This is a genomic window from Achromobacter sp. SD115 (genome assembly GCF_017355315.1).
Lineage (GTDB): Bacteria > Pseudomonadota > Gammaproteobacteria > Burkholderiales > Burkholderiaceae_B > Achromobacter > Achromobacter xylosoxidans_B.
Window position 1 is genome coordinate 1 of record NZ_JADIJM010000002.1, and the last position, 57182, is coordinate 57182.

46 protein-coding genes (1 of these 46 running past the window's edge) are annotated in these 57182 nt (G+C 67.4%); 12 read left to right on the forward strand and 34 right to left on the reverse strand.

Annotation, left to right across the window (positions count from 1 at the left end; all coding sequences use genetic code 11):
- Positions 1-89: 89 nt before the first annotated feature.
- From IPU70_RS02390 to IPU70_RS02415, 6 genes are all read right to left on the reverse strand, one after another.
- Entirely contained in the window at positions 90-1061 is a 972-nt protein-coding gene (locus tag IPU70_RS02390) for a helix-turn-helix domain-containing protein (RefSeq protein WP_207464634.1), read from the reverse strand.
- Between the two features lie 102 nt (positions 1062-1163).
- The gene (locus IPU70_RS02395; protein WP_207464636.1) at positions 1164-2330 is read right to left on the reverse strand and encodes an aromatic ring-hydroxylating dioxygenase subunit alpha; all 1167 of its coding nucleotides are present in this window, start codon (positions 2328-2330) and stop codon (positions 1164-1166) included.
- Positions 2331-2367: 37 nt separating this feature from the next.
- Entirely contained in the window at positions 2368-3114 is a 747-nt protein-coding gene (locus IPU70_RS02400) for a siderophore ferric iron reductase (protein ID WP_207464638.1), read from the reverse strand.
- Positions 3111-4967, reverse strand: coding sequence for an IucA/IucC family siderophore biosynthesis protein (locus IPU70_RS02405; RefSeq protein WP_207464640.1), 1857 nt, complete (start codon positions 4965-4967; stop codon positions 3111-3113). Before IPU70_RS02405 ends, IPU70_RS02400 begins: the two co-directional genes overlap by 4 nt.
- A complete protein-coding gene (locus tag IPU70_RS02410) occupies positions 4964-5569 on the reverse strand; it encodes a GNAT family N-acetyltransferase (protein WP_207464642.1) in 606 nt (201 codons plus the stop codon). Before IPU70_RS02410 ends, IPU70_RS02405 begins: the two co-directional genes overlap by 4 nt.
- A gap of 17 nt (positions 5570-5586) precedes the next feature.
- Positions 5587-6954 (reverse strand): lysine N(6)-hydroxylase/L-ornithine N(5)-oxygenase family protein, encoded by a 1368-nt coding sequence (locus IPU70_RS02415; protein WP_207464644.1) that lies wholly within the window; start codon positions 6952-6954, stop codon positions 5587-5589.
- Here IPU70_RS02415 and IPU70_RS02420 point away from each other — a divergent pair.
- The gene (locus IPU70_RS02420) at positions 6953-7147 is read left to right on the forward strand and encodes a hypothetical protein (protein WP_207464646.1); all 195 of its coding nucleotides are present in this window, start codon (positions 6953-6955) and stop codon (positions 7145-7147) included. The genes IPU70_RS02415 and IPU70_RS02420 overlap by 2 nt on opposite strands.
- 113 nt (positions 7148-7260) lie before the next feature.
- Entirely contained in the window at positions 7261-8178 is a 918-nt protein-coding gene (gcvA, locus tag IPU70_RS02425; RefSeq protein ID WP_207464648.1) for a transcriptional regulator GcvA, read from the forward strand.
- Here the strand turns inward: gcvA and IPU70_RS02430 are convergent.
- The 3 genes from IPU70_RS02430 to IPU70_RS02440 are packed head-to-tail and all read right to left on the reverse strand — an operon-like array spanning position 8111 to position 13856.
- The gene (locus IPU70_RS02430) at positions 8111-9646 is read right to left on the reverse strand and encodes an efflux transporter outer membrane subunit (RefSeq protein ID WP_207464649.1); all 1536 of its coding nucleotides are present in this window, start codon (positions 9644-9646) and stop codon (positions 8111-8113) included. The genes gcvA and IPU70_RS02430 overlap by 68 nt on opposite strands.
- Position 9647: 1 nt before the next feature.
- The gene (locus IPU70_RS02435) at positions 9648-12734 is read right to left on the reverse strand and encodes an efflux RND transporter permease subunit (RefSeq protein ID WP_207464650.1); all 3087 of its coding nucleotides are present in this window, start codon (positions 12732-12734) and stop codon (positions 9648-9650) included.
- 6 nt (positions 12735-12740) lie between these two features.
- Positions 12741-13856, reverse strand: a complete 1116-nt coding sequence (locus IPU70_RS02440) for an efflux RND transporter periplasmic adaptor subunit (RefSeq protein ID WP_207464651.1) — start codon at positions 13854-13856, stop codon at positions 12741-12743.
- 192 nt (positions 13857-14048) lie between these two features.
- On the opposite strand from IPU70_RS02440, the gene IPU70_RS02445 reads away from it, so the two are divergent.
- From IPU70_RS02445 to IPU70_RS02460, 4 genes are all read left to right on the forward strand, one after another.
- Positions 14049-14675 (forward strand): ATP-binding cassette domain-containing protein, encoded by a 627-nt coding sequence (locus IPU70_RS02445; protein ID WP_207464652.1) that lies wholly within the window; start codon positions 14049-14051, stop codon positions 14673-14675.
- Positions 14666-15463, forward strand: a complete 798-nt coding sequence (fetB, locus tag IPU70_RS02450; RefSeq protein ID WP_207464653.1) for an iron export ABC transporter permease subunit FetB — start codon at positions 14666-14668, stop codon at positions 15461-15463. The genes IPU70_RS02445 and fetB overlap by 10 nt, the downstream gene beginning before the upstream one ends.
- 193 nt (positions 15464-15656) lie before the next feature.
- The gene (locus tag IPU70_RS02455) at positions 15657-17267 is read left to right on the forward strand and encodes a glycosyltransferase family 39 protein (RefSeq protein WP_207464654.1); all 1611 of its coding nucleotides are present in this window, start codon (positions 15657-15659) and stop codon (positions 17265-17267) included.
- A gap of 4 nt (positions 17268-17271) precedes the next feature.
- Positions 17272-17607, forward strand: coding sequence for a DedA family protein (locus tag IPU70_RS02460; RefSeq protein ID WP_242702285.1), 336 nt, complete (start codon positions 17272-17274; stop codon positions 17605-17607).
- Positions 17608-17686: 79 nt separating this feature from the next.
- Here IPU70_RS02460 and IPU70_RS02465 read toward each other — a convergent pair whose 3' ends face one another.
- Entirely contained in the window at positions 17687-19915 is a 2229-nt protein-coding gene (locus IPU70_RS02465; protein ID WP_207464655.1) for an NADP-dependent isocitrate dehydrogenase, read from the reverse strand.
- A gap of 473 nt (positions 19916-20388) precedes the next feature.
- On the opposite strand from IPU70_RS02465, the gene ilvA reads away from it, so the two are divergent.
- A complete protein-coding gene (ilvA, locus tag IPU70_RS02470) occupies positions 20389-21975 on the forward strand; it encodes a threonine ammonia-lyase, biosynthetic (protein ID WP_207464657.1) in 1587 nt (528 codons plus the stop codon).
- Positions 21976-21987: 12 nt separating this feature from the next.
- On the opposite strand, the gene IPU70_RS02475 is transcribed toward ilvA, so the two are convergent.
- Together IPU70_RS02475 and kdgD are read right to left on the reverse strand one after the other, a co-directional pair.
- On the reverse strand, positions 21988-22923 hold the full coding sequence (locus tag IPU70_RS02475) for a hypothetical protein (protein ID WP_207464659.1): 936 nt from the start codon (positions 22921-22923) through the stop codon (positions 21988-21990).
- A 59-nt stretch (positions 22924-22982) separates the two neighbouring features.
- Positions 22983-23897 carry a 5-dehydro-4-deoxyglucarate dehydratase gene (gene kdgD, locus IPU70_RS02480; protein WP_207464661.1) on the reverse strand — a complete coding sequence of 305 codons (915 nt, stop codon included), beginning with the start codon at positions 23895-23897 and terminating at the stop codon, positions 22983-22985.
- A gap of 301 nt (positions 23898-24198) precedes the next feature.
- On the opposite strand from kdgD, the gene IPU70_RS02485 reads away from it, so the two are divergent.
- Together IPU70_RS02485 and IPU70_RS02490 are read left to right on the forward strand one after the other, a co-directional pair.
- Positions 24199-25176: a tripartite tricarboxylate transporter substrate binding protein gene (locus IPU70_RS02485; protein ID WP_207464663.1), complete on the forward strand. Its 978-nt coding sequence runs from the start codon at positions 24199-24201 to the stop codon at positions 25174-25176.
- 128 nt (positions 25177-25304) lie between these two features.
- Positions 25305-25661: a hypothetical protein gene (locus tag IPU70_RS02490; protein WP_207464665.1), complete on the forward strand. Its 357-nt coding sequence runs from the start codon at positions 25305-25307 to the stop codon at positions 25659-25661.
- Between the two features lie 81 nt (positions 25662-25742).
- On the opposite strand, the gene IPU70_RS02495 is transcribed toward IPU70_RS02490, so the two are convergent.
- Positions 25743-26780, reverse strand: coding sequence for a LysR family transcriptional regulator (locus IPU70_RS02495; RefSeq protein WP_242702286.1), 1038 nt, complete (start codon positions 26778-26780; stop codon positions 25743-25745).
- 159 nt (positions 26781-26939) lie between these two features.
- Between IPU70_RS02495 and IPU70_RS02500 the strand changes: the two genes are divergently transcribed.
- Positions 26940-28646, forward strand: coding sequence for a thiamine pyrophosphate-binding protein (locus IPU70_RS02500; protein ID WP_207464666.1), 1707 nt, complete (start codon positions 26940-26942; stop codon positions 28644-28646).
- On the opposite strand, the gene IPU70_RS02505 is transcribed toward IPU70_RS02500, so the two are convergent.
- The 18 genes from IPU70_RS02505 to IPU70_RS02590 all read right to left on the reverse strand — a co-directional run bounded on the left by IPU70_RS02505 (position 28634) and on the right by IPU70_RS02590 (position 50483).
- Positions 28634-29377 (reverse strand): class II aldolase/adducin family protein, encoded by a 744-nt coding sequence (locus tag IPU70_RS02505; protein WP_207464668.1) that lies wholly within the window; start codon positions 29375-29377, stop codon positions 28634-28636. The genes IPU70_RS02500 and IPU70_RS02505 overlap by 13 nt on opposite strands.
- A 16-nt stretch (positions 29378-29393) precedes the next feature.
- Positions 29394-30350 carry a tripartite tricarboxylate transporter substrate binding protein gene (locus IPU70_RS02510; RefSeq protein WP_242702287.1) on the reverse strand — a complete coding sequence of 319 codons (957 nt, stop codon included), beginning with the start codon at positions 30348-30350 and terminating at the stop codon, positions 29394-29396.
- Positions 30351-30621: 271 nt separating this feature from the next.
- Positions 30622-32118 carry an aldehyde dehydrogenase gene (locus tag IPU70_RS02515; protein WP_207464670.1) on the reverse strand — a complete coding sequence of 499 codons (1497 nt, stop codon included), beginning with the start codon at positions 32116-32118 and terminating at the stop codon, positions 30622-30624.
- Entirely contained in the window at positions 32115-33365 is a 1251-nt protein-coding gene (locus IPU70_RS02520; protein WP_207464672.1) for a Zn-dependent hydrolase, read from the reverse strand. Before IPU70_RS02520 ends, IPU70_RS02515 begins: the two co-directional genes overlap by 4 nt.
- A gap of 17 nt (positions 33366-33382) precedes the next feature.
- On the reverse strand, positions 33383-35095 hold the full coding sequence (locus tag IPU70_RS02525; protein WP_207464674.1) for a thiamine pyrophosphate-binding protein: 1713 nt from the start codon (positions 35093-35095) through the stop codon (positions 33383-33385).
- The gene (locus IPU70_RS02530) at positions 35092-36021 is read right to left on the reverse strand and encodes a CoA ester lyase (protein WP_207464676.1); all 930 of its coding nucleotides are present in this window, start codon (positions 36019-36021) and stop codon (positions 35092-35094) included. The genes IPU70_RS02525 and IPU70_RS02530 overlap by 4 nt, the downstream gene beginning before the upstream one ends.
- Positions 36018-37301, reverse strand: a complete 1284-nt coding sequence (locus IPU70_RS02535; protein ID WP_207464679.1) for a TRAP transporter large permease — start codon at positions 37299-37301, stop codon at positions 36018-36020. Before IPU70_RS02535 ends, IPU70_RS02530 begins: the two co-directional genes overlap by 4 nt.
- A 4-nt stretch (positions 37302-37305) precedes the next feature.
- Positions 37306-37785: a TRAP transporter small permease gene (locus tag IPU70_RS02540; RefSeq protein ID WP_207464680.1), complete on the reverse strand. Its 480-nt coding sequence runs from the start codon at positions 37783-37785 to the stop codon at positions 37306-37308.
- Complete coding sequence (locus IPU70_RS02545) at positions 37785-38780, reverse strand: DctP family TRAP transporter solute-binding subunit (protein WP_207464682.1); 996 nt, start codon at positions 38778-38780, stop codon at positions 37785-37787. Before IPU70_RS02545 ends, IPU70_RS02540 begins: the two co-directional genes overlap by 1 nt.
- Positions 38781-38815: 35 nt before the next feature.
- The gene (locus tag IPU70_RS02550; RefSeq protein WP_207464684.1) at positions 38816-39952 is read right to left on the reverse strand and encodes a YncE family protein; all 1137 of its coding nucleotides are present in this window, start codon (positions 39950-39952) and stop codon (positions 38816-38818) included.
- The gene (locus IPU70_RS02555; RefSeq protein ID WP_207464687.1) at positions 39949-40761 is read right to left on the reverse strand and encodes an ATP-binding cassette domain-containing protein; all 813 of its coding nucleotides are present in this window, start codon (positions 40759-40761) and stop codon (positions 39949-39951) included. Before IPU70_RS02555 ends, IPU70_RS02550 begins: the two co-directional genes overlap by 4 nt.
- Positions 40758-41756 (reverse strand): ABC transporter ATP-binding protein, encoded by a 999-nt coding sequence (locus tag IPU70_RS02560; RefSeq protein WP_207464689.1) that lies wholly within the window; start codon positions 41754-41756, stop codon positions 40758-40760. Before IPU70_RS02560 ends, IPU70_RS02555 begins: the two co-directional genes overlap by 4 nt.
- A 4-nt stretch (positions 41757-41760) precedes the next feature.
- The gene (locus IPU70_RS02565) at positions 41761-42630 is read right to left on the reverse strand and encodes an ABC transporter permease (protein ID WP_013393735.1); all 870 of its coding nucleotides are present in this window, start codon (positions 42628-42630) and stop codon (positions 41761-41763) included.
- Positions 42627-43544: an ABC transporter permease gene (locus IPU70_RS02570; RefSeq protein WP_207464691.1), complete on the reverse strand. Its 918-nt coding sequence runs from the start codon at positions 43542-43544 to the stop codon at positions 42627-42629. The genes IPU70_RS02565 and IPU70_RS02570 overlap by 4 nt, the downstream gene beginning before the upstream one ends.
- A gap of 84 nt (positions 43545-43628) precedes the next feature.
- Complete coding sequence (locus tag IPU70_RS02575; protein WP_207464693.1) at positions 43629-45134, reverse strand: ABC transporter substrate-binding protein; 1506 nt, start codon at positions 45132-45134, stop codon at positions 43629-43631.
- Positions 45135-45321: 187 nt separating this feature from the next.
- Positions 45322-46056, reverse strand: a complete 735-nt coding sequence (locus IPU70_RS02580) for a FadR/GntR family transcriptional regulator (RefSeq protein WP_207464696.1) — start codon at positions 46054-46056, stop codon at positions 45322-45324.
- 257 nt (positions 46057-46313) lie between these two features.
- The gene (locus tag IPU70_RS02585; protein ID WP_207464698.1) at positions 46314-47333 is read right to left on the reverse strand and encodes a histone deacetylase family protein; all 1020 of its coding nucleotides are present in this window, start codon (positions 47331-47333) and stop codon (positions 46314-46316) included.
- A 120-nt stretch (positions 47334-47453) separates the two neighbouring features.
- The gene (locus tag IPU70_RS02590) at positions 47454-50483 is read right to left on the reverse strand and encodes an ATP-binding protein (RefSeq protein ID WP_207464700.1); all 3030 of its coding nucleotides are present in this window, start codon (positions 50481-50483) and stop codon (positions 47454-47456) included.
- A 293-nt stretch (positions 50484-50776) separates the two neighbouring features.
- On the opposite strand from IPU70_RS02590, the gene IPU70_RS02595 reads away from it, so the two are divergent.
- Entirely contained in the window at positions 50777-51487 is a 711-nt protein-coding gene (locus tag IPU70_RS02595; protein WP_207464702.1) for a response regulator transcription factor, read from the forward strand.
- A gap of 17 nt (positions 51488-51504) precedes the next feature.
- Here the strand turns inward: IPU70_RS02595 and IPU70_RS02600 are convergent, their stop codons facing one another.
- Both IPU70_RS02600 and IPU70_RS02605 read right to left on the reverse strand, forming a co-directional pair.
- Positions 51505-52203: a response regulator transcription factor gene (locus tag IPU70_RS02600; protein WP_207464704.1), complete on the reverse strand. Its 699-nt coding sequence runs from the start codon at positions 52201-52203 to the stop codon at positions 51505-51507.
- Positions 52204-52373: 170 nt separating this feature from the next.
- Positions 52374-55433, reverse strand: coding sequence for a hybrid sensor histidine kinase/response regulator (locus IPU70_RS02605; RefSeq protein ID WP_242702288.1), 3060 nt, complete (start codon positions 55431-55433; stop codon positions 52374-52376).
- A gap of 194 nt (positions 55434-55627) precedes the next feature.
- Here IPU70_RS02605 and IPU70_RS02610 point away from each other — a divergent pair, with 194 nt between their 5' ends.
- Positions 55628-56866 (forward strand): EAL domain-containing protein, encoded by a 1239-nt coding sequence (locus IPU70_RS02610; protein WP_207464706.1) that lies wholly within the window; start codon positions 55628-55630, stop codon positions 56864-56866.
- On the opposite strand, the gene IPU70_RS02615 is transcribed toward IPU70_RS02610, so the two are convergent.
- A protein-coding gene (locus IPU70_RS02615) for a hypothetical protein (RefSeq protein ID WP_207464707.1) crosses the window boundary here: on the reverse strand, positions 56863-57182 show its final stretch. 1147 nt of this gene lie beyond the right edge of the window; only the last 320 of its 1467 coding nucleotides appear in the window; the start codon falls outside the window, past its right edge; it ends in the stop codon at positions 56863-56865. The two genes, IPU70_RS02610 and IPU70_RS02615, sit on opposite strands and share 4 nt — an antisense overlap.

Genomic DNA, 57182 nt, shown 5'->3' on the forward strand with positions numbered 1-57182 from the left:
CCGCCAGGCGCGGCGGGATGAATGGGCAACGCCGCAAGAGCAATGGGTGCTGCCGAAAGCCGCGGGCGAAGGCGCTCACGGCGGCCCGCTCAGTTCAGTTCGCTGGGGGCAACGCCATAGCGCTCGCGGAACGCCGTGGCAAAGTTGGTGGCGTGCCGGTAGCCCACGCAATGCGCTGCCTGCTGCACGCTGCAGCCCCGCGCCAGCTGCTCGCGGGCGACTTCCAGGCGGCGCTCGCGCAGCCAGGCGAAGACGGAACACTGGTAGGCCGCGCGGAACTTGGCGCGCAGGGTGCTGGGACTCATGCAGGCCAGCTTTGCCAGATCCTCCAGGGTGTGCTCCTCGCCGGGTGCGCTGTGCAGCCGTTCCCGTACCCGCTCAAGCAACTGCCGGTCGCGTCGCGACACCGCGCCGACCTCGGGCTCCCGCTGGTCCAGCGACGCCAGCGCATGCGCCAGAAGTTGCGCGCCGACGCCCTCGCGCAGCATGGCGCGCAGCGGGTCGTCCCAGCGGCATTCCAGCAGATGTTCTATGGCCTGCATCAGGTGCGCCTGCACTTGCCAGCGCCGCAGCCGGAAGGCGGGGGTGCGCAAGACTTTGCGGATCTGGTCGCTGAAAGGGTCGTCGTCCGCGCCGTCCGGTTCGGACAGCGACAGATTGACGCTGCGCAGCCGTTGGCCTGCATGGTGGATGCCGGTCATGGCGACCGTATCGCCGTAGGCGGCGCTGACGCCGCTTTGGGCGACGAGCTGCAGGTCGTCATGGCCGCCGACGCGCGCCTGGGCCTGCCCCTGCAGCATGACGATGGCCGAAAAGCGGGGCGTCATGACGGAGGTCGATTCGTAATGGTGATGCACCAGCACGTCGGACATGACCAGCGTCAGGCCAGGCCGGATCGCATGCTCTTCGACGCGGCCCTCGGCGATGCAGACGGTATCCGGATCGGCGCCTGCGGGGTCGAACCCGGGCAACTGGTAGCGGAAACCGTTATGGCCGCCCAGGCGGTTGAAATCGGCGACGGTGAATCGGACAGTGGGGAAGGAAGGATTCAATGGCGTCACTCGCGCTGCGGGTTAAGCCCTCGGGCGTCGGTCTGGGGAGGCGGCGGGGTTCAAATGAGAATAGCATATATTCGCATTGATGCGCCGGCATGGCGGAGCCTCTCAGGGCGCGGCGCAATCTCCCAACTGGTCGCCCATGATGTCGCGGTACCACTCGTGGAAATGCAGCATGCCGTCTTCCATGGGCGATTGGTATGGACCGCTTTCGCTTACCCCGCGTCGCAGGAGCGCCAGCCTGCCGGCGTCCATGCGTTCGCCGATTTCGTCGTCTTCGATCGCGGTTTCCATGTAGGCCGCGCGCTGCGCCTCGACGAACTCGCGTTCGAACAGGGCGATTTCCTCGGGATAATAGAACTCGGCGACGTTGACGGTTTCCTGCGGGCTTTTGGGGTACAGCGTGGATAGCACCAGGACATGCGGGTAGAGCTCGATCATGTGGGTGGGAAAGTAAGTCACCCAGATCGCGCCGTAGTCCGGCGGGGCCCCATCCCGGTAGCGCATCAGCGTGCCGTGCCAGTCGCGGTATACATCGGAACCGGGTTTTTCCAGCGCATCGTGCACGCCCACGCGCTGCAGGCTGTGACGTTCGCCAAACTCCCAGCTCAGGTCATCGCAGGTGACGAAGCGCCCGAGGCCGGGATGGAACGGCCCGACGTGATAGTCCTCGAGATAGACCTCGATGAAGGTTTTCCAGTTGTAGTTGCACTGGTGCACCTCGACGTGGTCCAGAACATAGTCCGAAAAATCGAATTCTGGTCGCGCGAACAGTCCGCCCAGATCCGCCTGCGGGTCGCCAGGGCCCTCGAACAGCAGGCCGTGGCAGCGTTTCAGCGGAAAACGCGGCAGGTTCAGGCACGGCGTGCGGGGAAATTGCGGCGCGCCCAGAAGCTGGCCGCGATTGTCGTAGGTCCAACGGTGCAGCGGGCAGACAATGTTGCCGCCGCTGGCAGACAGGTTGCCTGCGGGTTTGCCCGGCCCGGCGACAGCGCCAGTCTCGCCGCCCAGGATGAGGGCCTGGCGGTGACGGCATACGTTGGATATCAACTCCACGCCGGCGGCTCCGCGCACCAGGACGCGCCCGCCGTCTTCATGCGACAGCCTCCGCCAGTCGCCGGTTTCGGGTACGGCTTTCTCATGTCCGACATACAGCGGCGCGCGCTTGAATATCACTTCCTGTTCGCGGGCGAACAGGGCTTCGTCGAAATATGCCCGCACGTGCAGCGGGCTGAGCGCCTGCTCTACGTGTGCCAGGCGGCCTATGTCCGTCATGTCCGACTCCTTGTGCCTTCCGCAAGGCCGCGGCCTGTCAGGCGGCTTCGGCGCTCTCGGCGTCGAGCCGGGCGATGCGTTCGGCGATATCCAGTTTGGGGCAGGTGCTGCAGTAGTCGCCGTCGCTTCTGCGGAAGTGGTGACAGCAGACCTGCCGGTCGACTGCGATGCCCGGCAGCGACCGCCGCTGATAGGTCAGATAGCCGCTGCCGCCCGCGATGCCCAGGCGCGCAAGCCAATCGGCCGCGGCCGTGGTGGCCCAGGCGTTGTCCGCGGCGCTCACGCCCGCGCGAGCCGCCAACAGGGCGGACAGGACGCAGTCGGCCTGCATGCAGGCGGCCGCCCGGGGATTGAGGCGCAGCGCCGCGCCCAGCTCGCGGTAGAACAAGGCGCCGATCTCGCGCAGTTGCGTGGCGGCCGCGTCCAGCCTTTTTTCCAGGCAGCCGCGCACGGGTTCATGGCGTTCCATGGTGTAGCCGGCGATGAAGCCGTTGGCGACCGGCTGGCTGAGCCGGGTCAGATCCGGGACGATGTCGCTGCGGTGCGCGGCGATCACGCAGAGGTACACGGGCTGCCAGATCAGCAGGCCCCAGCAGCGCAGCGCCAGGTAATGCGGACCGGCTTCCGGATGGCGCTCCCGCCACCAGTCGCGCAGCCGTGCAATCGCATCGGCATTGCTCGCGCCGGGACGGATGCCGGGCGCGTCCGGTGGACTCACGCGGCCATCCAGGCCGGGCGCCAGGCGGCCGGCCAGGGCGAGCAGATCGTCAAGTTCGCGGGTCACGCAAGAGCCTGCGCGGCGTCGGCGGTCCGGTCCAGCCAGTGCGGCCGGTAGGGCGCCACGGGATTGGGCAGCCTGGGCGCCATCTGGAAACTGCCGATGGGATCGGCCAGATTGACCATCTGCAGGTTGTTGGCGAGTTGCAGACGGTTCAGGCACGAGTGGATCATGTCCGGCGCGTACAGGTCGTAGCGCCGGTATTTTTCCAGCCGTTGCGGATGCGCCTGCTGGTACGCGGCGATGCGGCCTGCGACCAGTTCCCAGAAATCGTCCTCCTGCATGAGGCCGGTGTCCGCCAGGATCTGGGAAAGATGGCGGAAGTAGCCCTCGAACACGTCCACGAAGATCGTCAGCAGCTTGTATTCCTCGGGCACGTCCGCCGCCAGCCGGCGCGCGTTCTCGGGCAGGTCGGCTTCGGGGTCGAGGATGGAGGATTCCTCGGCAATGTCCTTCATGAAGGCGCGCACGGGCACATGGTCCCGGATCACCAGGATGACGTTCTCGCCATGCGGCATGAACACCAGGTCGTGGGCGTAGAAGCAATGCACCAGCGGCGTCAGGTAGGCGTCCACATAGCGTTCCAGCCATGTCTCGGCGCTCAGTCCCGAGGCGCGGATCAGCGCGGGCAGCAGGGCCTGGCCTTGCGGGTCCACGTGCAGCAGCGCGGCCATGGTCATCAGCCGTTCGTCGGGACCGATCAGCGCCTGCGGATTCTCGCGCCATAGCGCGGAGAACATCTTCTTGTAGGGCGTGTCGGCGGCAATCGCCGCTTCGTAGTAGTAGTTGCGAAAGCCCAGGCTGGCAGCCTCGCGCAGGATGGTGAAGCCGTTGGCGCTCAGCCATGGGTCGGACGCGATCAGGCCGTGGATGTATTCGTTGATGGCGGGCGTGCCCGACATGTAGTAGGGCGAAAGCCCCCGCATGAAACCCATGTTCAGGATGGATAGCGAGGTCTTCACGTAGTGCTTGCCAGGCTGGCTGATGTTGAAGAAGGTGCGTATCGATTGCTGCGCCAGGTAGTCGTCTGCGCCGTAGCCCAGGCATACGATCTTGCGTTGGGCCACATAGGGCGCGAATGCCAATGACAGCTTGTTGAACCACTGCCACGGGTGTGCCGGCATCAGGTAGTAGTCGGCGGGGTCCAGACCCTGGTCACGCAACGTGGCGCTGTGGCGCGCTACGGTGTCCTCGCCCAGCTCGCCGCGCAGGAGGCTGGCGTAGTCCATTGTGGACAGGCAGGCGAAATGCGCGTTGTCCTTGTGCACCGCCAGCCACATCACGCGGATGGGAGACGCGGCCTCCGGCGCATAGAGATGGTAGTCCTCGGCGTCGAAGCCCAGGCGGCCGTTGTTGGCCACGAAGCTGGGGTGGCCCTCGATCATCGAGGTTTCTATGGTCTGGTAGTCAGCCAGCGCGAGTTCCGCGGCGGCCAGGCAAGGGCGCGTGTGCTTATAGGCGGCGCCGTGCAGCGTGCTGGCGATTTCATCCAGATAAATGGGCAGCCGGTCTTCCGGAATGCGCAGTTTGTCGCGGATCTCGATCACGAACTGCAAGGCGTCCAGGGGCACGGGCGCGCCGGCCGTGGTCTTGGCGATCGATTCCGCGCGGATGCGCCAGTGGCGCATGGCCATCAGTTGCGCGTCGTAGCGGTATTCGACCCGGCCGTCTGCGAGCGCGAGGCGATAGCGGTCGAAACCCGGCGCATCCGCAGGGCCCAGGCGTTCGGGCTGCAGCAGTCCCTCATGGGTGTATTCGGAGATGGCCTTGCGCACGAGCAGGCGGTTGACCTTGGCCCAGGCTTGCGGTTCCAGATGGCTGGCGACCTGTGCGGGTTGGGGGGCGGCATGTGGGTTCATTGGGGCGGCTCCTGGTATCGGGTCTGTTCGAACTGTGCGCGTGTGCAGAACGCCAGGCTGGCGGTCTTCTCGCGGAAAGGGGCCTGGCCTGCATAGGTAAATCCCATGGCCAGATTGAGCGCGTGGATCTTGGCGTTGTTCGCGTCGGGCTCGACCACGATGCGCCTGGCGTTCAGGCGGTCGAACATGAAGCGCATCACGAAGGCGAACACCCGCCGGCTGAAGTTGGGGATCCGCACGCGGGGCGGGCCGATGAAAAGATGCATGCCGAGGTCGCCGGGCCGGACCGTGTAGTGTTCGCCGACTTCGTCGCGGGCCGGGTCGTAGCACTCCACCAGAAAGGCCGGCTGTCCGTCATGGCTGCCTAGCCAGGCGCTGGCGTGCCCGCTGCCGCAAAGGGCCTCATAGAAGTCGCGCACCTGATCCTCGTTGTGCTGCTGCATGGACCAGAAGCGCGCGTAATCCATGGAAAACCATCGCCGCAGCAGCGCGGCGTCCGCGTCCGGAACCAGGGGGCGCAAGGCGAGCCCCGGGCCTTCGTCGTAGTGGTCGCGTGACTGGCGCACGACCTCGCCCAGAAAGGTGGCTGTCATCGTGAGCATGCTGACTCCCCTCGAGATCAGATGGTGGCGGCGCGATGGCCGTCCATCATGGGCATCGGTTCCGGCGCGCAGAGGCGATGCGCCAGTACGCCGTTTTCCGGCGGGCGGAAATCCTGCAGTGCGGTGCGGGGCTCGATGGCGTAGTGCTCCACGCCGGTCAGATCCCGCAATATCTGCGAGTTGCGGTAGCAGCAGAATCCCAGGTCGGGATTGGTGACGCCATGGCTGAGCAATCCCGTGTTCTGCACAAAGATTTCCGCGCCTGCATGGTCCACCGAGTAATTGCGGGCGATGCGGTAGCCGCCGTCTTCGTCCCAGGCGATGCGGTCGCTGATGGGATTGACGCAGGCCGGGATGCGGGGGGCATAGCCGGTGGCCAGCACCAGGCCGTCCGTGACGTGCGTGAACGGCTGGCCGGTATCGACATGCATGAAGTCCAGGTGATAGCGGCCCGTGGAGCGCTCATGGCGGCTGGCGCGCAGCTCCGCGCTCGTCAGAAGGGTATAGCGGCGGTCGCCTGCGCGGATCTTTTCGTCCAGCAGGTCATATATCTGATTGATCAGGGAGGCGTTGATGCCTTTGTATAGGCTGCTTTGCTGGCGCAGCATCTCGCGCCGCCGGGTTTCGGGCAGGTCGTGGAAATAGTCCGTGTAGTCGGGAGAGATCAGTTCCAGCGTGAGCTTGGTGTTCTCCATCTGGAAGAAGCGCGGAGAGCGGGTGATCCAAGCCAGGCTGTAAGCGTGCTTGTCGCTGTCTCGCAGCAGGTCATGGAACACCTCCGCTGCGCTCTGCCCGCTGCCGACAATGGTGATGCCGCGCTTGCGCTGCAACTGCGTCTTGTGGCGCAGGTAGTCGGCGCTGTGGATGTAGGGCGCGGCGCGGCGATCGCAGCAGTCCGGCAATTGGGGCTGCGTGCCCAGGCCCAGCACCAGCTTGCGGCAGCGGATCATGAAGCGCTCGCCGTTGACGCCATGCTGGCCGGTCACGAGGTAGCTGCGGCTGTCCGGATCGTGGAGCACGCTCTGGACGTCGTGATTGAAGCGCAGGTTCGGCAGGCGGGCCGCCACCCATTTGCAATAGCGGTTGTACTCGGCGCGATTCAAGTAGTGGTTCTCGCGCATGTAGTAGGAATAGATGAGGCCGCTTTGCTTGCAGTAGTTCAGATAGCTGTACTCGCTGCGCGGATCGGCCAGGCTCACAAGATCGGCCAGGAAGGGGTTCTGCAAAGTCGAGTCCTCGATCAGCATGCCGGGGTGCCAATCGAACCCTGGCCTCTTGTCGAGAAACACGGCGCGTACGCCGGATAGCGGCGCCGCCAGGCAGGCAAGACTCAGGTTGAACGGGCCTAGGCCTATGGCGGCGAAGTCATGGATTTCACGGTTCATGTGGGATCTGCCTTTTGCCGGGGCGGCATTGCGTGAACATGATTCTCGTCTTGGGATGATTATCATTTTCAATATGGGCACTCTAGCAAATGGCGATTTGTTGCGGTGTCTTGCTAGTGAGTTGCAGGCAGCGCCCATATGCAGCGTGGCGTATCGCATAGGCGCAATCACCGGATTGGGATTTTTGAAATAAGTCCAGCTATTTTCAGGTGTAGGCAGGATCAGATGAAAAAGCTGTTCTATGATTGATATCCAACCGCGGATAGTCGCGATATAGAAGATAGTTTTTCTAAATTAAGGATGTTTATGGGCGCCGTGCTGCCACTGCTTGCGCTGCGAGCGTTCACCGAAACCGGTCGTCTCGGCAGCCTGAAAGCCGCTGCCGAAGTGCTGGGCGTGACCCCGGGGGCGGTCAGCCAGCAGATACGCCTGCTGGAAGACCGGCTGGGACTGGCGCTGTTCGTGCGCGAGCGTCACGGCGTACGACTGACGGAGGCGGGCGCACGCGCGTATCCGGGGTTGATGCGCGCCTTCGACCAGATCGAAAAATCGCTGGCGCTGCTCGAATCCCAGGCCGCCCAGCGGACCCTGACCGTCAGCACGGTGCCTTCGTTCGCCTCGTCCTGGCTGGTGCCGCGCATAGGCCGGTTTTCGGCTTTGCATCCGGACATCGAGGTGCGGGTGGAAGCCTCCTCGCAATTGGTCGATTTCAAGCGCGACCGCATCGACGTGGCGCTGCGGCACGGGCTGGGGCAGTACCCGGGGCTGTCGGCCTTCCGCTTGATGGCGCCGGTGCTGCTGCCCGTGGCCAGTCCGGCCATGCTGGCGCAAGGCCCCGCCATCGAGCGGCCCGAGGACTGCCTGAAGTACCCGCTGCTGCAGGATTCCGACCGCGCGGACTGGCCTTTGTGGCTGCAGGCGCACGGCGTGGACGCGGGGCAGGAAGCGCAGCGCGGCCCCAGCTTCGAGGACGATCTGTTGCTGCTGCGGGCGGCCGCCACGGGGCAGGGCATCGCGCTGGTTCAGGACACGCATGCGCGCGAAGATATTGAATCGGGCCGGCTGGCCATTGCCCTGGACCAGCCCTGGCCCGCGCGCTTCGCGTATTACGTGGTCAGCCGGCCGGATGCGCTGCTGCGGCCGGAAGTGCAGGCGTTCATCGACTGGGTGAAGGCGGAAGCGGCAGCGATGGAGCAGGCGTCGCAGGCGCTTGCGGCTGGCTGAGGGAATTGCCGGGCAGCGGCGTCTCCCAACCGCCGCCCAAGGCGCGGATCAGCCTTACGGTGGTCCGCGCCTGATCTCCGTCCAACCTGGCCGAGGCCAACTGCTGCTGCAGCAGGCTGCGGTCCGCATCGATGACGTCAAGCTGGGTGTGCGTGCCGGTTTCGTATTGCAGCCGGGACAGCTCGGCCGCACGTTGCGCAGCCAGCCGCGCGCGGTCCTGCGCGGTCTGCTGGGCCGCCATGATGCGCAGATGCATCAGATTGTCCTCGACTTCCCTGAACGCGTTGAGCAGCGTTTCCCGGTAGCGCGCCGTTTCTTCGTCATGCGCGGCCCGGGCGGCGTCGAGGTCCGCCTGGCGGGCGCCGCCGTCCAGGATGGGCAGCGATAGCGCGGTACCCAGGAATGGGCCCAGCAGAAACGTCCGGCTGGACCACTGGAACAGCTGGCTCAGGCTGGAAGACTCGAATCCGGCCGCCCCGGTCAGTTCCAGCCTCGGAAAGAAGGCGGCGCGGGCCGCGCCGATGCGGGCGTTGGCGGCGGCCATGGCGCGTTCGGCCGCGGCAATGTCCGGACGGCGCTCAAGCAGTTCCGAAGGCAAGCCCGGTGGAACGGCCAGCTCGATGCGCCGCAGCGGCTCAGGCGACAGGGAGAAATCGGCCGGGGCCTTGCCCAGCAGGATTGCCAGCGCGTGCTCGGCGCTCGCGCGCAGGCGTTGCGCGCCCAAGGCATCGGCGCGCGCCGCTTCAAGTTCGCCGCGGGCGCGCTCGAGTTCCAGTTCGCCGCCGTCGCCCGCCTCGAAGCGCATCTGGCTCAACGCAAAGCCGCGTTCGCGCAAGGCCAGCGTTTGCTGATAGATCTGGTGCTGGGTATCCAGTTCCCGGATCAGGAAGTAGGTGTCGGCAACGTCGGCCTGCAAGGCCAGCAGTGTCAGTCGGTACAGCGCGCCGCTGCGAGCCTGTTCCGCCGATGCCGCGCCTATGGTCGAGGAAACGCGGCCGAACAGATCGGCCTCATACGCCACCGCCGCGTCGGCCCGCCACAGCGTCGTGGTGGAAGCCGGCCCGTTGTCGCGTCCGCTGTACGAAGCTGGAGACTCCCGCTGGCGGGTCGGCCCGAAGCCCGCGTCCAGCCGGGGAAACAGCGCCGACCGTGCCTGCCGATGCTGGGCGCGCGACTGCTGCAATCGCGCGTAGGCGGCGTGCAGCGTTGGATTGGCGTCCTGCGCGGCGGCCTGCAATGCGTTCAGGGCCGGATCCTGGAACAGGGTCCACCAGGCGCCGCGCAGGGCGTCGTCGGCCGGCCGGGCGGTTGACCAGGCTCCCGCCGGTTCTGCCTGCGCCTGCTTGTAGGCGGGCGGGATGGGGTGGGAGTCGGGCGCGTGCGCCGGGCGTAGCGCGCATCCGGCCAGCGCCAGCGTCAGCAGCGTCAGCCCGAAGCGCAGGGGGCGATGATTCAATGCGTAGGTCATGTTATGGGTTTCCCTGCAAGGCGGAAGCTTGAGCCGCGTCGCGGGCCGGTCCGGCCGGTGCGCGGTCCGCGACCAGATTGCGTCCGAACCGCGCGTAGACGGCAGGCAGCACGAATAGCGTGAACAGCGTGCCCACCAACAAGCCCGCCACCAGCACCGTGGCGATCGCGCGCTGGCTGCCCGCGCCGGCGCCGCTGGCGAACAGCAGCGGCATCAGGCCGCCGACCATGGCGGCCGTGGTCATCAGGATGGGGCGGATACGGGTGGCGGCGGCCGCGCGCACGGCCTGGACCCGATCCAGCCCCCTGAGCCGCTGCTCAAGGTTGGCGAACTCCACGATCAGGATGCCGTGCTTGGTGATCAGGCCGATCAGCGTCACCAGCCCGATCTGGGTGTAGATGTTGAGCGTGGCGTAGCCGAAGAACATGGCGGCCAGCGCGCCGCAGGCGGCGAGCGGCACCGTGGTGAGGATCAGCAGCGGATCGCGGGCGCTCTCGAACTGGGCGGCCAGCACCAGAAAAATGAAGGCCAGCGCAAAGGCGAACGTCAGGGCGAAGCCGCCTTGTTCCTGCAGATACTGCCGCGATTCGCCCAGGAAACTGGTCTGGAATCCCGCTGGCAGACTGGCGGCTTCGGCCTGCAGGAAGGCAACCGCCTGGCCCAGTGGCACACCGGGCGCGGGGATCGCGACCAGCGTGGCGCTGTTCAGCTGATTGAACTGCGTGAGGGCATTGGCCTCGACGCCTTTCTCCAGCGAGACCACGGTGGACAGCGGCACCTGTCCGCCGGTGGCGGTCCTGACATGGAACAGGTCCAGGGACTCGGCGTTCAGGCGCAGGTTGCGCGGCGCCTGGGGAATCACGTCGTAGGAACGGCCCCGGGCGCCGAAGCGATTGACATAGGACTCGCCGACCAGACGCGCCAGGGTGTCGCCTATCTCTTTCATGCTCAGGCCCAGGTCGTGCGCCTTGGCGCGGTCGATCCGCACCAGCGTGGTCGGGTTGCTGAAGGTCAGGTCGGAATCCACGAAGGCGAACTGGCCGCTGGCGCGCGCCGCGGTTTTCAACTTGTCCATGGCATCGTGGACCGCCCGATGGCCGGCCGGGGAAGACAGCACGAATTGCACGGGAAAGCCGCCGACGGAGCCGGGCAGGGGCGGCGGCAGGAAGGCGGAACCCGCAATGCCCTCGATGCCCGGCAAGGCCGCCTGCAGATCAGCCATGATGGCTTCGGCGCTGCGGTCCCGCGTTTCCCATGGGCTCAGCATGACGCCAGCCCAGCCTTTGTTGAGCGCGCCGCCCGCGCCGGACACCATATAGACGGTAGCGGCTTCCGGCAGGGCGAGCAGCGCGGCCTCGACCCGTTTGGCCTCAGCCTCCAGGAATTCCAGACTGCTGGCTTGGGGGCCTTTCATGTCGACGATGATTTCCCCCTGGTCTTCCGCGGGGGCGAGTTCCGACTGCAAGCCGTTGAACAGGACGGGGAGGCTGAGCAGCACGCCAGCGCCGGCCAGCAGCACCGGCCGCGTGTCGCGCAGCATGCGCTCCAGCGCGCGCTCATAGGCGCCCACCAGCCTGGCGGTTGCATGTTCCACCGCCCGCGCGTAGCGGCTGGGCGCCTGCCGGCGCATCAGCCTGGAGGCCACCATGGGAGACACGGTCAGCGCCACCATGGCGGACACCATCACAGCCGCGGCCAGCGTGAAGGCGAATTCGCTGAACAGCGCGCCCGTCAGGCCGCCGATCAGGCCCAGCGGCGCGTAGACCGCAACCAGCACCGCGGCCATCGTCAGCACGGGGCCGACGATTTCGCGCGCGCCGTTGAGTGCGGCATCCAGCGGCGATTCGCCTTCTTCCATGCGGCGATGGACGTTTTCCACCACAACGATCGCGTCGTCCACCACCAGGCCGATGGCCAGGACCATGGCCAGCAAGGTCAGCAGGTTCAGGCTGAAACCGAGCGCCAGCATGGCCGCCGCCGCGCCCAGCAGCGACAGCGGAATGCTCAGCACCGGCACGGCCACCGCGCGCAACGAGCCGAGGAAGATGAAGATCACGAGCACCACTTCCAGGCTGGCAATGCCGAACTTGCCCAGCACATTGCCGATCGCGGCGTCGATGAAGACGGTGACGTCGTAGGGAATCGCCATCTTGGCGCCGTCGGGCAGGTCCAGTCCGGCCAGAATCCGGCGGACCTCGCGGGAAATATCCAGCGGATTGCCGCCAGGCGTGGCCATCACTTCCAAATACGCGGCGGGTTCGCCGTTCATTCCGGCGATCTGGTTGCGGCTTTGCGCGCCGATCTCGACGGTGGCGATGTCTTCCATCCGCACCAGGCTGGGGCCGCGCTTGACGACCAGTTCGCGAAAGCCCTGGACGCTGTCCAGGCTGGTGTCGGCGCGCACATTCGTCACCACGAGCGCGTCGCGCAGTTGGCCGGGCGCGGCCTGGTAATTGTTGTCCCGGATCGCGGATTCGACATCAGCGGCCGTGATGCCGTGGGCGCCCATGCGCAGCGGGTCGAGCCAGATGCGCATCGACAGCGCCTGTCCGCCCAGCACGTTCACGGCGGCCACGCCGTCGACCGTGCTCAGCATGGGCTTGGCCACGCGCATCAGGTAGTCCGTGATGCCCGTCAGGGGCTGGCCGGCGGGCGCGGTGAATCCGGCGTAGACCACCCCGATGGCGCCGGGAGACTGCCGCACGACCACCGGGTCGTAGGCGTCCTCTGGCAGCAGATAGCGCACTTCGTTGACCTTGGTCAGGACCTCGGTCAGCGCGGTGTCGGAGTTCGCGTTCAGGCGCAGGTAGGCGTTGATGGTGCTGCGCCCTTGTTCGGACGAGGACGTCAGGTACTCCACGCCTTGCGTGGTGGCGACGGCCTGCGCCAGCGTGGCGGTGACAAAGCCCTGCATCAGGTCCGCGGACGCGCCCGGATACTCGGTGGTGACGGTGACCACGGCGCTTTCGATGCGCGGATACTGACGCAGCGGCAGGTCCAGCAGCGCGCGCATGCCGACCAGGGCGATCAGCAGGGCGAACGCGGTGGTGAGGACAGGGCGGCGGATGAAGAAGTCGGTGAATGACATGGTGTCCTACTCTCCCGCCAGGCGCGGACGGACGGCGGCGCCGTCGTGCAGGTTGATCTGGCCGGCGATGACCACCAGATCGCCGTCGCGCAGATCCGAATCCGACAGCGCGACCTGGCCGTCCCGGGTTGCGCCGGTTTGCACGGACACGAGCCGGACGCGCGCTGGGTCGTCATTGCGCAGGGCGTAGACCGTGTTGCCGGACAGGGTGCTTTGAACGGCTTCGGCCGGCACGGTGAGGGTGGCGGGGCCCGCGGGCAGCGATACGCTGACACGGGCATACGCGCCGGGCCACAGGCGGCCAGCCGCGTCCGGCGCCAGCGTGGCACGGACCCGCAGCGCGCGGTTGCCGGCGTCGATCTGTGGATCGATCGCGGAGACCTTGCCCGCCAGCGGAGCCTGCCCGTCGCCGTCGCTGGCGACGGACACGTCCAGCCCCAGTCGCAATGCGGCGGCGTGCCGGTCCGGCAGGGTGAAGTCCACATGCAGCAGGCGGGTGTCGGTCAGGGTGGCGATGGGCGTGCCCGCCTCGACGTACTGGCCCAGATTGATCAGCCGCAGCCCCAGCGTGCCCGCGAACGGCGCGCGTACCAGGCGCTGGGCCAGGTCTTCTTCTCCCTGTGCGACCTGGGCCTTGGTTTCGGCGTGCAGCGCTGCGTGCTGTTCGTACTCGGCGCGCGACAGGGTTTGTCCGAGCAGGCGCTTGGCGCGGTCCAGGTTGGCCTGGGCCAGCGCGGCCGATGCGCGATGCCGCTCGAGCTCGCGGCGCACCGGGCCATCGTTGATCTGCACCAGCGGCAATCCGGCCGCAACCTGCTGGCCGCTGGCGAAATGGATGGCGGTGACGCGCCCCGCGACCTCGGGCGCCACCAGCACTTGCTGTTCCGCCACGACGGTGCCGATGGCCTGCAAGGTGGCGGACAGCGTTCCGACCCGGGCGGGCGCCACCAGTACAGGAACGGGTGCGGCGTCACCTGCCGACGCGGCTTGGGCGGCGGTTGCGGCCTTGCGTTGCGTGTCGTAGAGATAGAGGCCGCCAATGGCGGCAAGAACGAGCGTGGCGGTCAGGGCCAGTTTGCGGCGGGCAGTGCGCGGTGGCGCAGGGTTCGGGTTCTGAGACATGAGGCCCATACGTGGAGTCAATGTAGCTGCGCTAAATGCGCAGGAGGCAAGACTCGCAATGGTAGGGAGGCAATCCCGCGTGGGGAAACGATAAGTTCTCCGTTATGGATTTAGTTTTTCTCACTTCTTTTGGGGCTTGCTTGCGAGCCTGCATGTCGGCGCTTGCGCAGTTGCGGTCTAAGATCCGTACCCATGCCAATCCCTAACTCCGAACCGCGCCCGCTGCTCACGCTGCGCGGCCTGTATAGCGAACGCCTTTCCCCGGTAAGCCTGGATCTGGCCCCGGGCGAATGCGCGGCGATCATGGGCCCTTCGGGCTCGGGCAAATCCCTGCTGCTGCGACAGGTGGCCGACCTCGATCCCGGGCATGGCGTAGCCTTGCTCGACGGCAGGCCGCGCTCGGGCATGCGGGGCCACGAATGGCGCCGCCAGGTCATCTATTGCCAGGCCGAGGCCGGCTGGTGGGACGACCGGGTCGCGCCGCATTTCACGGACCGCGTCCGGGCCCTGGCCATCATGGAGCGCCTGGGACTGTCGGCGGACAAGCTGGACGCGTTGGTGCACGAGCTGTCCACCGGCGAACGCCAGCGCCTGGGCCTGGTCCGCGCCTTGGCGCAGGAGCCGCGCGTGCTGTTGCTGGACGAGCCCACGGCGGCGTTGGACCAGGCGGCCACGGACCGGGTCGAAGAGGAGTTGCGGCGCTACCTGGGCAGCGGGGCGGCGATTCTGATGGTGACTCACAGTCCGGCCCAGGCCGGACGCATGGCGCGCCGTTCCTGGCGCATGGAGCAAGGCAGGATGGAGCCGCTATGGACGTGATCAAGCTGCAGGCCGCCGATCTGGCCATCGCTTCCTTGCTGGTGCTGCTGAGCGCCGGCATTTCCTTTGCCTTGCGCCTGAACCTGCAGCGCCAGGTGCTGTGGGCGGCGCTGCGCACGGTGGTGCAGCTGCTGCTGGTCGGCCACATCCTGCGCATCGTGTTCGCGCACGCGGCGCCCTGGCTGACAGCGCTGGTGGTGACGGTGATGATGGCGCTGGCGGCCAGGGAGGTCGCCGCGCGCCCCAAGGCCCGGTTGACGCAACGCGGCAACGGCTGGGTCGGCGCAATGGCGGTGGCCGGAACCACGGTTATCACAGTGCTGTTCATCCTGAATACGGCGCTGCGCCCGGAGCCCTGGTACGACCCGCGCTACACCATCGCCCTGATCGGCATTGTGCTGGGCAGCGTGCTCAACGCCGCCAGCCTGGCGCTGGACGGCGTGTTGTCGGGCGCGCGGAGGGAGAAACTGGCGATCGAGGCGCGCCTGGCCTTGGGTGCGACCGCGCACGAGGCGTTTTCGTCCCTGCTGCGCGAGTCCGTGCGACGCGGCATCGTGCCCAGCATCAACCAGATGTCGGCCGCCGGCATCATCACGCTGCCCGGCATCATGACCGGGCAGATCATTGCCGGCATGGATCCGATAGAGGCCGCGAAGTACCAGATCCTGCTGATGTTTCTGCTGTGCGGCGCCAGCGCCATGGCGGCCATGGCCGCGGCTTACGGCGCCATGCGCCGGCTGACGGACGAGCGCGGGCGGCTCAGGCTGGACCGGCTGCATCCGGGGTAGCAATTCCAGGCGCTTTCTTCCGGAAATTTCATGAAAGCTTGACGCGCGCTTGGCGATACTGCGCGCAATCTTGCATTTTCCTGAACCTTTTCCGGATCCCCATGCCTTTTGCTTCTCGTTCCGCGGCGCCCCCGCAGCAGCCTGCCTCCAGCCTGCGCCGCCTTCTTGCGCGCGTCTTGACGGAGCGCCGGGCATGAGCGCTTCGATGACGGCATCCCTGGCGCCCACGACCCGCCGCAGCGCCTTGCCGGGCTGGCTGGTGCTGGCGCTCCTGGCCTTGTGGCTGGGCGCGCTGGCCTGGGCGCGCTGGCTGACCCTGCCGGACGAGGGCCGCTACGCGGGCGTCGCCTGGGAAATGCTGCGCAGCGGCTCACCCATGGTGCCGCTGCTTGACGGCATGCCGTACTTCCACAAGCCGCCGCTGTACTACTGGCTGGCCCAGATCAGCTATGTGCTGTTCGGCGTGAATGAATTCAGTGCGCGGCTGCCGTCGCTGCTGGGCGCCTGGAGCGCGGGCGCGGGACTTTATGCCTTCGTGTCGCGCTACCGCAATGCCGCGCAGGCGCGCTGGGCGGTAGTTATCCTGGGCTTGATGCCGTTGTTCTTCGGCGCGGCCCAGTTCGCCAACATGGATATGCTGGTGGCCAGCATGATCACGCTGTGCGTGCTGGCCGCGGCCGATACCGCCTTGCGGCGTGCCACCGGACGGCCGTTCCGCGCCATGTCGGTGGCCACGGGCGTGCTGGCGGCGCTGGCGGTGCTGGCCAAGGGGCTGATCGGGCTGGCCTTGCCGGGCGCCATCGTGCTGGCGTGGCTGCTGTTGCGGCGCGATTGGGCGGGCGTGCGCGCCTTGCTGTGGGCGCCGGCCTTGCTGGCCTTCGCGGCGGTTGCGCTGCCGTGGTTCTGGCTGATGGAGCTGCGGTATCCCGGCTTCTATCAGTACTTCTTCGTCTACCAGCAGTTCGAACGCTTTTCGCAGGGCGGCTTCAACAACGCGCAGCCGGTCTGGTTCTACCTGCCTATCGTGGCAGGGCTGGCGCTGCCGTGGTCGATCTGGGCGGTGTCGATCTTCAAGCCGGCGTACTGGCGCGAGTCCGACCCGCAGGGCCTGCGGCGCCTGGCGACGATCTGGATCGCGGTCGTGATCGTGTTCTTTTCGATTCCGCATTCCAAGCTCATCGGCTATGTGTTGCCAGTGTTCCCGCCGTTGGCTTTTTTGATCAGCGAACGGCTGGCGCCCGCCTGGGCAGCCGGCAAGCGGCGCGGCGCCTGGATCGCCGCCGGGGTGGCCGTCGTCATCTGCCTGGCTGCGATCATCGTCGCCGCGTCGAATCCGCGCGGCAGCGCGGGTCCGCTGGCGGCGGATCTGCGTAAGGAAATGCAGCCGCAGGATATCCACATGGCGCTGCATACCTTGCCCTTCGACCTGGGTTTCTATACCCAGGCCCGGGAGCCCGCCTGGATGGTCGACGACTGGAGCAATCCCGAAATTCCCACGCGGGACAACTGGCGCAAGGAACTGTACGACGCGGCGAAGTTCGACCCCGTCATGGGCAAACGCGTGCTGATCGGCGCCGACGACATGCCTGTGCGCATGTGCGCGGCGGCGGACGGGTCGCGTTTCTGGATCTGGGGCCGGGACGACGATGCCGCCAGATACCCCGTGCTCAATGGCGTGACGCCACGGCTCCTCCGCGACAGGCGGGCGATATGGCGCATTGATATCGACGCGGCGTTCCGCCAGCGCATGTGCGGCGGCCCTCCGGCTGCGGGCCAGGCCGCTCCGCTGCCGGCCAAACCCTGATGCCATGCGGGGCCGCGACGCGCGCGCCCGGGCGTACTTCGTCCGCTACGGCGCCATGACGATCACCGTGGCGCGCTTCGTGCCCATCGTGCGTACCCTGGCGCCGTTTGTCGCCGGCCTGTCGCAGATGCCGCGCCGCACGTTCTATGCCTACAACGTCATCGGCGGCGTCCTGTGGTGCTCGTCGATGCTGCTGGCCGGCTTTTGGTTGGGCTCGATCTCCTGGGTGCGCGCTAACCTGCACTGGGTGTCGCTCATCATCATCGGCCTGTCGCTGATTCCGGTCGCGCTGCAGTTCCTGCAGGTGCGTCAACTGCGCCACAGGGAATCGCAGCAGTAAGAGCCCGCCCAATGAAAAAGGCCGGCAGCCCCTTGGGGTTGCCGGCCTTTTCGTTGCCGCCGTGTTGCGCGGCAGGCGTTTAGCCGATCGAGGCCAGGGCCTGGTTCAGCGTGGCGCTGGGGCGCATGGCCTGGCTGGCCAGGGCTTCGTTGGGCTGGTAGTAGCCGCCGATGTCGACGGGCTTGCCCTGGGCAGCCTTCAGTTCGGCCAGGATCTTGTCCTCGCCGTCAGCCAGCGCGCGGGCCGGGGCCGCGAACAGGGTGGCCAGTGCGCGGTCGTCGGTCTGCGTGGCCACGGCCTGGGCCCAGTACAGGGCCAGGTAGTAGTGGCTGCCGCGGTTGTCCAGGCCGCCGACCTTGCGCTCGGGCGACTTGTTCTCGTCCAGGAACTTGGCGGTGGCCAGGTCCAGGGTCTTGGCCAGCACTTGGGCGCGGGCATTGTTGTAGCTGCGGCCCAGGTGTTCCAGCGATGCGGCCAGGGCCATGAACTCGCCCAGCGAGTCCCAGCGCAGGAAGCCTTCTTCCAGGAATTGCTGCACGTGCTTGGGCGCGGAGCCGCCGGCGCCGGTTTCAAACAGGCCGCCGCCAGCCACCAGCGGCACGATCGACAGCATCTTGGCGCTGGTGCCCAGTTCCATGATGGGGAACAGGTCGGTCAGGTAGTCGCGCAGCACGTTGCCGGTCACCGAGATGGTGTCCAGGCCTTCGCGGATGCGCTTGAGCGAGAACTTGGTGGCTTCGACCGGGCTCAGGATGCGCAGATCCAGGCCGCTGGTGTCGTGGTCGTTCAGGTAGTGCTTGACCTTGGCGATGATCTGCGCGTCGTGGGCGCGGTTCTCGTCCAGCCAGAACACGGCGGGCGTCTTGGTGGCGCGGGCGCGGGCCACGGCCAGCTTGACCCAGTCCTGCACCGCGGCGTCCTTGGTTTGGCACATGCGCCAGAGGTCGCCGGCTTCGACGGCCTGCTCCAGCAGCACCTTGCCCGAGGCGTCGGTGACGCGCACGGTGCCGGCGGCGGGAATGACGAAGGTCTTGTTGTGCGAGCCGTATTCCTCGGCTGCCTGGGCCATCAGGCCGACGTTGGGCACGCTGCCCATCGTGACCGGATTGAAGGCGCCGTTGCGCTTGCAGTCTTCGATCACGGCCTGGTAGACGCCGGCGTAGCTGCGGTCGGGGATCACGGCCTTGGTGTCCTGCAGATTGCCTTCGGCGTTCCACATCTTGCCCGAGTCGCGGATCATGGCGGGCATGGACGCGTCGACGATGACGTCGCTGGGCACGTGCAGGTTGGTGATGCCGCGGTCGGAATTGACCATGGCCAGCTGCGGCAGGGTCTTGTAGGCGGCGTCGATGTCGGCGCTGATCTCGGCCTGCTTGTCGGCGGGCAGGGATTGGATCTTGGCGTACAGGTCGCCGATGCCGTTGTTGGGATCGAAGCCGGCTTGCGCGAGCGCGTCGGCGTGCTTGGCCAGCACGTCCTTGTAGAACACGGACACGACGTGGCCGAAGATGACCGGGTCGGAGACCTTCATCATCGTGGCTTTCAGGTGCACCGAGAACAGCACGCCGTTGGCGCGGGCATCGTCGATCTGCGCTTGCAGGAAGGACTTGAGCTTGGCGGTCGACAGCACGGCGGCGTCGATGATCTCGCCGGCCTTGACCGGGGTCTTTTCCTTCAGGACGGTCTTGGCGCCGTCGGCGGCGGTCAGTTCGATCTTGACGTCGCCGGCCTCGGCGATCAGGGCCGACTTTTCGGTGCCGTAGAAGTCGCCTTCGCTCATGTGGGCCACGTGCGACTTGGAGTCAGCCGACCAGGCGCCCATCTTGTGCGGGTGCTTGCGGGCGTAGTTCTTGACCGACAGGGGGGCGCGGCGGTCGGAGTTGCCTTCGCGCAGGACCGGGTTCACGGCGCTGCCCTTGACCTTGTCGTAGCGCGCCTTGACGTCGCGTTCGGTGTCGTTGGCGGGGGCGTCCGGGTAGTCGGGCAGCTTGTAGCCCTGGTCCTGGAGTTCCTTGATGGCGGCCTTCAGCTGCGGCATCGAGGCGCTGATGTTGGGCAGCTTGATGATGTTGGCTTCGGGCTGGACGGCCAGCGCGCCTAGTTCCGACAAGGCATCGCCCAGCTTCTGGCTGTCTTCGAGGTAGTCGGGGAAGACCGAGATGATGCGGCCAGCCAGCGAGATGTCGCGGGTCTCGACCGTGATGCCTGCGGGCTTGGCGAAAGCCTGGACGATGGGCAGCAGCGAACGGGTTGCAAGCGCCGGAGCTTCATCGGTGAGGGTATAGATAATCTTCGGAGTAAGAGACATGATCCTTGAATCTGTTCGGCAGGCGCTAGGCGCAAACCCGAACATGCTATGCGGCCGGAAGCCGGTAGATGTTGTCGGAGAGTGGGTTCGTTTGGGCACGCGTATGCCCAACATGGCTGACGCCTGCCCCTTTTTTGATCTGGGGAAGTGCGATCGCCACTAACCTTCCATTGTAATACCGCGCTACGCCTGCTGCGCAGCAAAATCCCGCGGATTCGATCGGGATATGGCCATAATGGCGCCAAATTAAACGGGGACGCATTAAATCGGACGCGCCGCGTTTGACAAAGCGCCGCGCAAGGAGGAAGCTACGTCCCCATGAATTTCCGCGCCGTCCGCATTTCGCTGATTATTACCATCATTCCTGGAATGGTGGGTTAGCGCGCGACCGCAACAGTCACAGCCACCCGCCCCAAGAGGCGGGTTTTTTGTGGCCGCCTCTGCCGGGCAAGCACACCGAAGCAGAGAGCCAGATGCACCACGCCCCGCAAGCCAGCCAGCAAACCGCCACGCCGACCGCATTTCAGGACGGCCGTGCCTCGCCGATGGAATACCTGAGGCAGATCCTGACCGCCCGGATCTACGACATTGCCCGCGAAACCGAGCTGGATCGCGCCCGCGGCCTGTCGGCGCGGCTGGGCAACCCGGTCTACTTCAAGCGCGAGGACAACCAGCCGGTCTTTTCCTTCAAGGTGCGCGGCGCCTACAACAAGATGCGCAACACGCCGCAGGCGGCGCTGGAGCGCGGCGTGATCACGGCGTCCGCCGGCAACCACGCGCAAGGCGTCGCGATCTCGGCCGCCAGGATGGGCGTGCGCGCCATCATCGTGGTGCCGCAGACGACCCCGCAGGTGAAGGTGGATGCGGTGAAAGCGCACGGCGGTCCCACGGTGACGGTGGTACAGGCGGGCGATTCCTATAGCGACGCCTTTGGCCATGCCCAGAAACTGGCCAGCGCACAGGACCTGACCTTCATCCCGGCATTCGACGATCCCTATGTGATCGCCGGGCAGGGCACGGTGGGCATGGAGATCCTGCGCCAGCATGCCGGCCCGCTGCACGCCGTCTTCGTGCCGATCGGCGGCGGCGGGCTGGCGGCGGGGGTGGCGACCTACATCAAGGCGGTGGACCCGGGCGTCAAGGTCATCGGCGTGCAGACCGAGGATTCCTGCGCCATGTCCCTGTCCATGCAGGTGGGGGAGCGGGTCAACCTGCCCGAGGTGGGCCTGTTTTCGGACGGCACGGCGGTCAAGCTGGTGGGCGAGGAAACCTTCCGCCTGTGTCGGGAGTACCTGGACGAGATCATCCTGGTGGACACGGACGCGGTCTGCGCGGCGATCAAGGACGTATTCCTGGACACTCGCAGCGTGTTGGAACCGGCGGGCGCGCTGGCGGTGGCGGGGCTGAAAAAGTACGTGGAACGCGAAGGCGTGCAAGGCCAGCCCATGGTGGCGGTGACCTCGGGCGCCAATATGAACTTCGACCGTCTGCGCTTCGTCGCGGACCGTGCCGAAGTGGGCGAGGCGCGCGAGGCGGTCTTCGCCGTGACGGTGCCCGAGGAGCGCGGCAGCTTCCGCCGCTTCTGCAGCGTGATCGGCCAGCGGAGCGTGACGGAATTCAACTACCGCATCGCTGATGCGCGCACGGCCCACATCTTTGTCAGCATGCAGATTTCCCGGCGCGGCGATGCGGCGGACATCATGGCGGCGTTGCAGCAGCAGGGTTTTTCCGTCGGCGATCTGAGCAATAACGAAGTGTCCAAGCAGCACATCCGCTACATGGTGGGCGGACGCTCGCCGCTGGCGGCCGGCGAGCGCCTGTTCCGCTTCGAGTTTCCGGAGCGTCCCGGCGCGCTGATGAAGTTCCTGTCCGAGATGGCGCCCAACTGGAACATCAGCCTGTTCCACTATCGCAACCAGGGTACGGAGTTCAGCTCGGCGCTGGTCGGCATCCAGGCGCCGCTGGCGGACAGCGCGGCGCTGGACGCGTTCCTGCGGCAATTGGGCTACGCCCATACCGAGGAAACCGGCAACGAGGCCTACCGCCAGTTCCTGATCTGAGCGCGCCCGGATTCAGCCCGGCGCGCAGCCGGGTTTGCGCGGCAAGGTCACGCCTGGTTGCAGGCGCAAGGTGGCGCGTCCTTGCGCCGGCTGCGTCAGCAGCAAGGCGCTGGCGCGCCAGGCCGGCACGTCGTCGAAGGCCACGTCGGGCGCAGCCGTGGACTTGGACTGCGCGTCCGGTCGGTCGAACTGGATGGCCGGCAGGCGCAGGCAGGCGTCCTTGAAATCCAGCCGCGCAAGTTCGCGGCCGTCGCTCATGCGCACCGCGCGGAATGCCATCGGGGTGTCCACGAACTTGGTGATGGCGGGGACGATCTGCAAGTAGCCGTCGGCGTCCTTGACCCGTTTGGTAGGCTCGATCTCGACCGCGTCCCTGCCCGGAGGCAGGGCTAGATAGGCCACGCCATCGGCCACGTCCAGCAACTTGCCCGGACCCAGGTTCAGGGCGGCAAGCGGCGCGTGGCGGATCAATACGGTCTCGTTCCAGGACGTCTGGACGCGCGTCCAGCCCGGCAGGCGCGCGTCCTCGAAGCGAGTGGTGGAGATGCGGTCGCGGTCCGGCTTGGCCGACAAGACCAGGCGCTGGACTCGCAGCGCGTTGTTGACCACGCGCAGCTGAGCCAGCACGGTATTGGCGCTGGAGCTGGTGAAGTAGGCCAGCACGGCGTCCTTTTCCAGTGCCTTGGCGGTGGATGCGCAGAAGAAGGCGCGGGCCTCGATGCTTTGGCCGTCGGGATAGAGCAGGGCGCCGACGTCCTTGCCGCACAGCGGCTTGCCCTGGTACGTGATGGTGGTGGCGCGGGTGGCCTGTCGCTGGCCGGTGTTCCAGTCGCTGCGGCTGTCCGTGGCGGCTTCGACCACCAGGCCATGATTGTCGTAGACCACGGCCGCGCCCGCGGGCGCGGCAAGCATGCTGAGCAGAAACGCGAGACTGCGTCGACGCGCCATCGGCGGGCTCCCTGGGGTGGCTGGAGGGGTCTATATATACCACCGCCGGGGAGAGCCTCTTACTGCGGGCCGAGCTTACGGATCAGGGCGTCCAGCATGTCCAATTCATCGGGCCGCAGGTCCGTCAGGGGCGCGCGCACCGGGCCGGCGTCGTGGCCGACCAATTTGGCGCCGGCCTTGACGATGCTGACCGCATAGCCGGGTACGCGGTTGCGGATGTCGAGGTAAGGCAGGAAGAAATCGTCCAGCAGGCGGTTGGTGGTGTCGTCGTCGCCGGCGGCGATGGCGCGGTAGAACTCCATGGCCGTCCTTGGCACGAAGTTGAACACCGCCGACGAATAGACCGGCACGCCCAGCGCGCGGTAGGCGGCGGCATAGACCTCGGCCGTGGGCAGGCCGCCCAGGTAGGAAAAGCGGTCGCCCAGCTTGCGGCGGATGCGCACCATGGCCTCGATGTCGCCCACGCCGTCCTTGAAGCCCACCAGGTTGGGGCAGCGTTCGGCCAGCTGCGCCAGGCTCTCGGCCGACAGGCGCGATTGCGCGCGGTTGTAGACGATGACGCCGATCTTGACGGACTTGCAGACTTGCTCGACGTGCGCGGCGATGCCTTGCTGCGAGGCCTCGGTCAGGTAATGGGGCAGCAGCAATATGCCCTTGGCGCCCAGGCGTTCGGCCTCCTGCGCATAGGCGATGGCCGTGCGGGTCGGGCCGCCGGCGCCGGCCAGGATGGGGACCTTGCCGGCGCAGGTCTGCACCGCGGTGCGGATGACGTCGGCGTATTCTTCCGCCGCCAGCGAGAAGAACTCCCCTGTGCCGCCAGCGGCGAACAACGCGGTTGCGCCGTAGGGCGCCAGCCATTCCAGGCGTTGCGCGTAGGACCTGGCGTTGAAGTCGCCGTTCTGGTCGAAGTCGGTCACGGGGAAAGACAGCAAGCCTTCCGAAACGATCTGCTTGAGTTCCTGCGGGGTGGTCATGTCGCGTTGATCCGTGTGGGGCGCCATCGATGGTAGGAGTCGGCTGGCCGCCAAGTGAAAGAGATAAGTCATCGTACAACATCAAATATGTCCATTCAAGGCGACATTTACTATCAAATTGGCACTTTATAGGTGCATACCCGATGGCAATAGATTCCGCTTTTCAAAAATATTTTCTTAGTTGTACGATGACTAGCGCAGAGTCGGACGCGGTTCGAAGGGGGTGTGTCGGGTCAATTCGAAGGATTGGCGCGGACGCCGGCGCTCGCGGCCGTCCACCAGACCATCCAGAGGAGACTCCATGAATCCGAGCAAGAGACAGTTCCTGGGCGGCGCCGCGGCGCTTTGCCTGTCACCGTGGCTCCCGGCCTGGGCGCAGTCGGGCGACTGGCCGACGCGCCCGGTGCGGATCATCGTGCCTTATCCGCCCGGCGGCTCATCCGACATCATTGCCCGCATCCTGGCGCCGCGCCTGGCCGACGCCCTGAAGCAGACCGTGGTGGTCGAGAACAAGCCCGGGGCCAACGGCAACCTGGGCGCCGGCCTGGTGGTGCAGGCCGCGCAAGAAGGCCATACCGTGCTGCTGTGCGACGTGGGGGCGCTGGCGATCAGCCCGTCCGTGTACACCAAGTTGTCCTTCGACCCGTCCAAGGACTTGCGCGCGGTCGGCATGCTGGCCTATTCGCCCCACGTGCTGGCCGTGCATCCCGACGTGCCCGCAAAGACGGTGCAGGAACTGGTGGCCTTGTCGAAGCAGCAGCGCCTGAACTTCGCCGTGACCGCCATCGGCAGCGCGCCGCACCTGGCCGCCGTGGCTGTGCAGCAGGCTACCGGCGCGAAATGGGAATACGTGCCGTACAAGGGCGGCTCGCAGGCGGTGACGGATACGATAGGGGGGCAGACCCAGGTCATCATGAACGGCCTGCTGGCCACGCTGCCCCACATCAAGGCCGGCAAGCTGCGGCCGATCGCGATCTCCAAGCGCGAACGCATGCAGTTGGTGCCCGATATCCCGACCATCTCCGAGCAGGGCGTGGCCGGCTTCGAGTCCGGCACCTGGCAAGGGGTGATGGCGCCCGTGACAACGACTGATCCCGTCGCCATCCGCTTGTCGGAACTGATGGCGCAGATCGTCAACCAGCCGGACGTGAAAGCGCAACTGAACGAGCAGGGCGCCGAAATCGTCACACGCAATCCCGCCGAATTGGCGCAGTTCTTCAATAGCGAACGCGCGCGCTGGGCCTCGGTGGTGAAAAGCGCGGACATCCGGCTGGATTGACGCCGGGGCCGCCTGGACAGCTTGCAAGGCGCGGGAGCACACTGGAACCGTCCCGCGCCCGCTCAGGCCCCGGCGCGACGCGGGGTCAGGCCGCGCGCGGTCGCGGCTCAGGGGCAGGGCATGTAGCCATGAAAATCCTTTGGGCAGCCGCGCTGCTGGCAGCCTTCTGGGGATCCGCCACCGCGCAAGGCGGCGGCCCCTCCGTTCCCCAGCCCCCGCCTTCGGCCCGCGTCATCCCCGATGCCTGCGTGGGTACATCATGCCCCCGGCTCGTCAATCCGGGCGCCAGTCAGGAACCCTGCCTGGGCACCGGCTGCGCCACCGCGGGCAGGCCGCCGGGCCCGCCCGCACCGCCTTCCAGCGGACCCAGCCGCCAGCCGGGCTGGATGAGTCCGGCGCCATCCCGTTTGCCGCCGATGCCGGCGCAGCGCGGCGTGCCGGCCGGGCCGCTGACACCGGCGCCGCCGCTGCCGGTGCCGAGGTAAGTGGGTACTGGATAGGAGCCGGCAAAAAGACCGGAAAAAAACCGGAAAAGTTAAGCAGATAAATCCACCCGGATGGTGGATTTATTTTTTTGTTATCAACCATGTAGGTCGAGTCGAGAGTCCGAAAGACAACCGGCAGGCAGGCTCCCGATCAGCAAGCTCATGGTAGTCCCGAACGCCCCCCGCCATCCGCATATACGACCGGTAAGGCTCCGCCTGAACCATCTCCTCCAACAACTCCCGCAGGATGTCCTGCACGATCTTCACCGCCTGCGTCAGCGGTCGGTTCGATGCGGTGGCCAGCATCAGGCGCGTGGACAGGGCGGGGTTGACGATCCTGCGGGCGACCAGCTGGCCGCTGTTCAACTCGCCCACCACCGCGGGCAGGGCCAGGACCGTGTGGGCCAGTCCGTTCAACACGATTTCCTTCATCAGTTCCAGCGCGTCCATTTCGAATACGACGTTCAAGGGCGCGTCCGCTTGCGCCGCCGCCTGTTCCAGCGTGCGGCGCAGACCGTGGCTGCGCGTGGGCAGCGCCAACGGCAGATCAGCCAGCTGCGAGAAGTCGATGCAGGACAAGGCCCGCGCGGCGGGTGACAGGTTCTGCGCCGGGGATACCAGCGCCAGATCCAGTTCGGCCAGGGGATCGACCACCACGTGCTGCGAGCGCCGCGCGTCGTGCAGCACGGCGATGTCGACACGGGCGTTGGCCAGCCATTCGTGCACATAGCCGCTATAGCCCGTGATGACGTTCAACTGTATGCGCGGATGGCGTTTCCAGATTTCCGCCACCAGTGGCATGCCAACCATATGGGACAGCGTAGGCGTCAGGCCCAGGGTGACCTGGCCCGAAGGCGATTTCTGCTCGTCGTGGAATTCGGTCACGACCCGCGCCATTTGCGCCAGCAAGGGGCGCAAGCTATCCAGCAGCTTCTCGCCCTCGGGCGTCAGGGACACGCCGCGGCCGTTGCGGTAGAGCAGGGCGCAGCCGCATTCGTCTTCCAGCTTCCTGACCTGCCGGCCCAGCGCCGATTGCGCGATGCCCAGCACCGAGGCAGCCTTGGAGAAGCTGCCCGAATCGGCGACGTGGATCAGGTTCTCGATCTTGCGTAGGTCCATCGCAATGTCTCGCCGCCTGCTTGCGGGCAGGCGCTCCTTGTGTGCGTTTCTTGTATATCTGATAGGCACAGTATGCCTACATGGCATCCCGCCAGCCATCCTAGAATTCCTGCGTATTCGCCCCGCGCCTGAGCGCTTGCCCTTGGTTTCCGGCCATCCATGACACCTGTTTCCGAACTGAACACGTCTTCCCACGCCTTGCTCGACATCTTCGCCCGCAATGGCATCGACCGCGTTTTCCTCGTGCCTGGCGAAAGCTATCTGGGCGTGCTCGACGCCCTGCATGATTTCCCGGGCATCGACGTGGTGACCTGCCGGCATGAAGGCGGCGCGAGCTTCATGGCCTGCGCCGACGGCCGGTTGACGGGCCGGCCGGGCGTGGTCATGGTGTCGCGGGGGCCAGGCGCGGCCAACGCGGCCATCGGCGTGCACGCCGCGCAGCAGGATGGCGCGCCGATGATCCTGGTGATCGGACAGGTGCCGCGCAAGGACTTGCGCAAGGAGGCGTTCCAGGAGATCGACTATCAGCAGATGTTCGGTTCCATCGCGAAGTGGGTGCATGAGGTGGCGGCGCCGGAGGACCTGGCCTGGGCCGCCTTCAAGGCGCTGCGGGTGGCGGCCTCCGGCACGCCCGGGCCGGTGGTGCTGGTGGTGCCGGAAGACGTGCAGCAGGCGCAGGTGCCGCAACCGGATTGGGTGGCCGAGCCTGCCAGCCCGACGCAGCCGGCGCCCGCCACGCTGGCGCGGCTGCAAGCCTTGCTGGATGGCGCCCGCAAGCCGCTGATCATCGCCGGCGGCGCCTTCAACGCGCCGGGCGGGCGCGATGCGCTGCGGCAGCTGGCTGAAAGGCATGGCGTGCCGGTGGCGGTATCGTTCCGCCAGCACGACCTGTTTCCGAACACGCACCCGCTGTACGCGGGGGACCTGGACCTGGCGACGCAGGCGGCCCAGGTCGCGGCCTTCGACGCCAGCGACCTGATCCTGGCGCTGGGCACGCGCCTGGGCGATATCACCACGCAGGGCTATGCATTCCCCGGCTATCCCAAACCCTCGCAGACGCTGGTGCATTGCCATGCGGACGCGCATTTCGTGAACCAGCATTTCGCGGCCGACGTCGGCATCGTGGCCGATCCGGTGGCCACCGCGCAGGCGTTGGCGGCCTTGCCCGCGACGGGCTGCGCGGCGCGCGGCGATTGGGCGGCTTCCTTGCGCGCCATCCGGGAGCGCATATCCGCCTGGCCCGATCCCAAGGCGGACGACGGCGTGCCGTTCGTGTCCGTGGTCCGCGCCCTGGTCGAACAGGCGCCGCGCGACCTGATGGTCTGCCTGGACGCGGGGACCTTCGCCGCGCCGGTGTACCGCCATTTCCCCTTTGCCTACCCGCAGAGGCTGATGGCCTCGCAGTCCGGCGCCATGGGCTACGGCACGCCGGCCGCCATCGCTTCGCAGCTGCGCAATCCGCAAAGCAAGGTGGTGTGCCTGGTGGGCGACGGCGGCTTCATGATGACGGGCAACGAGATGATGGCCGCGGCCGAGCGCGGACTGCCGGTGTTCCTCATCGTCTCCAACAACAATTGCTATGGCTCCATCCGCCTGCATCAGGCGCGCACCTATCCCGGGCGATACGCAGGTACCAATCTCGCCAGCCCCGATTTCACGATGATGGCGCGCGCCTTCGGCATGCAGACAGAGCACGTCACCCGCGCGGACCAGGTGGCCGGCGCCATCGCCCGCGGGCTGGCCTCGCCCGTCCCGTACTTCCTGGAGGTCAAGACCAGCCTCGCTGCGATCCTGCCGGAAGGCGCGGACAGCGGGGCGGGCATCGATCTGCTGGGGCGCGGCCAGCCGGCGGCTCATTCGCGGTAGCCGGGATCCTTCCTGTCCATCAGGCGCAGCATGGCCGGCCATTCCAGTTCGCCAAAGGGGCGGCGCGTGGTCGGCTGGTACAGGTGCCAGGTTTTTTCGATCACTTCCGGAGGCGGCAGGCAAAGTTCGCGGTTGGCGGCCAGCGCGTCGACCTGCGCCTTGCACGCCATCTCCAGCCAGTACAGCGTGTTGAACGCCTGTGCGATGCTGGGGCCTGCCGCCAGCAGGCCGTGGTTGCGCAGGATCATCGCCTCGTTCTGGCCCAGGTCCGCCACCAGCCGCGCGCGCTCGTCCAGGTCGATGGCCACGCTTTCGTAGTCGTGGTACGGGATCTTGGCGAAGCGCATGGCGGTCTGGGTCAGCGGCAGCAAGCCGCATTGCAGCGCCGACACCGCCATGCCGGCCCGCGTGTGCGTGTGGATGACGCACTGCACGTCGTGGCGGGCGCCGTGCACCGCGCTGTGGATGACGTAGCCGGCGGCGTTGATGCCGTACTCGCCCGGCTTGTCCAGAACGTTCCCGTCCAGGTCGATCTTGACCAGGCTGGATGCGGTGATTTCGTCGTACATCATGCCGTAGGGGTTGATCAGCAGATGGCCCTCGGGTCCGGGCATGCGCGCGGTGATGTGGTTGTAGATGAGATCGCTCATGCCGAAGTGGGACACCAGCCGGTAGCAGGCGGCCAGTTGGATGCGGGTGTCGCGTTCGGCGGGGCTCATGGGGCTATGCATGGTTCGGGTCTCCGGGTCAGTCGCTGGCTTTGACGTTGAAATCGCGCACCACCTTGCCCCACGACTCGTGCTCGGACTTCATCAGCGCGCCGAATTCGGCGGGCGTGGCGGTGGTGCGGACCTGGGCGCCCAGGTCCGCCAGCTTGTCGCGCACGGCCGGGTCCGCCAGTACGGCGTTGACCTCGACGGCCAGCTTTTGCTGGATGTCGGACGGGATGCCGGCGGGCGCGATCAGGCCCAGCCAGGCGCCCATGTCAAAGCCCGGAAAGCCTTGTTCGGCGACCGTAGGTACATCCGGCAGGCTGGCGACCCGCTCCGGGGTGCTGACGGCGATCGCCTTCAGGCGGCCGGCCTTTACCATGGACAGGGACGACACCATGGTGTCGAAGCTGGCATAGGTCCGTCCGCCCACGATGTCCGTCTGCGCCTGGCTGCTGCCCTTGTAAGGCACGTGGATCATGCTGGCGCCGGCCTTGGCCAGCAGCACCGAGGTCACCAGATGGCTGGTGGTGCCGACACCGGTGGTGGCGTAGGTGTATTGGTTCGGCTTGGCCTTCACGGCCGCGAGGAAGTCCTTGAGGTTACTGGCTGGATTGTCCGGACTGACGACGAACAGATAGGGCAGCCAGGTCAGCAGCCCGATGGGCGCGAAATCCTTGCGCGCGTCGTAGTTCAGGTTGGGATAGACATGCGGGTTGATGGCTTGCGGCGCGGAGGCGCCGATCATGAGCGTATAGCCGTCGGGCTTGGCGCGCGCGCCAAGCCCCGCGGCGATGGAGCCGCCCGCGCCGGGCTTGTTCTCGACGATGAACTGCTGGCCCAGCCGCTGCGCCAGGCGGTCGCCGACCATCCGGGCGACGGTGTCGGTGGCCGTGCCGGGGGGGAAGCCGACCAGGATGGTGACGGGTTTGGCGGGATAGGGGGCTTGCGCCCAAGCCGGCCCGGCTGCGGCCCAGGCCGAAACGGCCAGCATGGCTGCCAGCGCGGCCCGTCGCCATGATGATGGAATTGCCCCGGGGGCGGATTGCGTTCCGCCTCGCCTTATCGCATTGCGCATCGTTGTCTCCAGTCATTGTTCTGATGGCGGGAGAGCGCCTGCGCCTGCCCGCAACGGCGTCCCGGTAGGTAGGCCGTCGCCGTTCAAGGTCGCACAAGGACCGGCCGCCTTCAATGACGCCGGCGGCCAAGCAGATAACGCGAAATGGCATGGATGGCGGACGCCGTGCAGGCGTCCGCCCGGGAGATCAGAGCGTCAGGCTGATCCAGGTGGTCTTCAGGTCGCTGTACTTGTCCAGCGCGTGCAGCGACTTGTCCCGGCCGAAGCCGGATTGCTTGACGCCGCCGAACGGCACGGTGATGTCGCCGTCGGCGTAGCAGTTGACCCACACCAGGCCCGCGCGCAGGCGGCGCGAGAGGCGGTGGGCGCGCGACAGGTTGGCGGTCCAAAGGCCTGCGCCCAGGCCGTAGATCGAGTCGTTGGCCAGCCGCACCGCATCGTCCTCGGTGGCGAAGCGCTGCGCGGCCAGCACCGGGCCGAAGATTTCCTCGCGCACCAGGCTGCTGTCCTGATCAGCGCAATCGAAAATCGTCGGCTCGATGTAGTAGCCCCCGGTGGCTGTGCGCGCCTGGCGGCCGCCCAGACGCAGCTGCGCGCCCTCGGCGGAGCCTGCCTCGATGCGGGCCAGCACGCCGCGCATCTGGCGTTCATCGACCATGGCGCCCATGGCGGTGGCGGGGTCCAGCGGATCGCCCGGCTGCAGCGTGGCGGCGTAGTCCGCGACCTTGGCCATGAAGGCGTCGTAGATGCCGTCCTGCACGTACAAGCGGGAACCGGCGATGCAGACTTCGCCCTGGTTGGAGAAGATGGCCAGCGCCGCGGCCTGGGCGGCGCGGTCCAGGTCGGGGCAGTCCTTGAACACGATGTGCGGCGACTTGCCGCCGCATTCCAGCCAGACGCGCTTCAGGTTCGACTGGCCCGAGTACGCCATGAAGCGCTTGCCGGTGGCGGTGGACCCGGTAAAGGCTATGCAGTCCACGTCGGGATGCAGGCCAAGCGCCTGGCCGGCTTGCGCGCCCAGGCCGGGTACCACGCTGAAGACCCCGGCGGGAATGCCGGCTTCCTCGGCCAGCGCCGCCAGCCGGATAGCCGACAGCGAAGCCTGCTCGGCTGGCTTGAGGATGACGCTGTTGCCCGCGGCGAGAGCCGGCGCGACCTTCCAGGCGGCCATCATCAAGGGGTAGTTCCAAGGCACCACCGCCGCCACGACGCCCAGGGCTTCGCGCGTGATGGTGGCCAGCGCGTCCGGGCCGGTGGGGGCGATCTCGTCGTAGATCTTGTCGATGGCTTCGGCGTACCAGGCGTAACAGCGCGCCGTTTCCGGCACGTCGAAGGCCAGCGCGTCGCGGATGGGCTTGCCCATGTCCAGGGTTTCCAGCAGCGCCAGTTCCTCGCGGTGCTCCTCGATCAGCGCAGCCAGGCGCAGCAGATGTTGCTTGCGCTGGCGCGGCGCCAGGCCGCTCCAGACGCCGGCCTCGAAGGCGCGGCGGGCGGCCTGCACGGCGCGGTCCACGTCGGCCGCGCCGCAAGACGCGACATCGGCCAGCTTGCGCCCGTCTATCGGGCTGGTGGCGGGGAAGGTGGCGCCATCGGCCGCGCCGCAGTAGGCGCCATCGATATAGGCCTGACCGTTGAAGGTAAGCGCGGCGGCGCGGGCGCGCCAGTAGGCGGCATCCTGGCTCATGAGCGGACCCCCTGGGCGTTGGCGCGCGCCACCATGGCGTCCAGCAGCACGTTGCAGCCGGCTTCCAGGTCGGCGGGCTTGGCGTCCTCGATCTCGTTATGGCTGACGCCGTCCTTGCAGGGCACGAAGATCATGGCGGTGGGCGTGACGGCAGCCATGTAGACCGCGTCGTGGCCGGCGCCGGTGACGATGTCCATGGCGGCCAGGCCGCGGCGGGCGGCGCCGTCGCGCACCTTGCCCACCAGGTCCAGGTCGAACGGCGTGGGCGGGAAGTACTGTACGTGCTTCACGTCCACGGCCACGTTGTGGCGCTGCGCGATGTCCGCGCAGATCTCGTGCCAGCGCTGGTCCATGCGGGTGAGCGTGGCCTCGTCCTCGTGGCGCAGGTCCGCCGTGAAGCGCACCTGGCCCGGGATGACGTTGCGCGAGCCGGGGTGCGCGTGGATCTCGCCGACGGTGCCGCGGCCATGCGGCTGATTGTCGTTGGCGATCTCCACGACCGCCTGCAGCAGGTAGCTCGCGGCATACAGCGCGTCGCGCCGGATCGGCATCGGGGTGGGGCCGGCATGCATTTCCATGCCGGTCACGGTCACGTCGTACCAGCGCAGGCCGAGCGATCCGGTCACCACGCCGACCACTTTTTCCTCGTGCTCCAGGATCGGGCCCTGCTCGATGTGGGCCTCGAAGTAGGCCCCCACCGGGCGGCCGCCCACGGGGTCCGTCCCGGCATAGCCGATGGCGGCCAGCTCGTCGGCCACCGACTTGCCGTCGCGGTCGGTGGCGGACAGCGCCACTTCCAGCGGGAACTTGCCGGCGAACACGCCCGAACCCATCATCACGGGCACGAAGCGCGAGCCTTCCTCGTTGGTCCAGATGGCCACTTCCAGCGGCGCCTCCGTGACCACGCCATGGTCGTTCAGGCTACGCATGACTTCCAGGCCCGCCAGCACGCCGTAGCAGCCGTCGAACTTGCCGCCGGTGGGCTGGGTGTCGATATGGCTGCCGGTCATGACCGGCGGCAGATCGTTGTTGCGTCCGGCGCGGCGGGCGAAGATGTTGCCCACCTGGTCCACGCGCAGCGTCAGGCCGGCATCGCGCATCCAGCCGGTGACCAGGTCGCGGCCCTGGCCGTCCAGCGCGGTCAGCGCCAGGCGGCAGTTGCCGCCCTTGGCCGTGGCGCCGATCTGCGCCAGGTCCATCAGCGACTGCCACAGCCGCTGTCCGTTGATCGAGATAGTCGTCGTCATATTGGAATCCCTCTGTGTCAGTGGCCGGCGGCGGCATTGCGGGCCAGCGCGGCCTCGCGGATGCCCATCAGGGTTTCGCCGGGCGAAATGCCGTTGGCGTCGTAGCGGATTTCCAGCAGGGCCGGCAGGTTCTCGCGCTCGGCAAAGGCCAGCGCGCGCTCGAAGGCGGGGCCGAAGCTGGCGGTGTCTTCGACGGCTTCGCCATAGCCGCCGTAGCCGCGGATGATCTGGGTGAAGTCCGGGTTCTCGAAGGACAGGGCGATGGTGCGGGCCGGAAACTCGCGTTCCTGGTGCGCGCGGATGGTGCCCCAGATACCGTTGTTGAACACCAGCACCACCACGCCCAGGCGGTATTGCAGCGCCACGCCCAGCTCCTGCATGTTCATCTGGAAGCAGCCGTCGCCGGCGTAGCACACCACCGTGCGCTTGCGGTCTTCCAGCTTGGCCGAGATCGCCGCCGGCAGGCCGTAGCCCATGGAGCCCACGGTGGGCGTGAGGCTGGTGCCGGGTCCGGCATAGCGGCGGTAGCGATGCGGATACAGCGCATAGTTGCCCGCACCCACGGTGATGCAGGCGTCGGCCGGCACATGCGCGTCGACGTAGGCGGCGGCCTGGTCCAGGCTCATCGGGCCGGGCGAGGCCAGCGGTTCCAGGCTGTCGACCAGTTCCTGGTGGGCCGCGCGCACGGCGGCGCCGCGCCCCGTCTTGTGGCCGGGGACGAGTCCGGCCACGCCGGCGGCGAAGCTGGCCACATCCGCCACGATGGCCTGGGTCGGCGAGAACACCCGGCCCAGTTCGGCAGCGTCGGGATACACGTGGATCAGCTGCTGGCGCGGCAGCGGGCTTTCGATGACGGTATAGCCTTCGGTGGTGGCCTCGCCCATGCGCGTGCCCACGGCCAGCACCAGGTCTGCGTCGCGCAGGCGCTGGCGCAGTTCCGGCGTCATGGCCCAGCCGACGTGGCCGGCGGCGTTGGGGTGGCGCTGGTCGAAGCATTCCAGGCGGCGCCAGGCGGTGCCTACCGGCAGCTCGAAGCGCTCGGCAAAGCCTGCGATCTGATCGATCGCGGTCTGGTGCCAGCCGTTGCCGCCCAGCAGCAGGAAGGGGCGTTCGGCAGCGTCCAGCAATTGGGTCATGCGGGCCAGATCGGCGGCGCCGGGGTGGCTGTGCACGCGCGGGTAGCGCGGCAGGTCGGCGACGCGGGCGCGGCCCCACAGCGTGTCCTCGGGCAGCGCCAGCACCACGGGGCCGGGACGGCCGCTGGTCGCCACGGCGAAGGCGCGCGAGATGTATTCGGGAATACGGTCGGTGCGGTCGATCTGCGCCACCCACTTGGCCATCTGGCCGAACATGCGGCGGTAGTCGATCTCCTGGAAGGCTTCGCGCTCCATGAAATCATTGCCCACCTGACCCACGAACAGAATCATCGGGGTGGAATCCTGGAAGGCAGTATGCACGCCGATGCTGGCGTTGGTGGCGCCCGGGCCGCGCGTGACGAAGCAGATACCGGGCTCGCCGGTCAGCTTGCCATAGGCCTCGGCCATGTAGGCCGCGCCGCTTTCCTGGCGGCAGACGACGGCTTCAATGGCATCGGTGTGGTCGTTCAGCGCGTCGATGCAGGGCAGATAGCTTTCGCCGGGGATCATGAACACGCGGCGCGCGCCATGGATGCGCAGCTGCTGCATCAGGATCTGACCGCCATTGCGTTCGGGAATTGCGGCTGACGTCATGCGGAGTCTCCTTGTTGCGGGACTGCCTGCGCGCGGCGCTCGGCGGCCCATCGTTCGAATTGGTGATGGCGCGCCAACAGGCGGCGCGCGGTGTTGTAGACAGGCGGATCGATGCGCTCGGCGTCATGGCGGCCGGCGCGCTGGGCTTCGTAGCGCACGACGCAATCTTGCGCCGCCGCGACTTCGTCCGGGGCGGGCGTGAACACGGCGTGGATCAGCTTGACCTGGTCGGCCACCGTCGCGCACTTGGACTTCAGCCCCAGGCGGCGGGCCCAGCGCACATCGGCTTCCAGCGCCGGCATGTCGCGGTAGTTGAAGGGGCAGTCGATCGGCAGGCAGCCCGCGGCGGTGCAATCCAGCAGGAAGCGGGCGCGTACGTGATGCAGCTCGATGCCGTCCTTGCCGCGCTCGGCGCCCAGGCTGGCGGTCAGGTCCTCGGCCGCCAGCAGGCAGGCGGACACGCGCGGGCTGGCGGTCAGGATGTCGTAGGCGCGGTGCACGCCCAGCGCCGACTCCAGCGTGGGTACGATCTCGGTGCTGCCGGCGGGCAGGCCGAGTTCGGCTTCCAGCGCGGTGATCGCCTGGTCCAGGGCGGCGATCTGCGCCGGGCTCTCGGCATGCGGCAGGAATACCGCGTCCGGAGCGCCGGGCATGACGCCGCGCAGGTCGGCCAGGCCGTCTTCTTCCAACTTGTTGATGCGCACCGCGGCCACCACGCCCTGGGCGCGGCAGCGGGCGAACAGCTCGGCAATGCGCGGACGCGCAGCCGGCCGGTCCGCCGGGGCGGTGAACTCTTCCAGGTCGGCGACCAGCGCGTCGGCGCCGCTGGCCAGGCCGTCGGCCTGGGCGTTGGCGTCCAGGCCGGGCACGAACATCCAGCTGCGGCGCAGGAACGGGGGACGGCGGGAGGGAGTGATGGGGGTCATTGCACGTGCCTCGGCAGGAACAGCACCAGTTCGGGTACGAAAGTCAGCAGCAGCATGACTGCGGTCATGGCCAGCATCATCCAGGACAGCGGGCGCAGGGTCTGCATCATGTTGATGCCGCCGATCTTGCAAGCAGCCATCAGGTCGACCCCGACCGGCGGCGTGTTGGCGCCGATGGCCATGTTGATCGACAGCAGGATGCCGAAGTGCACCGGATCGATGTTGTAGTGCGCCAGCACCGGCATCACGACCGGGGCCACGATGATGATGACTGGGATCGCTTCCATGAAGGTGCCCAGCAGCAGCAGCACCACGGTCAGCACCAGCAGCACGGCGGTCTTGCTGTCGGTCCATTCGACCAGCAGCGTGGACAGCGCCTGCGGCACCTGCTCGGCCACCAGCACCCAGGCGAACAGCCCCGACGCGCCGATGATGAGCAGGATGGACGCGCTGCTCTCGCCCGTGGATTTCAGGTTGTCCCACAGCGACTTCAGGCTCAGCGTGCGGTACCAGAAAAAGCCGATCAGCAAGGCGTAGATGATGGCGCTGGAGGCGGCCTCGGTGGCGGTGAAGATGCCGAAGCGGATGCCGCCGATGATCAGCACCGGCACCATCAGGGCAGGCAACGCGTCGATGGCTGCGGCGCGCAGCTCGGGCCAGCTGAAGGGCTGGCCGCCGGCCCAGTTGTGCTTGCGCGATTGCCAGATGGCCACGCCGATCAGCGACAGCCCCAGCAGAATGCCCGGAATGATGCCGGCCACGAACAGCTTGCCCACCGAGGTGTCGGTGATGGTGCCGTAGACGATCAGCACGATGCTGGGCGGGATGATGGTGGAGGTGGCGCCGGCGCTGCCGACCAGGGCGCAGGAAAAGCCCTTGTCGTAGCCGCTGCGGGCCATGGCCGGCAGCAACAGGCTGCCGATGGCGACCACGTCGGCCACGCCCGAGCCGGACAGCGCGCCGAACATCAGGCAGGCCAACACGGCCACCACGGCCAGGCCGCCCTTGATGTCGCCGACGATGGCGGCGCACAGGCGCACGATGCGCTGGGTCAGGCCGGCACCGTTCATCAGTTGCGCGGCCAGGATGAAGAGCGGAATCGCCAGCAGCGTGAAGCTGTCCAGCCCCACCACATATTGCTGCGCCGCCACCATCATAGGGGCGGAATCGTAGACCGCCAGATAGGCCAGGCAGGACAGCACCAGGCCGAAGGCGATGGGCATGTCGATCAGCACCGTGATCGTGAACACGCCCATCAGGAAGAGAGCACCCGTAGACATCTTGTTAATCCTTTGCAGCGGCGGGAGCGGCGGAGAACAGCTGGGCCAGATGCACAACGATGGTGATGGCGCAGGCGAAGGGCAGCGCCAGATACACCACGCCGGCCGACACGTCCAGTGCCGGCAGGGTCTGGTCCATGGTCAGTTCGGCCAGCTGCCAGCCGGCATAGCCCAGCGCCGCCAGGCCGACGATGATGAGCGCCTGGTTGATGCGTTCAAAGACATTCAGGATGCGGGGATTGCGCACCACGAAGGGCAGCAGCCCCGCCATCAGGTGGGAGCGCTCGAAGCTGCAGACGACGCCGCCGATGAAGGCGGACCACACCAGCACCAGGCGCGGCAATTCCTCGGCCCAGTGCGGCGTGGTGTGGGTGACGAAGCGGGCGAACACCACATAGGAAATCAGGATCGCCAGCAAGGCCACCGCCAGGGCGGCGAAGGCCTTGCTGATGCCCGACAGGATCGCGGACAGTCGGTTGAGCATTACTTGGCCTCGCGGTACTTCTGCACCAGGGCCATCAGCTCGGGGCCGTAGGTGACTGAGTAGGTCTTCCACACCGGCGCGACCGCGGCGGCGAAGGCGGGCTTGTCGACCTCATTGACCTGCATGCCTTTTTCCTTCAACTGGGCGATGAACTGCTGGTCGCCATCCGTGATCATCTGGCGTTGCGCGTCGCGCCACTTGTCGGCGGCCGCCTGCACGATCTTCTTGTCGTCGGCCGAGATGCGGTTCCAGACCGGCTTGGAGATGATCAGGTTGGCGGGACCCCAGACGTGGCCGGTCAGCGACAGGTACTTCTGCACCTCGAAGAAGGACGAGGTGTAGATGATGGACAGCGGGTTCTCCTGGGCGTCGAACACCTTCTGCTGCAGCGCCGAATACAGTTCGCCGAAAGCCAGCGGCGCAGGGTTGGCGCCCAGCGCGGTAAACGTGTCCAGGCGCATCTTGTCGGGCGTGACGCGGGTCTTCAGGCCGGCCAGGTCGGCGGGCTTGGCGACCGCGCCGCGGTTGTTGGTGACGTGGCGGAAGCCGTTTTCCCACCAGGAAATGATGGTCAGGTTCTTCTTGTCCGCCAGCTTGGCCAGCGCCTCGCCCAGCTCGCCGTCGAACGCCTTATAGGCCTGCTGGGAGGTGGACCAGGTATAGGGCAGCTCGACCACGCCGAATTTGGGTTCGATGGGCTGCAATGAGCCCGAGCCGATGATGGCCGCGCCCTGGCTGCCGATCTGCAGGCCTTCGAGCATGGTTTTCTCATTGCCGAGCTGGCCGCTGGGGAACAGCACGAAATTGACGCGGCCGGCGGTCTTTTCCTTGACCTCGGCGGCGAAGCCTTCGGCGGCCTTGTTCCAGCTGTGGCTGGGCGCCAGCACGTGGCCGAGTTTGATGTCCAGGGCATGGGCCGACAGCGGCGCCAGGCCGGCGAGTGCGAGCAGGGCGGCGGCCAGCAAGGTTTGTTTCTTTTGAGGAGCGATGGTCATGGCGGAACTCCGGGAGCAGGGGGGAATGGGTAGGGTCAGTAGGACTGCGCGCGCATCGATGCGGGCCGTCCAGGCAGGGCGATGCGGGTGCCGGTGTCGCTCAGGCCGTGGTCGCCCACGGCGAGGACCTGCATTTCGGCATCCAGGAAATTGCCGACGTACAGATAGCGGCTGTCGGGACTGAAGGCCACGCCCTCGGGCAGCGCGCCGACCTCGATGGCGCCGGCGCGGGTCACGGACTGGCCGTCGATACGCAGCAACACGATCTGTCCGCGCGGGTGGTGGAACCAGGCGCTGGACGGGTTGTTTGAACCTTGCACGATGGCGACCGCCGCATGGCGGCCGTCGGGACTGATGGCGATGCCTTCCGGGCCGTCCTCGACCATGACGCGGTCGATCACGCGCGGCGGATCGGCGCGCAGATCCACCACGCTGACCGAATCCGCGTGGCCATCCGACGCGGTCGGGCTGCCCATGTCCACCACCAGCGCCAGCGCGCCGTCGGGCGACACCACCAGGTTGAACGGCACCAGGCCGGTGGTCAGGTCCTCGGCGGGGTCGTGGGCCACGACCGGCGTGGCGCCGCTCTCGTCTATGCGCAGCACGCCCAGGCGATGGTTGTCGGTCTTGACCACGAACGCGCGGCGGCCGTCGGCGGCAAAGGACACGGCCACGACGGCGGTGTCCATGTCGACCTCGCCGCAGACCTCGGCGCGCTTGCCGGCGATGCGCAGCACCGACACGGAGCGGCCGGCCTTGTTGGCCACCAGCGCCAGCGTGCCGGCGCGGTTGATGGCCAGGCCCGAAGGTTGCAGCCCGACCTCCAGCCGTTGCACGATGGCGGGTGGATTGGCTTCCAGGTCGATCACGTACAGGCCGCGGCCGGGCTCGGGCTGCCAGCCGGCGCCATCGGCGCGCGTGCGCCAGTCCATGGAATCCGCGATCAGGCCCAGGCGCTGGTCGGGCGTGACGGCCAAGTTGACCGGCGGGCCGAACAGCGAGTTGGGCAGGGACAGAGTGGCGACCAGCTCGGGCGCGGCGGGATTGGCGCCGGCGTCGTAGACGCACAGGCTGTCGTTGCCCGGCGCCAGGAAACGGATCTGGCCGTCGTCCCAGGTGACCTTCTGGTCGTTGCCGACCAGCAGCAGGTGGCGTGCGTTCTGAGGCTTCATGCCGCCAGCTCCTGCGCTTGCGGCACTGCCAGGGTGGCGCCGATGAGCTGCCGCGTGTACGGATGGACCGGCTCGAAGTACACCTGGCTGGCGGAGCCGCGCTCGACCACGCGGCCGCCTTGCAGCACCACGATCTCGTCGGCGATGTGTTGCACCACGGCCAGGTTGTGGCTGATGAACAGATAGCCCAGGCCGCGCTCGCGCTGCAGCTCCATCAAGAGGTTCAGGATCTGAGCCTGCACCGACACGTCCAGCGCGGAGGTGGGCTCGTCGCAGATCAGCAGCTGCGGCTCCAGCATCAGCGCGCGGGCGATGGCCACGCGCTGGCGCTGGCCGCCCGACAGTTCGCGCGGATAGCGCGCGGCGAAGGCCGGCACCAGGCCCACGGCGTCCATCATCCGGCGCACCGCGGCGGCTTGCGAGGCCGCATTGCCGATGCCATGCGTGCGCAGCGGCGCGGTCAGGATTTCGTTAATGGTGCGGCGCGGGTTGAGGGAAGAATACGGATCCTGGAACACCATCTGGATGCGGCGGGCGCGGGCGCGCGCCGGCATCGCGGCCAGTGGTTTTCCGTCCAGCAGCGCCTGGCCCTGCGTCGGCGCCAGCAGGCCCAGCATCAGTTTGGCGATGGTGGACTTGCCGCTGCCGGATTCACCCACCAGGCCGATGGTCTGGCCGGCTGGCACGTGCAGGTCGACGTCATGCAGGATGCGCGGGGCGGGACGGCGCGAGAACAGGCTGGCGCGGCCGTACTGGAAGCACAGCGCGTTCAGGCTGATGCTGGCGGAAGGCGTAGTGCGGCTGCTCATGCCGTGACTCCTGGGCGCAAGGCGCCGGGTTTGACGCACAGGCAGCGGTGTCCGCCCTGCACGCGCGGCGGGAAGGGCTGGGCGCAGCGTGCCTCGGCCACCGGGCAGCGGTCGCGGAAGGCGCAGCCGCGGATGGCGGTGTCCAGCGAGGGCACGGCGCCGGCGATGGTGGGCAGGTCGGCGCGCGGCGCGGTGCGTCCGGGCTGGGGGATACAGTTCAGCAGCATGGCGGTATACGGATGGCTGGGGTGCTCCAGCACCTCGCGCACGCTGCCGCCTTCGACGATGTCGCCCGCATACATGACGATGACGTGGTCGGCGATGCGCGCCACCAGGCCCATGTCGTGGGAAATGAACACCATCCCCAGGCCGAACTCGGTCTGGATGTCGCGCAGCAGGTCCAGCAGTTCGGCCTGTACGGTCACGTCCAGCGCGGTGGTGGGTTCATCGGCGATCAGCAGTTCTGGGCCGCACATCAGGGCCATCGCGATCATCACGCGCTGGCGCAAGCCGCCCGACAACTCGAAGGGATACTGCCGCATGCGGTCGCGCGGATTGGCGATGCCGACGCGGCGCAGCAGGTATTCGGCGCGCTCCTCGGCCTCGCGGCGGCTGACGCGCTTGTGCCGGCGCAGCACGTCCACCAGTTGGGTGCCGATGGGGAACACCGGGTTCAGCGAAGTCATCGGATCCTGGAAGATCATGGCGATGCGCGCGCCGCGCAACTGCGCCAGCGCGGCGGGCGTGAGCGCCGCCAGGTCCTGGCCGGCGAACTCCAGCTTGGCCACGCGGCGGCGCGCGGCCGCCGGCAGCAGGTCCAGCAGGGCCAGCGCGGTCAGCGACTTGCCGCAGCCCGATTCGCCGACGATGCACAGGGTCTTGCCGCGCTCCAGGCTGAAGTCCACCGCGCGCACCACGTGCTTGGTGTGCGTGGGTGTGTGGATGTCGATGTGCAGGTTTTCGACCCGCAGCAGGGGTTGGCTGTTTGCGGTCATGGGATCAGCCCTTTTTCATTTGCACGGCGCGCAGCGCTTCGCCGGCGCGGTTCACGCACAGCACCAGCACGAACAGGACCACGCTGGGAATCACCACCAGCGAGGGCTGGAACAGCATGTTTTCCTTGCCCTCGGCAATCATCAGGCCCAGCGACGGCATCGGCGCCGGCACGCCCAGTCCCAGGAACGACAACGAAGCCTCCAGCGTGATCGCCATGGCCGCGTCCACGGTGCCGATGATGAGCAGGTTGCCCACCAGATTGGGCAGGATGTCGCGCCAGATGATTTGCAGATGGGTGCAGCCTTGCAGCCGCGAAGCGGTGACGAACTCGGCGTTGCGCAGGCCGGCCGCCATGGTCCGGGCCACCAGCGCGTAGCGTTCCCACAGCAGCAGGCCCAGCACCAGCACCACCACGGTGAGCGAGGCGCCCACTACCGATACCACCGCCAGCGCCACCAGGATGATGGGCAGGGCCAGGCGCGCAGTGATCAGGAAGGACACGGCGCGATCCACCGCACCGCCGAAGTAGCCCGCCGCCACGCCCAGCGTGGTGCCGATCAGCCCGCCCATCAACGCGACCGACAGGCCGATCAGCGCCGACACGCGCACGCCGTACAGCGCCCGCGCCAGCACGTCGCGGCCCAGCTGGTCGGTGCCGAGAATGTGATTCCAGCTGCCGTCCTCGCTCCAGACGGGCTCTTGCAGACGGGCCAGCAGGTCTTGCGTGTAGGGATCATGCGGGACCAGGTAGGGACCCAGCAGGCCGGCCAACACCAGCAGCGCCAGCATGGCCAGGCCGAAGTTGCGGCCATAGCGGGCCGCGCGTTCGCCGCGCGAGCGGACGGGAAGAGAGGAGGCGATGACGCTGCTCATGATGAAACTCGCACGCGGGGGTCGAGCCAACCATTGACGAGGTCGGCGACCAGGGTCAGGACGATGTAGATCAGGGCGAAGATCAGGATCAGCGCCTGCATCGTGGGAAAGTCGCCGCGCAGGATCGAGGTCCAGGCCAGCAGGCCCGCGCCGTTGATGGCGAACACGGTCTCGATGACGACGGAGCCGGCCAGCAAGGTGCCCATCTGGGCCGCGGCCAGCGACACCAGCGGCCGCAGGGCGTTGCGCAGCGCGTACTTCAACACCACGCTGGGGCCGCCCAAGCCCATGGCGCGGGCGGTGCGGATGTAGTCGGTGGCCAGTACGGTTTCCATTTCGGACTTCATCAGGCGCAGCATGGCTGGCATGGCGAACAGGCCCAGCGCGGTCACCGGCATCACGTAGTGCTTCCAGCTGTCGAAGCCAGAGGCCGGCAGCCATTGGTTGCGCACGCTGAAGACGATGATGAGCAGGAAGGCCAGGCAGAACGGCGGCATGGCCTGGGCGCAGGCCGACAGCAGCATGGTGGCGCGGTCGATCAGCGAGCCGCGGCGCAATCCGGCCAGCACGCCCAGCGGTATCGCCAGCAGCAGCGCAAACAGCATCGCGGCCAGGCCCAGCTTGGCGGTGGCGGGGAAATGCTGGGTCAGCAGTTCGGCCACGGGGCGGCTGAAGTACAGGCTGTCGCCGAAATCGCCGCGGGCGACGCCGGCCAGCCAGCGGCCGTACTGCACCAGGATCGGCTCGTTGAAGCCGTGCAGCTGCGCCAGGCGGGCCGCGTCGGCGGCGCTGCCTTCGCCAGCCAGGCGCGCCGCCGGATTGCCGGAAGCGAACACCAGCGAAAAGCTGATCAGCGAGACGAACACCACCAGCAGCGCGGATACCACCAGGCGACGGAACAGGAATGCAATCATGGGGCTACCTATGACGGTGTGCGCCGGAGGACCGCCGTTCCCGCCCGCTTGGGCCTGGGAACGGGGCCATGCCGGCGGGGCCGGTCAGTTCCAGCGGGCCTTGTAGAAACGCGGGAACTCGTCGCCGTCGACCGAGAAATTCAGGTCCTTGGCCTGCACGGCGTTGAGCGAGTGGTTCCACAGCGGCACCCAGTAGGCCTGGTCGGCCACGATCTTCTGGGCGGCGGCGTAGTTCTTGGCGCGCAGCTCGCGGTCCACGGAGGTGTCGGCGGTTTCCAGGTACTTGATGACTTCCGGATTGCGCGCCTGGTCATCCGGGCCGCCGCGGAAGAAGTTGCTGGTCGACAGCGCCGCGTCGGCGATGCCGTAGGAGCCCCAGTTGGACGACAGCATGGCGATCTTGCCTTCGCGCCAGTTGGTCATGGCGGTGCCGTACTGTTGTTCGACCAGGTTCAGCTTGATGCCGGCCTGCGCCATCTGCGCGGCGGCGGCGTCCAGGATGGCGCGCGGCGGCGCCGAGATCACCAGGTCCAGGGTCACGCCGTTGGGGTAGCCGGCCTGGGCCAGCAGCTGCTTGGCGCGGGCCGGGTCGAACTTGTAGGACTGCACCTCGGCGGCGCAGCCGAACTGGGCTGGGTTGCAGGCCGCATTGATGACCTTGGACGCGCCGCCGACCAAAGCCTTGCGGATGGCTTCGCGGTCGATGGCGTAGTTGATGGCCTGGCGCACTTCCTGCTTGGCCAGCGGCGACTTGCCGCCGTCAAATTGCGGGTTCAGCGAGATGTAGCTGATGCGCATGATGCTGCTGCTCTTGACCGTGACGGCGGACTGTTTTTCCATGCGCTTGGCCACGTCGGGCGGGACGCGCCAGATCCAGTCCAGGCCGCCGGAGAGCAGTTCGGCGTACTGGGTGTTGGCGTCGGGCAGCACGCGCACCACCAGCTTCTGCACGGCCGGCTTGGCGCCGAAGTAGTCTTCGAAGCGTTCATATACGTAGCGGCTGCCGGGCTGGCTTTCCACCAGGCGGTAGGGGCCGGTGCCGATGGGCTTGGCGCCCATGTCGGACTGGTTGGCCTCGTAGTACTTGCGCGGATAGATCGGCAGGTTTTCCGACAGCATCTCCAACGCCAGCGGGTAGGGCGTCTTCATCTTGATGCGCACGGTGTCGTCGGAAGCCTTCTCGGCCTTTGCGATCCAGGCGACCTGGTTCTGGAACCGTGCCTTGTAGCCTTCCGAGGACACCAGGTTCAGCGTGTACAGCACGTCGTCGATGGTCAGCAGCGAGCCGTCGTGGAACTTCACGTCCTTGCGGATGGGCAGTTCGATGGTGGTGTCGTCCACGAACTTATAGCCGGTGGCGATGGCCGGACCGAATTCGCCCGTGTCCTGGTTTTTTTGCAGCAGCCCCGAAAACACCATGCGCGCCAGCGCCAGGCCGGGGCGGTCCGATTCCTTGTAGGCGTCCAGCGTGGCGGGCGCCGCATCGAAGGCGATGTTGAGGGAGTTGTCAGCCTTGTTGGCCTGGGCGGCATGGGCGCCAAGCGCCAATAGCGCCGCGCTCAAAAGCTTCACGGTACGGGTCAGCTGCATGTTTTCACCTTGATGTGTTTTAGGTATCGGACTTACGGGTACTGCGGGTGCTGCGGAACTGCTGCGTGCGTATCGGCAGGCAAGCCGCTCCCCTTGCCGCGGGCGGCGCGTTCTGCGCCGGCGGTGCTTGCACGGTCGGTAAGGAGAGGGGCCTGGGCGTCAGGCCGGGGTTCAGGTGTTCATCGAATCATCGGATCCCAGCGCTGCCGAAGTCTTCCCGCAGGCGGGCCAGGATGCCGACCAGGTGGTCGTGCATGGCGTGGCGCGCGCGGATGGGATCGCGGTCGGAAATGGCCGCGAGGATGCGTTCGTGCTCCTGCTGGGCTTCGCTCCACACCTTGGTGGTCACGAAGTGCTCTTCAAGGCGGGTGAACACCGGGCTCAAGGTGCTGAGGTGCCAGATATGGGAGATCGCCGCGGCCAGGGCGGCGTTGCCGCAGGCCGCGCCGATCGCGCTGTGGAAGGCGCGGTCATGCACGCTCGGCGATTCGGTCAGGGACATGCCTTCGTGCGCCGCGCGGATCGCCGCGATCTGGGCCGGCGATGCCTTCTGCGCCGCCAGGGCCGCGCATTCGGGCTCCAGCAGCAAGCGGGTTTCGAGCAGGTCGAAAGGGCCGATGTCGGTCGCTTCGACGCCGTTGGCGGCGAGCGGGGCTGGCTGCGGCGACTGGTACTGGCCGTCTTCGCGCGCCTGGTTCACGAACACGCCGGTGCCCACGCGGACCTCTACATAGCCTTCGATTTCCAGCGCGATCAGCGCTTCGCGCACCGAGGCGCGGCTGACCTGCAACTGCTCGGCCAGCTCGCGCTCGGCCGGCAGCCGGCCGCCCGCAGGGAAGTCGCCCGCCTTGATGCGCGCGGCGATCTGGTCGGCAATCATGCGGTAGAGGCGGGTGGAGGCGACGGCCTGGAGAGAGGTCATTGTGGCGTTCGGGTGGATGATCGGGATGTAGAGGGTAAAGGCTCTGCCCAGGCTTGTCTTGCGTCGCACTCCCGGCATGCCTGGAGTGTCTGGATATCTGGTGGTCCAGTGGTCAGGCCACTGGACGAAATGTACCGGAGGCGATCCGGCTTGTGAACCGGGCTTTTCCATTTCTAGGGAAAACCACTAGCGCCGCATTTGCCTGCGGCCGTCGCTTGCGGCAGGCGCCCGCGGCGGGGCGCCTGCCCTGCAAGGGGTCAGGCCGAAGCCAGTCCGCCGAAGAAGCGCGAGGCGTTCGATTCCAGTCCTTCGATGTAGTAGCCGCCTTCCTGGACGATCAGGGTGGGCAGCTTCAAGCCACCGACTTCCCGACCCAGGCGTTCGAAGCCGTTCTCGCTGACGGCGACCATGGCTTGCGGGTCTTTTTCGAAGATGTCGAAGCCCAGCGACAGCACCAGGGCGTCGGGCTGGAACAGCTCGATGGCGCGGCGCGCCTGGGCCAGCTTGTCGAAGAACACCGCTTCCGGCGAACCGTGCGGCATGGGCAGGTTGATGTTGTAGCCATAGCCCGGGCCGGCGCCGCGCTCGTCCTCGTAACCGGCGACCACGGGATAGAAGTTTTCGGGGTCGCCGTGGATGGATACGTACAGCACGTCGCTGCGTTCGTAGAAGATTTCCTGGATGCCCTGGCCGTGATGCATGTCGGTGTCCAGGATGGCCACGCGGGGGTAGCGCGCGGTCAGGCGCTGCGCGGCGATGGCCGCATTGTTCAGGTAGCAGAAGCCGCCGGCCGCGTCGCGCCGCGCATGGTGGCCGGGCGGGCGGCAGATGGCGTAGGCGTGGCGTTCGCCCGCCAGCAGCGCGTCGGCGCCGGCGATGGCGCATTGCGCCGACCAGTAAGCCGAGTGCCAGGTGTGCTGGCCGACCGGGCAACTGCCGTCGGCCAGGTAGCGCGCGGCCTGGGCCAGCACGCCGCGCAGGGCGTTGGGTTCGCGCACGAAGACGTTGGAGACGACCTCGTCGCCCCAATCGTCGGGCAGCTGTTTCCAGGCCGTGTGTGCGCCTTGCAGGAACCGCAAGTAGTCGAGCGTGTGGACCGCCGAAATCGCGCCAGCGCCCTGGTCGGGCGGGGCCTGCACGTCAAAGCCCAGCTTGCGCGCGGCCTCTGCCAGCGCGTCCAGGCGCGAGGGCACTTCCTGCGGGGTGCGCATCTTGCCGCGCGAGAAATAGGTCTGCGGGTGGTGCAGTTTCTGGTCGTCGTGGAAGTATGCCTTCATGCTGGATGACACCTGGTTGGGGGTTGATGCCGCGCCGGCCGGGCTTGCTGTCCCGGGCAGACGGCCAAGACGTCGTTATACGTGGCCGCGTCCAGAAGGACAATCGGCAACACCCAGGATTCAGCGCAAGGCCGCGCGCGCGGCGGCCTCCAGGTCCGGCAGCCGCTCATCGAGCTTGCCGCGGTCCCGCGCCGCGGCGTATTGCCCCATCTGCATGCAGAGCTCGGCCACGGCGGTCTTGCCGACCATGGCGAACGCGCCCCGGATCGAATGGCATTGCTCGCGCACGCTTTGATAGTCCGCCCGCGCCAGCGCATCGCGGATCGTCGCCAGCGAGGCGCCCAGGCTGGCGTCCAGCGCGGCGAGTATGGCGGGATCCGGCTGCCGTCCGGCAGGGTCGGTGAAGGCGGAAGATTCATCGCCAAGCCCGGCCTGCGGCAGGTGCTCGCGTATCGCGCGTTGCAGCGACCGCAACGACAGGGGCTTGAGCAAGATCGCGTCAAAGTCCGCCGGGCTGCCGTGCAGTTCGTCCGGTTCCACATGCGCGGTGATGGCGATCACGGGGAGCGCGGGGCCGCGCGCGCGCAGGAACTGCGCCAGGGCGTAGCCGTTGATTTCCGGCATGGAGATATCCGTGAGCACCAGATCGTAGCGCCGCGTCCCGACCTGGCGCATCGCCGCGGCTGCGCCTTCGGCCGCGTCGGCGGCGATGCCCAGCGCGGCAAGCTGGTCCAGGATCAGCTCGCGGTTGGCGGGATGGTCGTCGACCACCAGGACGCGGACATCCCGCGCCTGGCCGCCAGAGGCGGCAGCAGCGCGGGGGGCGGCGGTGGCGGCGGGCAGCGGCGCCGGACTGGCCGGAGGCGGGCAGGCCTCCAAGGGCAACGCCACGCTGAAGATGCTGCCGCTACCGGACGAACCCACGACGGACAGCGTCCCGCCCATCATTTCCACCAGCTTCTTGCTGATCGGCAATCCCAGTCCGGAACCGCCGTAACGGCGGCTTATCGAACTGTCGGTCTGCGCGTACAGGGTGAACACGCGGGCGGCCTGCCCGGGTGTCATGCCGATGCCGGTATCGCGCACGCGCAGTTGCACGCCGCAGGCGCCGGCTGCGCCGTGGCCGGCGCCTGCGGCGGTGATTTCGACTTCGCCGGTATCGGTGAACTTCACGGCGTTGCCCACCAGATTCATCAGGACCTGGCGTATGCGTGTGGGGTCGCCGGCATAGAGCGGCGCGAGTCCGCCGCCCGGCTTGAACGACAGCCGCAAACCCTTGGCGCGGGCCGCGGGCTCGAACATGGCGATGACCTGGGCGACGATCTGCGGCAGATGGAACGGTATGCGCTCGATCGTCATCTGTCCGGATTCCATCCGCGACACGTCCAGGATGTCATTGATCAGATCGACCAGCGCGCGCGAGGCTTTGCGGACGGTGCGCAGGCGTTCCCCCTGGTCGGCGGCGGCCGGGTCCCGGTCCAGCAGCTCGAGGTGGCCCAGCACCAGGTTCAAGGGCGTGCGGATTTCGTGGCTCATGGTGGCCAGGAATACGGATTTCGCCCGGGCCGCGTCGACGGCGGCGGTCCTGGCGTCCTCGCGCTTCCTTTCGATGTCCTTGCGGGCCGTCGCATCCGAAAAACTGCACAACAGCACGTCGTCGCCGTGGTAGCGCGTTTTGACGATGTTGACCAGCAACTCGCAATCGCGGCCGTCGTCCAGCCTGAGCGTGATTTCGCGGTCGCGCTGGACCCAGGCATCGCGGTTGCCACGGGCGTGGCAGTCGCGCAGCAAGCCGGGCAGGGAGACGCCCGCGGCGGCGCGGGCGGCGTAGCGTTCCATCATGGCGTTCTGCAGCAGCACCGCGCCATTCGCGCACGACACCAGGCCCACGCCAAACTGCGCCGACGCGATGATGGAGCGGTTCATGTGTTCGCTTTCGAACACGTGTTGCGAACGGCGATACACGGGAACCAGGGCCTTGCGGTTGAACCAGCGCAGCAGCGCCCACAGCGTGGCCAGGAGCAGCACGGTCACGGTCAGATAGAGCGCCAGATGGGGCAGGAGCGCAGCCGCGACGGTATGCCAGGAATAGGCGTGCACCAGCGTCCAGCCGGTATCGAGCAGCCGCGCGCTGACGCTGAACACGCCATCTTGATAGCGTGTCCGCGGTTCTTGCCCGGCAGGCCTCCATGCGCCCGATGCCAGCGCGGCGCGCGTGGGCGCATCCTGGTCCGCAACCGGCCCGGCGCGACCGGCGTCAAGCAGGGCGCGGCCATCGGCGTCGACCAGCGCGACGGCCGTGCCCGGGGGGAGGGCTGCCAGGCGCGCCATCAGGGCGCTGACCGGATAGTCGCTCACGAAGATCATGAAGGGCTGGGTGCCGTCGAACGCGGGTTCGACCAGCTTGATCACGTTCTGCCCCGTGAGTGGATTGATCGCTGGGGCTTGCCACAGGATGCGGCGGCTGGCCGCCCATTGCGCGGCGACGCCGGGGTCCGACAAGGCGCTCAGGTCATAGGACAGCCGGCTGATGAGTTCCGCGGCGTCCGCGGCGCCCACGCGTTCCAGCAGTTGCGCAAAGTCCATGCGGGGCGCGGGCATCATGGCCAGGAAGCGCAGGTCGGGGCTGTAGCCGTAGGCCATCAGCGGCGATTTCCTTTCCTGCTGGCTGGCGGTCGCCGTGTACGCCTGCAGTTCCAGCATGCCCAGGCGGCGGGCGTGGTCTGGCGTGGCGGTATCGGCGACCGCCAGGAGCGGGGTCAGCTCCGGGCTGGCCTGCAGCTGGACCCGGCCATTGCCGGCGCGGAAGGCAGCCTCGGTTTGCGGCGTGGGCGCGGGCCGCGCCTTCCAGAGCAGTTCGGCATTGATGACGCCGCGCCGCATGGCGGTCTGCTTGCCTTCGAGATCCAGGCTCACCAGCGACTGGTGCGCGACGAGTTCCGCATGCAGCCGGGCGATGGCGGCATGCGCCGCGTTGTACAGGACCAGGCACGCCGCCACCACGATGAGGACGGACAGCACCATGCCGCCGCCGAACAGCATCACGGAGTGATAGCGGGCGAGCAGGCTGAGTTCCCTGGCATGTTGCGCGCCCGCGCTGAGCAGGTCTTGCGGCGCGCCCAGGCTGGCCGTGGCGGCGGAGTCAGGCATATCGGTCTTTCGGTAGAGGTAAAGGCGGACGCGGGTGTGTGGCGCGCGCGATGCAGAGGCGAAGAATCCCATGAAATTCCGGCCTCCGATCCGCTTTCGCGGCTATATTTGCATTTGTTTTTCAGGTTTCGGACTAGTCCTATATCTGGGGCGTTCGCACTAGGACGAGGCCGATGAATCCGCCGCCAGGCAAGACTTCAGACGGACTGCGTCGATCCGGTTCCGGATTACCGCCTGGGCACAACTACAATTGCATCGGACTGGCGTGGCGTACCGGTCATAGAGACCCTGACATGGACGAATTCAAGATCAAGGTGATGCTGGCGGACGATCATCCCGGCATGGTCGCGGGCGTGCAGCATGCGCTGGCGGAGGTGCCCACGATTGCGCTGGTGGGCGCTGCCGCCAACTCCACCGAACTGGTCGCGCTGCTGGACCGCACGCCGTGCGATGTGGTGGTGTCCGACTATTCCATGCCAGCCGGCGATTTCGGCGATGGGGCTGCTCTGTTCGGCTTCCTGCAGCGGCGCTATCCGCAGCTGAAGCTGGTGGTGCTGACCATGCTGGACAATGCGGCCGTGATGCATACGCTGGTCACGCTGGGCATAGGCGGCATCGTCAGCAAGTCCGACGCGCTGGCGCACCTGATACCCGCCATCCACGCCGCTCACACGGGCGGCAAGTACTACTCGCCCAGCGCCAACAAGGTGATCCAGGGCATAGATTGGAACCGGCGCGGCGGCAGCGCGGAGAGCGTGCTGAGCCAACGCGAGTCCGAGGTCGTGCGCTTGTATGCCTCGGGCCTCACCGTCAATGAAATTGCCGCGCGCCTGCATCGCAGCAAGAAGACCATCAGCACCCAGAAGGCGAAAGCCATGGAAAAGCTAGGCATCGAGCGCGAGGTCGACTTGTTCCGCTATGCGATGGAAAACGGCCTGACGGCCACGCTGGCCGAAGAATCCGCGTCTGCGGCGCCGCAGCCGGGTCCGCGCGCGCCGGACTGAGGCCGGCGCGTCCGCGCCTAAGCGGATGCGGGCGCCGTTGCCCTGGCGCCGGACGGGCTTTCCGCTGCGCCGGCGCTGATCAATCCCGATTCGATGCCATAGCGCAGCAGTTCGATGTCGCGCTCCAGGCCCAGCTTCAACATGGCGGTGCCTTTCTGCGTGCTGATGGTCTTCTTGCTGCGATGCAGGCGCGCGGCGATTTCATTGATCGTCAGGCCCGACACGAACAGCCGCACCACCTCCAGCTCGCGCCGGGTCAGCATGTGGATGCCGTAGTCGCCGCGGTCCAGGGCATGGGCCAACTCGGAGATCCGCGGGGAAAGATAGCGGCCGTTGGCGTGGGCGCCATGGATCGCCGGCAACAGGTGATTCAATGAATCGGATTTGCTCAGGATGGCCGGGACGCCCAGGTTCAATAGCGAATGCACGATGCCGGGGCTCTCCAGCATGGTGAGCACCACGATCTTCAGATCGGGATGGCGCTGCCGGATCAGGCCGAACAGCGTGATGCCGTCGCCGAAATGGCCGCCTGGCATCGAATAGTCGGAAATCAGGACGTCGCAGTCTTGCCGGACGAGCATCTCCATCAACTCGGTCGAGTTGCGGGCGGCTCCGATCACCGAGACGGTGCTGCTGGCCGAGAGCGTGTGCTGGACGCCGGCGCGCACGGCGGGGTGGTCGTCGGCGACCACGATGCGCAGGTTGAGTGGTTTCATGATGGAATAGGAATGGAGCAGGCTGGGCGGGAACGCCAGGCGCTTCGAGACGGCGCAGGACAGACTGTATGGTCACAGCACCCGCCCGGTAAGCAGCCTGGTCCTATTGCGCACACCACCCGGATAGGACTAATCCTATTCTTGTTGCGAGTCTGGACGGGTCAGACGGTTCAAGCGGGCTGGCCACCCGGTGTGCCGTTGTCGCCGGGCCTGCGCCTGGCCAGCGCCGCCGCCGCCGATTGTTCGAACTCATCCAGCGCACTTGCCAGCGCCTGACTGCGCTGGCCGCGCGCCATGTCTTCCATTTGCGCGCACAGGTCCGCCAGCGCCGTCTCGTGAATCATGGCGAAGGCGCCGCGCAGGGAGTGCAGATGGGCCGGCGTCTGGACTGGCGCGCCGGGATGGTTCTCGCCCTGCGCCGCGAGTTCCTGGCGTATCGCCGCCAGCGACTGGCGCAGCGACACGGCCAGCGCCTCGTGGACGCGCGCGGGCAGGGGACCCTGGGCGATTTCGTCCCTGGGACCCGGTGCCGAGGCAGGCGCGGCGCCAGCGCGCAGCAGGCGCCGGATCGCCTGGTCCAGCTTGCCCAGCAGCAAGGGTTTGACCAGCACCGCGTCGATGCCGGCATCGCGGCACTGCTGGTGCTCCTGGGCGCCGACATGGGCCGTGTAGGCGATGATGGGCACCTGCGCGCCCTGCGCGCGCAGACAGCGCGCCACGGCGTAGCCGTCCATGCCGGGCATGTTCACGTCCGTGATCACCAGGTCGTAGGCCTGCTCCATGTAGCGTCCCAGGGCGGCGCTGCCGTCCTCGGCCAGGTCCGCCTGGTAGCCCAGCGTTTCGAGTTGCATTTTCATCAGTTCGCGGTTGGCGGGATTGTCGTCCGCCACCAGGATGCGGGCCGCGACGGGACGGTCTTGGTCCCCGGCTGCGATATCGTCGGCGGCAGGGGCGTTCCGGACTTCGGCGGGCGCGGCGCGCAGGGGCAGGGTCACCACGAAGGTGCTGCCTTGCTGCGGCGCGCTGGTGACGGCGATGCCGCCGCGCATCAGCGCCGCCAGCCGGCCGCACAGCGCCAGGCCGAGCCCGGTGCCGCCATAGCGCCGGGCGATGGAGGAATCCGCCTGCGAAAACGGCCGGAACAGCGTGGCCTGCTGCGCCGGGGTCATGCCTATGCCGGTGTCGCTGACGCCGATCACGACGGGCGTGTCCGGGGCATTGTCGTCCTGGCGATAGACCTCCAGCAGCACGTCCCCGCGCGAAGTGAACTTGATGGCGTTGCCCACCAGGTTGAACATGATCTGGCGGATGCGGGTAGGATCGCCCAGATAGCGGGGGGCAAGGCCGTCGTCGATGATGCAATCCAGCTCCAGCCCCTTGGCCTGCGCTGCCGGGGTGAACACTGCGATGACCTGGCGGGCAGCCTCGGCCAGGTCGAAGGGAATCGACTCCACGCTCATCTGGCCGGATTCGACCTTGGAGAAGTCCAGAATGTCGTTGATGATGTCCAGCAGCGTGGCCGAGGAGGATGTCACCGCGCGCAGGCGTTCGCTCTGCGCGGCCGAGAGGCCGGAGCGCTCCAGCAGTTCGAGGTTGCCCAGGATGGCGTTGAGCGGCGTGCGGATCTCGTGGCTCATGGTGGCCAGGAACGCGGACTTGGCCTGGTTCGCGGTATCCGCCGCGACGCGGGCCTCGTCCAGTTTCTGTTCCAGCTGCTTGCGGGCGGTAATGTCGGTGAAGTTGCAGAGCAGCACGTCCACGCCCTGGTACTTGGTCCGCACCGCGTTCACCAGCAAGTCGCTGTGGCTGCCGTCGGCGCGCGCGAACGGCAGTTCCAGGTCGGCATGCCAGATCGCGGCGTCCGGCGCGCCGCCATACAGGGCAAGCAGGCGCGCATGCAAGGACGGGGCGCCGGGCGCGCTGTTGGCGGCATAGCTCTGCATGACCTCGTTCTGCAGCAGGACTTCGCCGCTGTTCAGCGACAGCAGCGCCAGGCCGGAGGGCGCGGTGGCCACCATGGTGCGGTTCAGGTTCTCGCTTTCGAATATGCGCTGCGAGCGGGCATAGCCTGGCTTGAACACCTTGCGGTCCAGCAACAGCAGGACCGACCAGACGAACGCGACCATGAGCAACGCTGCGGCGCTGTAGCCGGCCAGGCGGGGCCACAGATCCGCGACGATGGTGCGCCATGAAAAGGCGTACGTCAGGTTCCAGCCGGATTCCGAGACCTGGTCGCTCAGGACGAACAGGCCATCTCGGTAGCGCAGTTCCCCCGGCTTGGCGGGCGTCTGCTGCGAGAAGCGCAGGATCCGCTCTGTCAGCTGCGCGTCCTGCCCGTCCATGCCGTAGGGCAGCAGTTGCCTGCCATCCCTGTCGATGATGAGGGCGGCCTCTTCGTAGCGCGTCGTGGTGAGGTAGGCGTTCAGCGTTTCGGCCGGGTAGATGGCGACGAATATGGCGAATATCCTGCCCTGGCTGCTGGCCGCCTGATACAGCCGCAAGGACAGCTTGCGGGTAAGCGGGTCGTTGGCCGGGGGCAGCCAGCGCGGACCGCCGGCCTCGATCAGGCGCTGCTGGACTTCGGGCGAGTCCAGGTCGCCGAGGTCGGGGGCGATCGCCTGGATCAGTTCGGGGACGTCTTTCACGCCCACCCGCGCCAGCGGGTCCACGGTCTCGGACATGGGTCCCACGCCGAGGAAGCTGCGGTCGGGGCTGTAGAAGAAGCCGCTGACCGACAGCGCCTTGGCATAGGCCGCGGCCGAATAGCTGATTTCGTCGGTCAGGTGCAGATAGGGCAGGTAGGCCGCGGCAGGCCGGCCGGGTCCGACCTCGGCCAGCGCCACGACCGGCGGGAAGTTGGGATTGCGCTGGAATTCCATGCGGCCTTGCTGCCGTGCAAAGGTTTGCACCAGGTCTGGCGCTGCGGCGGACATGCGCACGGGCCAGGCGTATTCCTCGTGCGCCAAGCCGATGCGGAAGGCGCCTTCGCGCACGCCCAGCGCCGTTTGCAGCAGCGTTTTCCGTATGACAAAACCGGCATAGCGTTCCGCGACGTAGTCCTTGGCCTGCGCATACAGCATGACGCCGGTGACCGCCAGCAGAACCAGTGTGGTCACCGCGCCGCCGACATACAGCAGGGCGCGCTGGTAGCGGTTCAGGATGCTGATGGCGCTGCGGGACGGCCGGTCGGCCGCCTCGGGCTCAGGGTTGCCTGGAGTGTGCGCGGCCATGCTGGGTTCGGCTCCGCCGGGATGGGTGACGCCATGATAGAGCCAAATGGGCCGCGATCCGCAAAATAGGACTTGGCTGATTTCCGTTCCGGTCCGCGGGTGGAACAATGAATTCATCGGCAGTCCGCTGCCTTGCCTTCCGCCTGCAGGCGCCTCGCCGCAGCGCCACGGGCCCTCCGTTCATCGGGAACATCATGCTCAAATCCGCCCTGATTGTCGATCAAGACGAACTCCAACGTTGCACGTTGGCGCGGATGCTGGGCAAGATCGGCGTGCCCGAGGTGGCAATGGCGCATGACGGCGCGTCTGCGGTGGCGGCGATCCGGCAGCGGCAATGGGACTTGGTGATCGTCGATCTCGACATGGCTGACCGCACCGGGCTGCAGATGATCGATGCGCTGGCCGATGCCGGCGGTTGCGGCGGCATCGCCATCGCCAGCAGCCATCCATCGCGCATCCTGCAGGCCGCGGCAAGCTACGCCAGGAACCGCGGCGTGCCCATCATCGCCGCTCTGGGCAAACCCCTGGAAGCGGCCTGCCTGATCTCCGTGATCGAATCGCTGGCCCGCTCGGCGTTGGCCAACGGAGCGGCCACGCTGCGCGCCGCGGCAGAGAGCAGCGGCGCGGTCCTGGCCGGCCTGACCCGGAAACGCCTGCTGCGCGCCCTGGCGCAGCGCGAAATCACGGCGCATTTCCAGCCGCAACATTGCGCGACGACCGGCGAACTGCGCGGCGCCGAAACGCTGGCCCGCTGGGCCGGAAATGATGGCGCGATGGTGCCTCCCGCGGCGTTTCTGCCGGCCTTCGAGGCTGCCGGCTTGCTCGAACCCCTGACCGGCTACATGCTGACGCGCGCCTTCGAGGCGCAACGCGAACTGGGCAGCCGACCGGATTGCGTCATCGGCATCAACGTGCCGGCGGTTGTCGCCAGCTCCATCAGCTGGGCCCAGGACGTGGCCGACCGCGCCGAACACGCGGGCGTGGAACCAGGGCGCATCGTCATCGAAATCACTGAGGACGGCGGCGCGCGCTCCAACGGGGCGCTGGCCGGCGCCATCACGCAATTGCGCCTGCGCGGGTTCAGTTGCGCGATCGACGACTTCGGCACCGGCGATTCCTCGCTCGACCGTCTGCTGTGCGCACCCTTCGACGAACTGAAGATCGACCGCGACCTGATCGCCCGCGCCGGCCGGCAGGGCCATGCCCAGAGCATCCTGGCTTGCACCATCGAAATGGCGCGGTCGCTGGACATGACAGTGGTGGCCGAGGGCATCGAAACCCACGAAGAGCACGAGATGGTGCGCGCATTGGGGGTGCAGGTGACGCAAGGCTATTTCCACGGCCGGCCGATGCCGCTGGACGCGTTCCGCCAATACGCGCTCAGCCAGGGCGTGATCGGACACGGAATCCTGAGGCAGTACGCGAACGCCTAAACCAGCACCACCAGTACTGCCAGGCACAACAGCAGGCCGAAGGCCGCCAGCGCATACGGCAGCAGCTGCACATACACGCCGCGCTCTTCTCCGCGGCCATGGGCCAGCCCGGCCGCGATCGACATCCGCACCGGCGAGAATATCCCCATGGACGTGCCGGACACATGCAGCAGCGCGGCCGCGGCCGGCACGCTCAGGCCCGCGTTCAAGGCCAGCGACAGCTGCGCCGGCATGAACAGGCTGTTGGGCGCGTTGCCGCTATTGGCCAGGATGCCGAATACGCCTGCCAGCACCGGCGTGATCAGGATGGTCCAGT

What these genes read in the sequence shown, in the direction of transcription:
- IPU70_RS02395 (WP_207464636.1), bottom strand. Translation starts at nt 2,330, where the DNA reads ATGACGGACATAGGCCGCCTGGCACACGTAGAGCAGGCGCTCAGCCCG.
- IPU70_RS02405 (WP_207464640.1), bottom strand. Translation starts at nt 4,967, where the DNA reads ATGAACCCACATGCCGCCCCCCAACCCGCACAGGTCGCCAGCCATCTG.
- IPU70_RS02410 (WP_207464642.1), bottom strand. Translation starts at nt 5,569, where the DNA reads ATGCTCACGATGACAGCCACCTTTCTGGGCGAGGTCGTGCGCCAGTCA.
- IPU70_RS02420 (WP_207464646.1), top strand. Translation starts at nt 6,953, where the DNA reads ATGTGGGATCTGCCTTTTGCCGGGGCGGCATTGCGTGAACATGATTCT.
- IPU70_RS02415 (WP_207464644.1), bottom strand. Translation starts at nt 6,954, where the DNA reads ATGAACCGTGAAATCCATGACTTCGCCGCCATAGGCCTAGGCCCGTTC.
- gcvA (WP_207464648.1), top strand. Translation starts at nt 7,261, where the DNA reads ATGGGCGCCGTGCTGCCACTGCTTGCGCTGCGAGCGTTCACCGAAACC.
- IPU70_RS02430 (WP_207464649.1), bottom strand. Translation starts at nt 9,646, where the DNA reads ATGACCTACGCATTGAATCATCGCCCCCTGCGCTTCGGGCTGACGCTG.
- IPU70_RS02435 (WP_207464650.1), bottom strand. Translation starts at nt 12,734, where the DNA reads ATGTCATTCACCGACTTCTTCATCCGCCGCCCTGTCCTCACCACCGCG.
- IPU70_RS02440 (WP_207464651.1), bottom strand. Translation starts at nt 13,856, where the DNA reads ATGTCTCAGAACCCGAACCCTGCGCCACCGCGCACTGCCCGCCGCAAA.
- IPU70_RS02445 (WP_207464652.1), top strand. Translation starts at nt 14,049, where the DNA reads ATGCCAATCCCTAACTCCGAACCGCGCCCGCTGCTCACGCTGCGCGGC.
- fetB (WP_207464653.1), top strand. Translation starts at nt 14,666, where the DNA reads ATGGACGTGATCAAGCTGCAGGCCGCCGATCTGGCCATCGCTTCCTTG.
- IPU70_RS02455 (WP_207464654.1), top strand. Translation starts at nt 15,657, where the DNA reads ATGAGCGCTTCGATGACGGCATCCCTGGCGCCCACGACCCGCCGCAGC.
- IPU70_RS02460 (WP_242702285.1), top strand. Translation starts at nt 17,272, where the DNA reads ATGCGGGGCCGCGACGCGCGCGCCCGGGCGTACTTCGTCCGCTACGGC.
- IPU70_RS02465 (WP_207464655.1), bottom strand. Translation starts at nt 19,915, where the DNA reads ATGTCTCTTACTCCGAAGATTATCTATACCCTCACCGATGAAGCTCCG.
- ilvA (WP_207464657.1), top strand. Translation starts at nt 20,389, where the DNA reads ATGCACCACGCCCCGCAAGCCAGCCAGCAAACCGCCACGCCGACCGCA.
- IPU70_RS02475 (WP_207464659.1), bottom strand. Translation starts at nt 22,923, where the DNA reads ATGGCGCGTCGACGCAGTCTCGCGTTTCTGCTCAGCATGCTTGCCGCG.
- kdgD (WP_207464661.1), bottom strand. Translation starts at nt 23,897, where the DNA reads ATGACCACCCCGCAGGAACTCAAGCAGATCGTTTCGGAAGGCTTGCTG.
- IPU70_RS02485 (WP_207464663.1), top strand. Translation starts at nt 24,199, where the DNA reads ATGAATCCGAGCAAGAGACAGTTCCTGGGCGGCGCCGCGGCGCTTTGC.
- IPU70_RS02490 (WP_207464665.1), top strand. Translation starts at nt 25,305, where the DNA reads ATGAAAATCCTTTGGGCAGCCGCGCTGCTGGCAGCCTTCTGGGGATCC.
- IPU70_RS02495 (WP_242702286.1), bottom strand. Translation starts at nt 26,780, where the DNA reads ATGGACCTACGCAAGATCGAGAACCTGATCCACGTCGCCGATTCGGGC.
- IPU70_RS02500 (WP_207464666.1), top strand. Translation starts at nt 26,940, where the DNA reads ATGACACCTGTTTCCGAACTGAACACGTCTTCCCACGCCTTGCTCGAC.
- IPU70_RS02505 (WP_207464668.1), bottom strand. Translation starts at nt 29,377, where the DNA reads ATGCATAGCCCCATGAGCCCCGCCGAACGCGACACCCGCATCCAACTG.
- IPU70_RS02510 (WP_242702287.1), bottom strand. Translation starts at nt 30,350, where the DNA reads ATGCTGGCCGTTTCGGCCTGGGCCGCAGCCGGGCCGGCTTGGGCGCAA.
- IPU70_RS02515 (WP_207464670.1), bottom strand. Translation starts at nt 32,118, where the DNA reads ATGAGCCAGGATGCCGCCTACTGGCGCGCCCGCGCCGCCGCGCTTACC.
- IPU70_RS02520 (WP_207464672.1), bottom strand. Translation starts at nt 33,365, where the DNA reads ATGACGACGACTATCTCGATCAACGGACAGCGGCTGTGGCAGTCGCTG.
- IPU70_RS02525 (WP_207464674.1), bottom strand. Translation starts at nt 35,095, where the DNA reads ATGACGTCAGCCGCAATTCCCGAACGCAATGGCGGTCAGATCCTGATG.
- IPU70_RS02530 (WP_207464676.1), bottom strand. Translation starts at nt 36,021, where the DNA reads ATGACCCCCATCACTCCCTCCCGCCGTCCCCCGTTCCTGCGCCGCAGC.
- IPU70_RS02535 (WP_207464679.1), bottom strand. Translation starts at nt 37,301, where the DNA reads ATGTCTACGGGTGCTCTCTTCCTGATGGGCGTGTTCACGATCACGGTG.
- IPU70_RS02540 (WP_207464680.1), bottom strand. Translation starts at nt 37,785, where the DNA reads ATGCTCAACCGACTGTCCGCGATCCTGTCGGGCATCAGCAAGGCCTTC.
- IPU70_RS02545 (WP_207464682.1), bottom strand. Translation starts at nt 38,780, where the DNA reads ATGACCATCGCTCCTCAAAAGAAACAAACCTTGCTGGCCGCCGCCCTG.
- IPU70_RS02550 (WP_207464684.1), bottom strand. Translation starts at nt 39,952, where the DNA reads ATGAAGCCTCAGAACGCACGCCACCTGCTGCTGGTCGGCAACGACCAG.
- IPU70_RS02555 (WP_207464687.1), bottom strand. Translation starts at nt 40,761, where the DNA reads ATGAGCAGCCGCACTACGCCTTCCGCCAGCATCAGCCTGAACGCGCTG.
- IPU70_RS02560 (WP_207464689.1), bottom strand. Translation starts at nt 41,756, where the DNA reads ATGACCGCAAACAGCCAACCCCTGCTGCGGGTCGAAAACCTGCACATC.
- IPU70_RS02565 (WP_013393735.1), bottom strand. Translation starts at nt 42,630, where the DNA reads ATGAGCAGCGTCATCGCCTCCTCTCTTCCCGTCCGCTCGCGCGGCGAA.
- IPU70_RS02570 (WP_207464691.1), bottom strand. Translation starts at nt 43,544, where the DNA reads ATGATTGCATTCCTGTTCCGTCGCCTGGTGGTATCCGCGCTGCTGGTG.
- IPU70_RS02575 (WP_207464693.1), bottom strand. Translation starts at nt 45,134, where the DNA reads ATGCAGCTGACCCGTACCGTGAAGCTTTTGAGCGCGGCGCTATTGGCG.
- IPU70_RS02580 (WP_207464696.1), bottom strand. Translation starts at nt 46,056, where the DNA reads ATGACCTCTCTCCAGGCCGTCGCCTCCACCCGCCTCTACCGCATGATT.
- IPU70_RS02585 (WP_207464698.1), bottom strand. Translation starts at nt 47,333, where the DNA reads ATGAAGGCATACTTCCACGACGACCAGAAACTGCACCACCCGCAGACC.
- IPU70_RS02590 (WP_207464700.1), bottom strand. Translation starts at nt 50,483, where the DNA reads ATGCCTGACTCCGCCGCCACGGCCAGCCTGGGCGCGCCGCAAGACCTG.
- IPU70_RS02595 (WP_207464702.1), top strand. Translation starts at nt 50,777, where the DNA reads ATGGACGAATTCAAGATCAAGGTGATGCTGGCGGACGATCATCCCGGC.
- IPU70_RS02600 (WP_207464704.1), bottom strand. Translation starts at nt 52,203, where the DNA reads ATGAAACCACTCAACCTGCGCATCGTGGTCGCCGACGACCACCCCGCC.
- IPU70_RS02605 (WP_242702288.1), bottom strand. Translation starts at nt 55,433, where the DNA reads ATGGCCGCGCACACTCCAGGCAACCCTGAGCCCGAGGCGGCCGACCGG.
- IPU70_RS02610 (WP_207464706.1), top strand. Translation starts at nt 55,628, where the DNA reads ATGCTCAAATCCGCCCTGATTGTCGATCAAGACGAACTCCAACGTTGC.